Below are 56,092 nucleotides of genomic sequence, written 5' to 3'. Positions count from 1 at the left end.
TCACGATCCTCACGAACGGCCTCTCGATCGCGCTCGAGCTCGAACCCGAGATCCCGCGGTTCACCGTGATCGTCACGGGCGGCACCCTCCGCCCCCGCCAGCACTCCCTCGTGCACCCGCTCGCGGGTTCGATCCTCGACGAGGTGCACGTCGACCTCGCCTTCATCGGCTGCAACGGCGTCGATCCGAGGCTCGGCGTCACCAACGCCAACCTGCCGGAGGCCGCCGTCAAGTCGCTCATGCTCGAGCGCGCCGCGCGAGCGGTCGTCGTCGCCGACGCGTCCAAGCTCGGCGAAGTGCACCTCGGCCGCATCGCGCCCGTCGACTCGTTCGACACCCTGGTGACGGATGCCGCGGCGCCCGCGATCCTCGTCGGCGAGCTGCGCGACGCGGGGCTCGAGGTGCTCGTCGCCCACGGCCCCGAGCACCCCTAAGGTGGTCTCCATGACCCACCCCACCGGCGATCAGTTCGTGCTCGAGACCTCGACCTCCACGGGTGACGTCCGGGCGACCGTCACGGCCGTCGCCGCCGGACTCCGCACGCTCTCCATCAACGACATCGACCTCGTGCCGGCCTACGGCGACGACGAGACCCCGCCGTCGGGCTCGGGCATCGTGCTCGTCCCCTGGCCGAACCGCATCCGCGACGGCGTGTGGCGTCACGACGGCCGCGAGTACCAGCTCGCGATCACCGAGCCCGCCCGCCACAACGCGATCCACGGGCTCCTGCGCTACGCCGAGTACACGCCGGTCGAGCAGGAGCGCGACACGGTCACGCTCGCCGCCACGATCTACCCGCAGATGGGCTACCCGTTCACGGTCCGCACGGCGGTGCGCTACGAGCTCGTCGCCGACGGGCTCAAGGTCACGCACTTCCTCGAGAACCTCGGCGGCGAGCCGGCTCCGGTCGCCGTCGGCACGCATCCGTTCGTCAAGATCGGCGACGTGGCGACGGAGGAACTGGTGCTCCGCCTCGACGCGTCGAGCCACATCGAGGTCGACGACCGCCTGCTTCCCACGGGCGAGGTGCCGGTCGACGACACCGAATGGGACTTCCGCGAGGGTCGGCGCGTGGGCGACGTGCAGCTCGACGACGCCTTCGGCGGCCTCGCAGCGGTCGACGGCACGGTCGAGCACACGCTCGTCGCGCCCGACGGCCGCACTGTGTCGGTCTGGGCCGACGACGAGTTCGCCTACGTGCAGGTGTACACGACCGAGAGCTACCCCGGCGAGAGCAAGGCCATCGCGGTCGAGCCGATGACGGCCCCGGCCGAGGCCTTCAACTCGGGCAAGGGCCTGCGCTGGCTCGACCCGGGCGAGCAGTGGGAACTCAGTTGGGGCATCCGCTTCGCCGGCTTCACGGCCGAGTGAGTCCGGCGGGCGCCGCGCTCCGACGCGCCGGCCGCTGACGCGGCGGCGGCCGATGCAGCGTCAGCCGACGCAGCTGCCCGAGTCGACCCGGTCGCTGAGCGACGGCGCCTCGTCGGCGAGCGGCTCGAGCGTGCCCACCGGCACGGCGAACCCGACGTTGTCGACCGTCTGCGACTTCGCGAACACGACGCCGCCGACGAGCCCGTCGCCCGTGAGCACCGGGCCGCCCGAGTTGCCGTGGTCGACGTCGGCCGCGAGCGTGACGACATCGCGCGACGAGCTCTCGCCGTCGATCGAGATCGTGATCGGCCCGGTCGCCATGACGCGCGCGGCCCTGAGCTCGAGCGGCCCGCCGAACGGGTAGCCGGCCACGGCGACGTCGGTCTCCGCCGCCGGCGCGTCGGCGAGGCCGAGCGGCGGCACCCCGAGGCCGTCGGTCGCGATCACGGCGAGGTCGTTCCGGGGATCGAACGCGACCACGCGTCCCGGGACGGGCCCGCGGCCCGGGGCCTCGACGAGCGGATCGTCGACCCCCGCGACGACGTGCGCGTTCGTGACCACCCGGTCCTCGGCGACGACGAAGCCCGACCCGGTGAGGTTGCCGCCGCACTCGTACGCGAGCCCGGTGATGCGCACGACGGATGCCGCGGCGGCGGACAGTTCGGGATCGTCGACGCCACCCGTCGGCAGTTCCGGCGCGACCGTCGGCCCGTCGAGCACCCCGACGAGCCACGGGATGGCGTCGCCGACCGCCGCGGTGCGCAGCTCCGCCATGAGCGCGCGAGCGGGCGGCGGCGTGACCTGCTCGATGCCGCGGACGACCCAGGAGCCGGCGACCGCGGGAGAGACGACGGGCACGCCCATGGTCGCGACGCCCGCCCCGACGAGGGCGATGACGAACGCGGTCGCCATGGTGTTCACGATCGCGCCGAGGATCCGGTCGACGATGCCGAGCTTGACCGCGTCGGCGCCGCGCCGGAGCGCGCGCCCGATCGAGGCGCCCAGCGTGAACCCGGCGACGAGCAGCAGCACCGCGACGGCGATGGCGACGGGCGCCCGCCACTCGGGCGCTGCGATGAACGACACGACCCACGGCATCGCGAAGTACGCGGCGATGCCGCCGGCGATCAGGCCGAGCAGCCCGCCCAGGCTGTGCAGCAGCCCGGCGCGCCATCCGTGCACGAGGGCGCCGATGAGCACGAGGATCAGCACGATGTCGAGGATCAGGCTCCAGGGCATGTGCGGCGCTCCGTTTCTGGTGGGAGGACCAGCCTCGCGCACGCGGCTCGGAGCACGCTGAAGGCGCCCGGGGTGGAAGCCCGGGCGCCTTCGGTGCGCTGCGGTACGCGGGTCACTGCGGCATGAGCACCGAGTCGATCAGGTAGACGGTCGCGTTGTCCGTCATGACGCCGCCGCAGATGACGTTCGCGTCGTTCACCATGAGTTCGTCGCCGGAGCCGGTCACCTCGACCGAGCCGCCCTGCACGGTGGCCAGGCCGCCGACGACCTCATCAGGCGAGAGCTGCCCGGGCACGACGTGGTAGGTCAGGATCGAGGTGAGCGTCTCGGTGTCGGTCTTCAGCGACTCGATCGTGGCCGGGTCGATCTTCGCGAACGCGTCGTCGACGGGGGCGAACACCGTGAACTCGTCGCCGTTGAGCGTGTCGACGAGATCGACGTCGGGGTTCAGCTGCCCCGAGACCGCGGCGACGAGCGTGGTCAGCAGCGGGTTGTTGGATGCCGCGACCGCCACGGGGTCCTGCGACATCCCCTCGACCGAGCCGGCGCCGTCGGGCACCTGCGCGGCGTAGTCGGCGCAGCCCGGACCGACCAGGTTCGCGGCAGGGTCGGCATCCATCTCCCCGGTGGCCATGGGCTCGTCGGTCATCGTCGTCTGGTCGTCGGTCGCGGCCTCGGGCTCGCTCGACGCGCCGGCGCTGCAGCCGGCGAGGCCGAGCGCGGCGACCGCGACGATCGAGAACGCGGCGAGTGCGGTGCGGTGCGAGCGGATGGTGGTTCGCATCGGTCTTCTCCTTCGACGTGTGCGGCCCGCCTCTCGGGGCCGTCATGGGGGTGTTCGGCATGCTCGCCGCGCCGGATTGGACCCTGCGGCGGCCCGGATCGGAGACCGCGGCGGCTCGCCGATCCGGGGGCTTCCCCCACCGACCGCTCAGGCAGCGTCGAATAGCGTCGATTGAATGACGACGACGATCGCGATCCGAACCGCCGCCGCCGCTGCCGACCCCGAGCTCACCGGCCTCGCCGCGTGGGCCGTGGACGTCATGGAGACCCTGGGTGCACCCGGGGCCGGCCTGGCCATCGCCCTCGAGAACCTGTTCCCGCCCTTGCCGAGCGAGGTGATCCTGCCGTTGGCCGGATTCACCGCGAGCCAGGGCTCGTTCGGGCTCGCCGAGGTGCTGATCTGGACGACCCTCGGCTCGGTCGTCGGCGCGCTCGCGCTGTACGGCATCGGCGCCGCGCTCGGCCGCGAGCGCACGCGCGCGATCGTCAAGGCCGTTCCGCTGGTCGACGTCGCCGATGTCGACCGCACCGAGGCCTGGTTCCTCCGGCACGGCCGCAGGGCCGTCTTCTTCGGCCGGATGATCCCGCTCTTCCGTTCGCTCATCTCGGTGCCGGCGGGCGTCACGCGCATGAACCTGGCGCTGTTCCTCGCCCTCACCACGATCGGCAGTGCCATCTGGAACACCGTGTTCGTGCTCGCCGGCTACCTGCTCGGCGAGAACTGGCACGTCGTCGAACCGTGGGCCGACGGGTTCCAGCTCGTCGTCATCGTGGCGGTGGTGCTGGCCGTCGCGGCGTTCGTCGCCAAGCGGGTCGTCCGCATCCGCGAGCACCGGCGTCGCGTCGCGCGCGGCGAGGCCGTCGAGGGCGGCATCTGAGCCGGGCTGCGGCGCGTCGCGGCCACCTGAGTACTACCGTGGAGGCGTGACCGGGCGTCCTCCGCGGGGTCGCCGTCGCATCGCTCCGAGCATGCGGCGGCCCGCCGGGGTGTCGCCGTGATCCCGACCACGTCCTTCGTCCGCAGCGGCGACGCCGACATCGCGTACAAGGTCGTCGGCGACGGACCGCGCGACCTGCTGCTCGCCTTCCCGCTCGTCTCCAACATCGACGTGTTCTTCGAGCTGACCGAGAACGCCGAGTTCGTGGATCGCCTCGCGCGGCTCGGTCGCGTCATCCTCTTCGACAAGCGCGGCACCGGAATGTCCGATCGGGGGACCGAGCCCGTCACGATCGAGCAGCACAGCGACGACCTGGTCGCCGTGCTCGACGCGGCCGGAAGCAGCCGGGCCGTCCTCCTCGGCTGGTTCGACGGCGGCGCTGCGTGCCTGGTGACGGCCGCTCGATTCCCCGGTCGCGTGGAGTCCGTCGTCGCGGCCGAGGTGCTCGCCGTCGGGCGACCGGTCGACGGATTCCCGTGGGGCTTCGCGCCGCGATTCGGCGAGGCGGCGATGCGCAAGCTGCTCACCTGGGGATGGGGCCAACCCGCGATGGTTCGATCGATGGTGCCCGAGTGGGCGCGCGACGCTCGGCTCATCGAGTGGGCCACGCGCTACATGCGTCTCTCCGCGGCCCCGAGTGCCGCGGCGAGGCTCCTCGACGACGCGCTGGCCCTCGACATCCGCGCGTACCTCGACAGCGTCGCCGTGCCGGTCCTCGTGATGCACGACCTGGACTACCCCGGGCTCCCGAGCGAGCCCCATCGCTGGATGGCGGAGGCGCTGCCGGACGGACGACTCGCGCTCACCCGGCACAAGGGGGCCGTGCCGCTCCTGATCCCGTCCGACGACCTGCTCGACGACATCGAGGAGTTCCTCGTCGGCACGCGCAGCGGAGGCCGCCGCGAGCTCGCCGGCATCGTCTTCACCGACGTCGTCGGCTCGACGGAGGAGCTCGCGCACTCCGGCGACGTGCACTGGCGCAACCTGCTCGCGGCGCATCGCGACTCGCTCCGGCGATCGCTCGTCCGGTTCGGCGGTCGCGAGGTGAACACCGCGGGCGACGGGTTCGTGGCCAGCTTCCCCCTTCCGTCGTCGGCCATCCGCTTCGCGCAGGAGGCCGTGGCCGAGGCGGCGGAGATGGACCTCGGCCTTCGCGCCGGCGTCCACTGCGGCGAGGTACTCGTCCGCGATGAGGACCTGATCGGGATCGCCGTCCACGTCGCGGCCCGGGTCGCGGCCCTCGCCGGCTCCGGCCAGGTGTTCGTCACCGACACCGTCCGGGTGGTCGTCGACGGCTCCGGGATCCCGTTCGCACCCGCGGGCGAGCACGAGTTGAAGGGCGTCCCCGGCGCGTGGCGCCTGTTCCGGCTGGAGGTCGCCACGTGATCCCTCCCACGCGGTACGCGAATCGCGAGGGGGTGGACCTCGCCTACAAGGTGTTCGGCGACGGCGAGCGCGACATCGTGCTCGTGTTCGCCTTCATCTCGAACGTCGACGTCTTCTGCGAGCTGCCCGAGCACCTCGAGTTCCTGGAGCGCCTGCAGGGACTCGGCGCGCGCGTGATCCTCTTCGACAAGCGCGGCACGGGGCTCTCCGACCGCGGCGGCCTCGACGCGACCGTCGAGGACCACGCCGACGACCTCATCGCGATCCTCGACGCCGCGGGCAGCCGCAGGGCGGCGCTCATCGGCTGGTTCGACGGCGGCGCGACGGCGCTCGTGGCGGCGGCGCGCCATCCGGATCGCATCGAGGCGGTCATCGCCTACGAGGCGCTGGCGGTCGGCCATGCCGAGGAGGACTTCCCGTGGGCGCTCGATCCCGCGTGGATCGCGAGCCTGATGGCCGGCCTCGATCCGTCGGAGTGGGGTCGCGGACGCGTGGTGCGCCAGTTCTGGCAGTCCGAGGGTGCGGAGCGGCTGGTCGCCTGGTGGGAGCGGTACGAGAGCATGTCGGCGACGCCGACCGCGGCGCGGCGCCTCGCCGAGGCGATCGTGCGGCTCGACATCCGGGCCTGCCTCGCCGACGTGCGCGCCCCGGTGCTCGTGCTGCACGACACCGGCCTCGACGGGATCGACGAGGCGCCGATGCGCTGGCTCGCGGACGCGCTGCCGCACGGCCGGTTGAAGCTGGTCCGCCGATCGTCCGTGCTGCCGGCCATCCTCCCGGACGGCGAGCTCGTCGACGAGATGGAGGAGTTCCTCACCGGCGCGCGCAGCGGCGGTCGCCGCGACGTGCTCACCACCGTCTTCACCGACATCGTCGACTCGACCGCCGCTCTCGCCCGCTTCGGCGACGAGCGCTGGCGCAGCATCCTCGCCGCGCACGACGAGGCGCTGCGGCGCGCGATCGCGCGGTTCTCGGGCACCGAGGCGAACACGACCGGCGACGGCATCGTGGCGACCTTCGCGCTGCCCTCCTCGGCGCTGCAGTTCGCCGAGGCGGCGGTGGCGGATGCCGCGGCGCTCGGGCTGACCCTCCGGGTCGGCGCGAACGCCGGCGAGGTGATCGTGCGCGAGGGCGAGCTCGTCGGCATCGCGGTGCACGCGGCGGCTCGCATCTGCGCCGCCTCCGACCCGGGCCGCGTCCTCGTGGGCGAGGCGGTGCGCCTGCTCGTGATCGGCTCCGCGTTCGTGTTCGAGGATGCCGGCGAGCACGAGCTGAAGGGCGTGCCCGGGCGGTGGCGGCTGTGGTTCCTGGTCCCGGATGGCGCGCCGGCGCCGGGCACGGACGCGCAGGCCTGACCGGCTCGCGGCGGGGCAATCCTCGTGGTCGGCCGCACCGAACCACGGTCGACCACCGTCCCGAGCAGGAGCCCCGCATGACCGTCGCGCTCGCCGTCCCGATCCCGTCCCGGGTGACGCCCCCGACCCGGCGGCGGTCGGCGGGGTCTGCCATGCTGGGACGCGTGGATGACGCGACGCCCCTGCCCGCGACATCCGACCCGACCCTCGAAGACCTGCTCGTCGCCGCCGCCACCGGCGACCGCGCCGCCTTCAGCACCTTCTACGACCGCACCGCCGCACGCGTGTTCGGGCTGGTGCGCCGCCTCGTCGTCGACCCCGCGCAGGCAGAGGAGGTCACGCAGGACGTCTACCTCGAGGTCTGGCAGACCGCGCCGCGGTTCGACGCGTCTCGCGGGTCGGCGATCTCGTGGATGTTCACGCTCGCCCACCGGCGCGCGGTCGACCGCGTGCGGTCGGCGCAGTCCGCTCGCGACCGCGACCTCCGCATCGGCGCGCGCGACGTCGACGTGCCCGTCGACACGGTCGCCGAGTCGGCCGAGGTGCGCATCGAGCACGAGCGGGCGCACGAGGCGCTCGCCGGCCTCAGCGAGCAGCAACGCGAGTGCGTCGCGCTGGCGTACTACGGCGGCCTGACCCAGGCCGAGATCGCCGAGCGGCTGGGCGTGCCGCTCGGTACCGTGAAGACCCGATTGCGCGACGGCATGATCCGCCTGCGCCGACTCCTGGGGGTGACCGCATGACCGAACCCGAGTCCGCCGGTCGGCCCGGGCCTGTCGACCCCGACGAGCTGCTCGCCGCCTATGCGCTCGACGCCGTGACCGACGAGGAGCGCGCGCTCGTCGAGCGCCGGCTCGCGGAGTCGCCCGAGGCGCGCGCCGAGGTCGAGGCGTACCGTGCGGCCGCGGGCCGGCTCGCCGATGCGGCGCCGCCCGTTGCGCCACCGCCGTCGCTGAAGGCGTCGCTGTTCGCGCGCCTCGACGAGGTGCCGCAGGTCGGGCGGGCGGATGTCACGGAGCCCGCGCCGGCGACGGCGCCGCCCGTCGCTGACGCGCCGTCCGCGTCCGGCGCGGAGGCGCCATCCGTCCCCGTCGCCCCCGGCCCCGCCGAGCGCGCCGCTCGCCGCCGCTGGTTCCAGCGACCCGTCGTGCTCGCGGCGTCCGCCGCGGCGGCCGTGCTGCTCGTCGCGGGCGCGATCGTCGGCCTCAACTGGGCCGGCCCCGCCGGCTGGGGTGCCCAGCGCGAGGTTCAGGCGATCGCCGCGGCGCCCGACGCGCAGACCGCAACGGTGCCGGCCGAGGGCGGCGGCGACATCACGCTCGTCTGGTCCGAGCAACTCGGCCGCTCGGCTGTGCAGGTCGCCGATCTGCCCGACGTCGGCGACGACCGCACGTACGAGCTCTGGTACATCGACGCCACGGGCGCGACGCCCGCCGGCACCTTCGACCCCGCCGGCGGATCCGCCTACGTCGTGCTCGACGGCGAGTTCGAGCCCGGACTCGTGGTCGGCGTCACCGTCGAGCCCGCGGGCGGCTCCGATGAGCCCACCACCGCCCCGATCGCCGCGTTCGAGACCTGAGACTCGGGGGTCGCGGCGCGTTCCGGGGGATCGGGCGCGTCGCGGCGTCCGTCCTCCCGTCGGCTAGGGTCTGAGATGGCCGTCACGGCCCGACCCGACCACCCCACGACGACGAGGAGTGACGCATGCGCGTCGGCATGTTCCTGAACTACGCCGGAGGCTTCCGCGAGGTCGCCGACGAGGTCGCCGAGCTCGAGGCGGCGGGCGTCGACCTGATCGGGGTGCCCGAGGCGTACTCGTTCGACGCGGTCAGCCAGCTCGGGTTCCTCGCGGCCCGTACCTCGCGCATGACGCTCATGAGCGGCATCCTGCAGTTGTACACGCGCACGCCTACGCTGACGGCGATGACCGCGGCGGGCCTCGACTACGTCTCGGACGGCCGGTTCGAGCTCGGCATCGGCGCCTCGGGCCCGCAGGTGATCGAGGGCTTCCACGGCGTGAAGTACGACGCGCCGCTCGGTCGCACGCGCGAGATCGTCGACGTGTGCCGCATGACGTGGCGCCGCGAGCCCGTCGTCCACCATGGCCGCCACTACGACATCCCACTGCCCGAGGGCGAGGGCACCGGCCTCGGCAAGCCGCTCAAGCTCATCAACCACCCCGTGCGCGAGCGCATCCCGATCACGGTCGCGTCGCTCGGCGCGAAGTCGGTCGAGCAGACGGCCGAGATCGCCGACGGCTGGCTGCCGATGTTCTTCCACCCCGAGCGCGCGCACGACGTGTGGGGCGCGTCGCTCGAGGCCGGCCGTGCCAAGCGCGCGCCCGAGCTCGGCACCCTCGACGTGTTCGCGAGCCCCGCCCTCGCGATCACCGATCGAGCCGATGCCGCGGCCGCCGCCGTCGCGGCGGTCAAGCCGAACCTGGCGCTGTACATCGGCGGCATGGGCGCGCGCGGCAAGAACTTCTACAACGACCTCATCGCGAGCTACGGCTTCGCCGACGCCGCGGCCACGATCCAGGACCTCTACCTCACCGGGCGCCGCGACGAGGCGGTCGCGGCGGTGCCCGACGAACTCGTGCACGCGATCTCGCTGATCGGGTCCCCGTCCGAGGTCGCCGATCGCCTCGCCGCGTTCGCCGCGGCGGGCGTCACCACGCTCACGGTCACGCCGCTGGCGCGGAACTCCGGGGAGCGCGTGGCGCTCATGTCGGGGCTTCGCCGACTCGTGGGCTGAACAGCGCGCGGCGTCGCTGCATCCACGGGCTCGCTCGGCTTCGTTCCACAATCGGTCGGTGTCCAGCCCCCGTTCGAGGGTGTAGGTCGTGCTGCGGCAAGCGCGTACGCTCAGTCCACCGCACGAGAGTGGCGCGGCAAGGGGAACCTGGGGAGGGGCCGCCGTGGCGGGGCGACGAGGCCTCTGATGCACTCGAGCCCCGCCGGGTGGTGCCCGGGCGGGCACGCCGCACGCCGCGCCGACCGCAACCCCCTGACTGCCGACACATCCGCCCGTAGCATCGGAGCGGAGGCCGTGCGCGGTGCGCCGCGGCCGGGGGAGGTCCGATGGCCCAGAACGTCCGGCGGCTCGCGTGCCCGCCCGAGGCCGTGTTCGACGTGCTCGCAGACGGATGGCTCTACCCGGTGTGGGTCGTCGGCGCCATGCGCATGCGCGACGTCGACCGCAACTGGCCCCGGCCGGGCGGGAGACTCCACCACTCGGTCGGGATCTGGCCGGTGTACCTCGACGACGTCACCGAGTCGCTCGAGTGGAATCCCCCGAGGCGCGCGGTGTTCCGGGCGAAGGGCTGGCCCGTCGGCGAGGCGGTCGTCGCCATCGAGGCGAAGCCGGCCGGGGGCGGATGCCTCGTGCGCATCGTCGAGGAGGCCGTCGAGGGGCCGGCGCGATTCATCCCGTCGTTCGTCAGGCAGCCCCTGCTGCATGTGCGCAACTCCGAGACGCTGCGTCGCCTGGGCTACATCGCCGAGGGCCGCTGGGAGGGCCGGTGACCGACGCGATCGATGTCGCCGTCGTCGGATCGGGACCCAACGGGCTCGCCGCGGCGGTCACGCTCGCCCGCGCGGGCCTCGCGGTGCGCGTCTACGAGGCCGCGTCGTCGCCCGGCGGCGGAGCACGCACCGCCGAGCTGACCCTCCCCGGGTACCACCACGACGTCTGCTCCGCCGTGCACCCGATGGCGCTCGCGTCGCCGTTCTTCCGGGCGTTCGGCCTCGAGCGGCGCATCGAGCTGCGCCTGCCCGAGCTCTCGTACGGACACCCGCTCGACGGCGGGCGCGCCGGGCTCGCGTGGCGCGACCTGGGCCGGACCGCTGAAGGCCTCGGCCGCGACGGCCGTGCCTACGCGCGCCTGCTCGGCCCGCTCGTCGCGCGCGACGACGAGGTGACCGAGTTCACGGGGTCGACGCTGCTGCGCGTGCCGCGCCATCCGTTCGTCGCCGCCCGCTTCGGGCTCCGCGCGATCGAACAGGGCTCGCCGGCCTGGAACGCGCGCTTCGACGAGGACGCCGCCCCCGCCATGCTCACGGGCGTCGCCGCGCACACCATCCGCCCGATGCCGAGCCTCGCGACGGCGGGCGCGGGCCTCGTGCTCGCCATGCACGCGCATGCGCGCGGCTGGCCGATCCCCGTCGGCGGCAGCGGCGCGATCGTGCGCGCGCTAATCGACGACCTCGTGGCGCACGGCGGCGAGGTGGTGACGGACGTCGCGATCGACGACCTCGCGGCGCTTCCGCGCACGCGTGCCGTCGTGCTCGACGTGACGCCCCGCGGGCTCGCGCGCATCGCAGGGCGGCGCCTGCCCGACGGGTACCGTCGCGCGCTCGCGCGGTTCCGGTACGGCAACGCGGCCGCGAAGGTCGACTTCGCGCTGTCCGGGCCGGTGCCGTGGGCGAACGCCGACCTCGCGGAGGCCGGCACGCTGCACCTCGGGGGCACGCGGGCCGAGATCGCGGCGGGGGAGCGGGACGTCGCGCGCGGGCGCCATCCGGAATCGCCGTACGTGCTGGTCTCGCAGCCGTCGATCGTCGACGCCACGCGCGCGCCCGACGAACGGCACACGCTGTGGACGTACACGCACGTGCCCGCGGGCTCGACGGTCGACCCGACCGACGCGGTCGTGCGCCAGATCGAGCGCTTCGCGCCGGGCTTCCGCGACCTGATCCTCGCCTCGGCGTCACGCACGGCCGTCGAGATGCAGGCCGAGAACGCCAACTACATCGGCGGCGACATCGCGGCGGGCGCGCCGACCATGCTGCAGCTGCTGCGGCGTCCGGTGCTCTCGCCCGACCCGTGGCGCACCCCGCTCGCGGGCGTCTACCTCGCGTCGGCGTCGACCCCGCCCGGGCCTGGCGTGCACGGCCTGGCCGGATGGCACGCCGCGCGCAGCGCGCTCCGCCACACCTTCGGCCTCACGGCCCCGACGAGCCTCGCGCCCTGATCCCGGGCGCACGCGGTCGCGGCGTGCATCAGTGCCCCCAGAGAGACTCGAACTCTCGACCCACGGATTAACCTGCTGCACTGGGTCTCCCCAGCCACCGCTCAGCGGCTTGCAGTCTGGACTATATCTTCACCTTCGGCCGAGCCGGTCAGGTGCGCCGCGTGTAGTCTCTGAGGTTCCCTTGCGGTTACCTGCTGATTGCCCAATCCCTCGGATTGTCACTGCCCATCGGGCGAGTACCTCGGGCTCTCAGGGTGTCCCAGCATATAGCGGCGGTCATCCAACGCATTTCGGCGCTGGCGCTCCATTGTTCTGTTGAAGTCCGTTGCTCTAACCAACTGAGCTATAGGGGCGTGACCACCATAACAAACCGGACCGGCTCGGTTCGGCCGCGTGCGCGCCCTCGTCGTGACCCCACTGACCATCCCGGTCGAATGTCTCCAGAAGCATGGACGGGCCGTCGCCGCACAGGTGGCGAAGACCCGTGCGAGGCACCTCGAGCGGATCGCCGAGTACCTGCTCGCCCATCCCTGCGTCGACTGTGGAGAAACGGATGTGCGGGTCATGGGTCGGAACCGGCGATCGACCGTCGCGCATGGTGCACGGGCCATCGAGTGATCGGCGCGTTCGACCGGGGGTCGACGAAACCGGTACCGCGATTCCGCCGACCGCGGAACCCGGCGCAGACGCCGGTTCGGCGGGGTATCGTGGCCCGCGATGAGCGCAGACTTCCACCGCCCCACGAGGTTCCCACCGACGATGTTCGAGGGGTACCTGGGAGCCGACGACCCGGCGCAGGTGAGCCGCGTGGCGCACGACACCGCCGCGGCGGTGCTCTCGCGCGTGCGCGCCGACCCCGACCCCGAGGTCGTGGCGCGGCTGGTGTCGTACACCGACGAGCACGGCATCGACGCGATCGCCGAGCTGTGGTCGAAGGCGTCGGCGAAGAGCCTGCCGGGCGCGCTCTGGCGGCTCTACCTGCTGCGCACCATGATCCGGCAGGATGCCGCGGGCGTGAGCCTCGCGTTCCAGCGCGGCAGCGAGGTATCGCGGACCATCGACCAGGTCGTGGCGGGCGCCCCCACGCCGGCGGGCCCCGCCGAGGTGCGCGAGCTCGCCGACGTGATCCTGCGCGGCGTGTTCTCGGGCGACTTCGCGGCGGCGCTCGAGCGGGCGGCGGCGTTCTGCCGCGTGGCGTCCACCGGGTTCGCGAGCCTGGCCGATGACGCGGATGCCGCCGACGCGGCCCACCCCGACCGTCCGGGCATCCTCACCCGCCGTGCCCTGCGCCTGCACTCGCTCGCGGAGGAACTGGCCGCGTGCGCGCGGCTCTGGCGGCACGAGAGCCTGGACTGAGCGCGGCCCGCGCGGACATTCGCGGTACGTGCTGACGCGCCGCCGCGCCATCCGCCCGACACGCCCGAGCCGCACGCCGACCCCCGCTCGGGAATAGGTCTCCGGAGCACCTCGTTTACACTTGTCGTGGCCGGTCGCAGTAACCCCGGGCTCCAATATTCGCCGCTCCGAGCGGCCTCGCGCCGAGAGGCGTTCTGCGGCCGGCCATATTCATGCCCGTCGCCCGCACACCGCGCCCGCTCCCCGCGACGACCGCTGCGGCGTAGCATCGGACCATGGCCGACACCATCACGTTCCTCGTCGAGCCGCTGCCGCACGATGCGACGCCAGAGTTCCTCGAGGCATCGTTCCGCGAGATCGAGGCCGGAGCTGCCGCGCTCGCCGTGAACGACTTCGCGCCACACCGCGGCGACGGCGTCTTCGAGACGCTCGCACTCATCGACGGGCACGTGCAGGAGATCGAGCCGCACCTCGGCCGGCTCGTCAACTCGGCGCGACTGTGCGACCTGCCCGAGCCGAACCTCGACCAGTGGCGTCTCATCATCCGCCGCGCCGCCGAGCGCGTCACCGGCCCGGGCGAGTTCGCGCTCAAGCTGGCACTGAGCCGCGGTCTCGACCCGGGGCCGAAGCCCACCGGCTGGGTCCACGTCACGCCGGGCGCAGACTTCCGCGAGGCGCGCGACCGCGGAATCCGCATCGTCACGCTCGACCGCGGCGTGTCCCGCGGAGCAGGGGACCGCGCGCCGTGGCTGCTGCTCGGCGCGAAGACGCTGAGCTACGCCTCGAACATGGCGGCCATTCGCGAGGCGAAGCGACGTGGCGCCGACGACGCGCTGTACGTCTCCTCGGACGGCTACGTGCTCGAGGGGCCGACGTCGAGCCTGCTCGCCAGGATCGGCGACACGGTGCTCACCCCTCCGCCCGCGGCGGGCATCCTGCACGGCACCACGCAGCGCAGCATCTTCGGTCACCTCGCCGAGCGCGGCATCGTGGCCGAGTACCGCGACCTCACGGTCGACGAGCTGCGTGCAGCGGATGCCGCGTGGCTGGTGTCGAGCGTACGCATGGCGGCGCCCATCGCCGAGCTCGACGGCTCGCCGATGCCGGTCGACCGCGAGGCCACCGACGAGCTCAACGCGTACCTGCTGAGCCCACGCGACTGACACGGTGCCGGGACGACGACGGCCCGGCCCCCGCGCGGGGGCGGGCCGTCGGTGCGCGACGCGCGTGGCGGATCAGCCGAAGCGGCCCGAGACGTAGTCCTCGGTCGACTTCTGCGACGGGTTCGAGAAGATCGTCGTGGTGTCGTCGTACTCGATGAGCTTGCCGGGCTTGCCGGTGCCCGCGATGTTGAAGAACGCCGTCTTGTCGGACACGCGCGAGGCCTGCTGCATGTTGTGGGTCACGATCACGATCGTGTACTCCTGCTTGAGCTCCTCGATGAGGTCCTCGATCGCGAGGGTCGAGATCGGGTCGAGCGCCGAGCAGGGCTCGTCCATGAGGATGACCTCGGGCGAGACCGCGATCGCGCGGGCGATGCAGAGGCGCTGCTGCTGGCCGCCCGAGAGGCCCGAGCCCGGGCGGTCGAGGCGATCCTTGACCTCGTTCCAGAGGTTGGCGCCCTGAAGGGACTGCTCGACGAGGTCGTCGGCGTCGGACTTCGAGATCCGCTTGTTGTTCAGCTTCACGCCCGCGAGCACGTTCTCCTTGATCGACATGGTCGGGAACGGGTTCGGACGCTGGAACACCATGCCGACCTGGCGGCGGACGAGCACGGGGTCGACCTCGGGGTCGTACAGGTTGTTGCCGTCGATCAGGACCTCGCCCTCGACGCGTGCGCCGGGGATGACCTCGTGCATTCGGTTGAGGGTGCGGAGGAACGTCGACTTGCCGCAGCCCGACGGGCCGATGAACGCGGTGACGGTGCGGGGCTCGATCTCGAGCGACACGCCCTCGACCGCGAGGAACTTGGAGTAGTAGACGTTGAGGTCACGGACCTCGATGCGCTTGGACACGACGTTTCCTTACTGGGGTGGTCTGGGGTCAGCGACCGTACTTGGGGGCGAAGAACCGCGCCACGAGGCGGGCGATCAGGTTCAGCGCCATGACGATGAGGATGAGCGTGAGGGCGGCCGCCCACGCGCGGTCGAGGTATGCCTCGGGGGGCGTGCCCTGGTTCGCGTACTGCGTGTACACGAACACCGGGAGCGACTGCATCCGGCCCTCGGTCATGTCGTAGTTCATGCTGTTCGTGAAGCCCGCCGCGATGAGCAACGGCGCGGTCTCTCCGATGACCCTGGCGATCGCGAGCATGATGCCCGTCGTGATGCCGGCGATCGAGGTGGGGAGCACGACCTTGACGATCGTCAGCCACTTCGGCACGCCGAGCGCGTACGCCGCCTCGCGGAGCTCGTTCGGGACGAGCCGCAGCATCTCCTCGCTCGAGCGCACGACGACCGGGATCATCAGGACCGCCAGGGCGACGGCGCCGGCGATGCCGGTGCGGGTGCCCGGGCCCCAGAAGATCGCGAACAGGGCGTAGGCGAAGAGGCCGGCGACGATCGAGGGGATGCCCGTCATGACGTCGACCAGGAACGTGATGCCGCGCGCGAGCTTGCCGCGGCCGTACTCGACGAGGTAGATCGAGGTCATGAGCCCGATCGGGATCGAGATCAACGCCGCCGTGCCGGTCATGAGCAGGGTGCCGATGATGGCGTGCAGTGCGCCGCCGCCTTCACCGGTGACGCTGCGCATCGAGTAGGTGAAGAACTCGGCGTCGAAGCGCGCGAGCCCGAACGTGACGACCGTGATCGTGAGCGACACGAGGGGGATCATCGCCAGGAGGAACGCGCCGGTGACGAGCGCGGTGACGAAGCGGTCCGTCGCGCGGCGGGAGCCCTCGACGATGCGCGAGAGCAGCGTGATCGTCGTGACGTAGACGAGCGCCGCGACGAGGAGCATGCCGACCCAGTTGAACTCGGCGCCCGCGAAGGCGATCACGCCGAACAGGCCGGCAGACACGAGCAGGCTCGCGCCGAGCACGATCCACGGTGCGCCGTTGGGGAGCTTGCCGGCCGTGAGCGAGTTGCTCACCGGCGAGGCCGCGGCGGGCGATCGCGTCTCGGGCGGGGTGATGGTCGTGGTCATCAGTTCGCTCCCGAGAACTCGGCACGGCGCGCGACGATCCAGCGGGCGATCGCGTTCACCGCGAAGGTGACGATGAAGAGGATGAGGCCCGTCGCGATGAGCACGTTGACGTTGATCCCGTACGCCTCGGGGAAGCTCAGGGCGATGTTCGCGGCGATGGTCGACGGGTTGACCGAGGTGAGCAGCTGGAACGTCACGGCGCCGGTGGCGGAGAGCACCATGGCGACCGCCATCGTCTCTCCGAGCGCCCGGCCGAGGCCGAGGACCGCGGCGGAGATGATGCCGGGGCGACCGAACGGGAGGACCGCGATGCGGATCATCTCCCAGCGTGTCGCGCCGAGCGCGAGCGCCGCCTCCTCGTGCAGCACCGGCGTCTGCAGGAAGACCTCACGGCTGATCGCCGTGATGATCGGGATGATCATCACCGCGAGCACGATCGCGGCCGTGAGGATGGTGCGACCGGTGCCGGACACCGGACCGGAGAACAGCGGGAACCAGCCCAGGTTCTCGACCAGCCAGGAGTACAGCGGCTGCACGGCGGGGGCGAGCACGCCGATGCCCCACAAGCCGAACACGACCGAGGGCACCGCCGCCAGGAGGTCGACGATGTAGCCGAGCACCGAGGCGAGTCGGCGCGGCGCGTAGTGCGAGATGAAGAGGGCGATGCCGATCGAGATCGGCAGGGCGATCAGCAGGGCGAGCGCCGCAGCCCAGATCGTTCCGAAGACGAGCGGGCCGACGTACGGCCAGAAGCTCGTGTCGAGGATGGAGGCATCCTCGCTCGAGGCGAAGAGCGCGGGGATGCTCTGGACGATGAGGAACGTCGCCACTGCCGCGAGCGTGACGAGGATCATCGAGCCGGCGAAGACTGCGGAGCGCGAGAAGACGCGATCACCGGGTCGCTGTTTCGCCCTGATCGGGGCGGTTGCGGTGCTCATCTGGCGAGTTCCTCTGATCTGATCGGGAAACAGGGCTGTGCCCGACCCCGCGTTCCGGTGGAAGCGACGGGGTCGGGCACGACCGTCTTACTGGATGGTGTCGATCGCCGCGACGGCCTGCTCGCGCAGGGTGTCGGAGATCGGGGCGGAGCCGGCGTTCTCGGCCGCGACGTCCTGGCCCTCGGCACTCGCGATGTACGAGAAGTACGCCTTCACGAGCTCGGCGGTGGCGGAGTCCTCGTACTGCTGGCACGCGATCGAGTAGGCGACGAGCACGACCGGGTAGGCGGGCTCGTCAGGCGTGCGGTCGAGCTCGAGCGAGAGGTCGCCGTCGGGGCGGCCCTCGACGAACGGCGACACGTCGACGATGGCGGCGGCGGCCTCCGGCGAGTACTCGAGGAACTCGTCGCCGACCTGCACCGCGACCGTGCCGAGGTCACCGGCGCGCGACGCGTCGGCGTAGCCGATGGTGCCGGTGCCGTTGGTCACCGCGTCGACGACCCCCGAGGTGCCCTGGGCGGCCTCGCCGCCCTCGAACGGCCACACGCCGTCGGCCTCGTAGGTCCACACCTCAGGTGCAGCCTGCGCGAGGTAATCGGTGAAGTTCTCGGTCGTGCCCGAGTCGTCGGAGCGGTGGACCGGGGTGATCGCCTGGTCGGGGAGCTCGACACCCTCGTTCGTCGCGGCGATCGCCGGGTCGTTCCAGGTGGTGATCGAGCCCGCGAAGATGCCGGCGATGGTGGCCGGGTCGAGGTTCAGCGAGTCGACACCCTCGAGGTTGAAGATCACCGCGATGGGCGAGATGTAGAGCGGAAGCTGGATGATCGTCGAGTCGGGCGCGCAGCCCGCGAAGCCGCCTGCGGCGATCTCCTCGTCGTTGAACGCGCGGTCGGAGCCCGCGTAGCCGCTCGCACCCTCGAGGAACGTGTCGCGGCCCGCGCCGGAGCCCGACGGGTCGTAGTCGATGGTCACGTCGGGGTTGGCGGTCTGGAACTCCGCGATCCAGGCCTGCTGGGCCGCGTCCATCGCCGACGAGCCGGCGCCGACGAGGTTGCCCGAGAGCGTCGACTCCGAACCGGCGTCGCCGTTCTCGGTGGCGCCGCCCTCGTTCGCCGCGCAGGAGCTGAGTGCGAGTGCCGCGGTCATGGCGATGACGGCGGGGGCGCCGAAACGCTTGAGGTTCACGTGAATTCCCTTCCGGGGTTCGAATGCAGGGGTTGGGGCCGGTGCCGACCCGCCTGCGACGCTAACCAGCGTGCGTGACGAGATTCCCCCACGACGGTGAACGGGAGGTGAACTGGGCCTGACCGGCCGGGATGCCGCGGCTGTGAGTCCGCCGGGACACGTGCACGCGCTCGGCGGCCGGCCGAACCCTCGTGCGGCTAACCGCGGATGGACTCGATCGCCTGCATCGCCCGCTCGCGCAGCGAACCCGAGATGGGCGCCGACCCGGCGCCGTCGGCGGCGGCCTGCTGGCCGTCCTCGCTCGCGATGTACGTCAGGTACTTCTTCACGACCTCGACGTTCTGCGGCGAGGCGTACTCCTCGCAGGCGATCAGGTAGCTGACGAGCACGATCGGATACACCCCGGCCTGCTCGGTCGTGCGATCGATGGCGATGGCCAGGTCGCCCTCGGCTCGGCCCTCCTCGAGCGGGGACGCGTCGACGATCGCCGCGGCGGCCTCGGGAGAGAAGGGCACGAACTCGTCGCCGACCCCGACGGCGACGGTGCCGAGGTCGCCGACCCGCGATGCGTCGGCATAGCCGATGGTCCCGACGCCGTTGCCCACCGTGTCGACCACGCCGGAATTGCCCTGCGCGGCCTCGCCTCCCGCGAACGGCCACACGCCGTCGGCTTCCCACTCCCAGATATCGGGCGCGGCGGCGTTCAGGTAGTCCGTGAAGTTCTCGGTCGTTCCGGAGTCGTCGGATCGGTGCACCGCCGTGATGGGCAGGTCGGGCAGCGTCACCCCTGGATTCGTCGCAGCGATCGCCGGATCATCCCACGAGACGATGTCGCCGGCGAAGATGCCGGCGATCGTCGCGGCGTCGAGGTCGAGCGCCTCGATGCCATCCAGTCGGAAGACCACGGCGATGGGAGAGATGTACAGCGGCAGCTCGAGGACCGTCGAGTCGGGCGCGCAGCGGCCGAAGCGTCCGTCCTCGAGCTCGTCCACCGTGTAGGCGCGGTCCGACCCGGCGAAGTCGCTCGCACCTTCCATGAACGTGTCCCGGCCTGCGCCCGAGCCCGACGGGTCGTAGTCGACGGTGACACGGGCGTGCGCCGTCTGGAATCCCGCGACCCACGCCTGCTGCGCGGCGCCCTGCGCCGACGAGCCCGCGCCGACGATGTACCCCTCGAGGGTCGACCCGGTGTCGTCGAGCCCCATCTCGTTGACGGCGCAGGACGAGAGGACGAGTGCGGCAGCCGCGGCGAGCGCGGCGGACGCGAGCGGGCGCGTGCGATTCACGGGAATCCTTCGGGAGGCGGACACGGACGAGCAGGGGATCGGCGGCCGATTCGGACCCGCCATCGAGTGAACAGCGAAACCGAGTCGGGTGAACGGAAGGTGAACACTGCCCGTCGTGAGCGTGTGCGGAACCTGCGCATCCCCTGCATTCCGGCCTGGGCCGACGGGCTCAGGCCCTCGGCGCGTGGGTCTCGATCGCGATGATGCCCGACGACGGGTTGGTGGCCGAGAGGTGCACGACGCTGAACTCGCCCACCTCGAGCCCCGCGGCATCCGACACGTAGGAGCCCAGGGGAGTGCCCGTCGCGAGCGCGATCTCGCGCATGATCTCGGGCAGCACCGGGCCGTGGCTGCAGATGACGGCCGTCTTGCCCACGCGCACGCGCTTGCCGATCACCCGGCGCACCTCGTCGTTGCCGGCCTCCCACGCGTCCTGGCTGATCCCGTCGTCGCGCTTGACGGTCGCGCCGGTCGCGGCGGCGAACGGCGCGACGGTCGTCACGCACCGGACCGCCGGACTGGAGACGAGCTTCTTCGGTGCCCAGGCCGCGAGCATCCCGACGAGTGCCGAGGCCTGCGTCACGCCGCGCTCGACGAGGGGCCGCGTCGTGTCGCTGCCCTTCCAGGCACCGCGCGCCTGCGCCTTGCCGTGGCGCAGCACGATCAGCGCGAAGGTGGCGGTGACGCCCTGCTCGACGAGGGCGCTGAAGTTGTCGAGGATCTCGCGGTCGGGCTCGTAGCTGAGGTAGCTGCGGGCGCGCTTGATCGTGACCCACTCGAGCGCGGCGATCTCGGCGTTGGGCCGGAAGGTCGAGCGATGCACGGCCTTCTCGGTGACGCGCGCCGCCCAGTAGTGCACGATCTTCTCCCGGCCGCTCGGCATCGCGTACCGCGAGACGCCGAGCGGAACGCCGAGCGCGACGCGCAGCCCGGTCTCCTCCGCGATCTCGCGCACGGCCGTCTCGGGGAGGGTCTCGCCGGGATCGACCTTGCCCTTGGGGATCGTGACGTCGCCGTAGACCGTGCGGTGCACGACCAGCACGTGCACGCGACCGTCGATGACGCGCCAGCAGACCGCGCCGGCCGCGTACACGGCGGTCGCGACCTGGCTCATCGGCGCTTCACCGTTCGCGTGCTGCGGTGGGCGGTGCGCTGGATCCGCAGTTGCTGCAGGTCGTCGAGCGGACGACCCGAGTCGTCGGTGGAGTGCCTCGTCCAGATGCCGTCGCCGTCGAGGTGCCACGAGCTCGTGTGCCCGCTCATCGCCTCGTCGAACAGCGCGCCGATCTCGGCGACGTGGTCGGGGTCGACGAGCCGCACGAGCGCCTCGACGCGGCGGTCGAGGTTGCGGTGCATCATGTCGGCCGAGCCGATGTAGACGACCGGGTCGCCGTCGTTGTGGAACGAGAACACGCGCGAGTGCTCGAGGTAGCGGCCGAGGATGGAGCGCACCGAGATGTTCTCGCTCAGCCCGGGGATGCCGGGGCGGAGGCTGCAGATGCCGCGGACCCACACCTCGACGGGCACGCCCGCGTTGGACGCGCGATACAGCCCGTCGATGATGGCCTCGTCGACCATAGAGTTGACCTTGATGCGGATGCCGCTGGGTCGCCCGGCCTCGGCGTTGCGGGTCTCCTGGGCGATGAGCTTGAGCAGGCCCTTGCGCAGGTGCAGCGGCGCGACGAGCAGGCGCTTGAACTTCTTCTCGATCGCGTAGCCCGAGAGCTCGTTGAAGAGCCGGGTCAGGTCCTTGCCGACCTGGTCGTCGGCGGTGAGGAGCCCGAGGTCTTCGTAGATCCGGCTGGTCTTGGGGTTGTAGTTGCCCGTGCCGATGTGGCTGTAGTGGCGGAGGCCGGTCTTCTCCTGGCGGATGACGAGCGCGAGCTTGCAGTGCGTCTTCAGCCCGACCAGGCCGTAGACCACGTGCACGCCGGCCTTCTCGAGCTTGCGGGCCCACGTGATGTTCGCCGCCTCGTCGAAGCGGGCCTTGATCTCGACGAGTGCGAGCACCTGCTTGCCGGACTCGGCGGCATCGATCAGTGCCTCGACGATCGGGCTGTCGCCCGACGTGCGGTAGAGGGTCTGCTTGATCGCGAGCACATCGGGATCGGCGGCGGCCTGCTCGAGGAAGGCCTGGACGCTCGTCGCGAACGACTCGTAGGGGTGGTGCAGCAGCACGTCCTTCCGCGAGACCGCGGCGAAGACATCGGCCTGACGGTTCGGCTCGGACGGCATCAGCTGCGCGTTCGTGGTGGGCACGTGCGTGGGGTAGTGCAGGTCGGGGCGATCGATCCGGGCGAGGTCGAAGAGGCCGCCGAGGTCGAGCGGCGCCGGAAGCCGGTACACCTCCTGCTCGGTCACGTCGAGTTCGCGCACGAGGAGCCCGAGCGTGACCTCGTCCATGTCGTCGGAGATCTCGAGGCGGATGGGCGGGCCGAAGCGCCGGCGCAGCAGCTCCTTCTCGAGCGCCTTGATGAGGTTCTCGGTCTCGTCCTCCTCGATCTCGACATCCTCGTTGCGGGTGACGCGGAAGACGTGGTGGTCGAGGATCTCCATGCCGGGGAACAGGTCGCCGAGGTGGTTGGCGATGAGCTCCTCGAGCGCGATGTACCGTGCGTCCTCCACGGATTGGGCGAGGTCGACCCGAACGAACCGGTGCAGCATCTGGGGCACCTTGACGCGCGCGAACTCCTGCCGGCCGGTGCGGCTGTTGCGCACGCGGACCGACAGGTTCAGCGAGAGGCCCGAGATGTAGGGGAAGGGGTGGGCCGGATCGACCGCGAGCGGCATGAGCACGGGGAAGATCTGCGCGCTGAAGAACTCGTGCAGGTGCTCGCGCTCGGATTCGTCGAGCTCGTCCCACGAGATGACGTGGATGCCCGCCTCGGAGAGCGCCGGCTTGACGAGCTCCTGGTAGGCGGCCGCGTGGCGGGACTGCAGCTCGTGCGCCTTCTTCGAGATGTCGGCCAGCACCTCGTGCGGGGCGCGGCCGATGTTCGTCGGCACGGCCAGCCCGGTGTTGATGCGGCGCTTGAGGCCCGCGACGCGGACCATGAAGAACTCGTCGAGGTTCGAGGCGAAGATCGCGAGGAAGTTCGCGCGCTCGAGCACGGGCAGGCGCGGGTCCTCGGCGAGCTCGAGCACGCGCTGGTTGAAGGCGAGCCAGCTGAGCTCGCGATCGAGGTAGCGCTCCGCGAGCAGCTCGGGCGCGCCGTCGATGTCGAGCGGTTCGAAGTCGTCGTCGAAGTCGCTCGCGGTGCGGTCGTCGTCGAGGGTGCTCTCCGCGGTCATCCCCACATCATGCCATCGGCCTGCGACGCGGGGGTGAAGCGGATGTCACCGGGCGGTGACGTTCGCGTCGCGGTCGTCCTCCTCGTGGACGTTGAAGCGGTAGCCGACGTTGCGCACGGTGCCGATGAGGCTGTCGAGGTCGCCGAGCTTGGCGCGCAGGCGCCGGACGTGCACGTCGACCGTGCGCGTGCCGCCGAAGTAGTCGTAGCCCCACACCTCGCTGAGCAGCTGCTCCCGCGTGAACACGCGGGAGGGGTGCGCGGCGAGGAAGCGCAGGAGCTCGAACTCCTTGTAGGTGAGGTCGAGCGTGCGGCCGTGGACCTTCGCCGAGTAGCTGGCTTCATCGATGACGACGCCGGAGGTCTGGATGCGCTCGGCGGGCTGCGTGGCCTGCGCCCGTCCGATCGCGAGCCGGATGCGCGCGTCGATCTCGGCGGGGCCGGCGTGCTCGAGCACGACGTCGTCGATGCCCCAGTCGGGCGTGACCGCGGTGAGGCCGCCCTCGGTGACGACGAGCAGCAGCGGCACCGAGAGCCCCGTGGTGCGGAGGATCTGCGCGAGCGCCTTGGCCCCGGCGAGGTTGGTGCGCGCGTCGAGGAAGACGAGGTCGGCCTCGGGCGCGCGCACGAGCTGGTCGGGTGACGCGGGGATCACGCGCACGCGATGCGTCAGGAGAGACAGGGCCGGGAGAACGTCATCGTTGGCTGCCGGCGTCAGGATCAGCAGCTGCGCCACGAGCACCCTCCAGTAGTAAGGTGCGGTCAATACTACGGGACGATGAACGGCATGCTACGGCGCGTGGCGGCGAACTGGGGGAACGGCGGATGCAGGCGGATGCGGAGGGACGCGCGACAGGCTTCGGGCGCTGGGCGATTCCCGCGGTCTGGCTGATCGCCGCGGTCGGCTCGGTCCTCGTCGTGGCCGCCGCCTACGCGGGCCGCCAGGACTGGTTCGGCGACTCGGGCCCGTACGCCGCGCTCGCCGCACTCGGCATGGTGTTCGGGGCATCCGTGCTCGCGGCACTCGCCCTGCAGCTCGCGTCGCGACGCCCGCACGGGTTCGTCGGCCGGGTGAGCGCGTCGATCTCGGGAGCGGCCGTCGCGGTCGCGATCGGAGCGCTCGCGCTGCTGCCGGTCGTCGCCTGAGCAGCGGGTAGACTCGCTGCATGTCCTCGCTGCTCGCGCTCGAACTGTTCTTCATCGGCCTGCTCGGTCTTGCGAGCCTCGCGATCGCCTACATCAGCGGCGTCGTCGTCTACAAGCTCTTCAAGGGGCAGCGCTAGACCGTGATCGAACTTCCGGTCGACCTCCCCGCGGAGCTCGTTCCGCTCTCCTGGCTCATCGGGGTCTGGGAGGGATCCGGGGTGATCGACTACAAGGTCGGCGACGACTCGATCACGCACGAGTTCGGTCAGCGCGTGAGCTTCAGCCATGACGGGCTGCCGTACCTGAACTACACCTCGTACACGTGGCTGTTCCCGGCCGACGACGGCGACGAGCCCTCGCCGCTCGCGGCCGAGACGGGGTACTGGCGCCTCGCACGTCCGCTCGGCGCGGGCGACCCGGGACCAGGGCTGCTCCCGGCCGTCGGCACCACCCGGTTCCCCGACGCCGAGTCCGTCGAGACGCTGCGCAACGAGGCCGGCGGGTTCGACCTCGAGGTCGGGATCGTGCATCCGGGCGGCGTCAGCGAGCTGTACCTCGGACAGGTGAAGGGCCCGCGCATCGACCTCGTGAGCGACGCCGTCATGCGGGCCGCCGGTGCCAAGGAGTACGCCGCAGCGACCAGGCTCTACGGGCTCGTCGAGAACCACCTGCTCTGGGCGTGGGACATCGCCGCCCTCGGCCAGGACCTGCGCACGCACGCCTCCGCCCGGCTCGCGAAGGTCGACTGATGACCGGCTCGCCGTTTCTCGCACTGCCGGGCGCCGTCCCCGCCGACGGGCTCGACGAGGGGGTCGCCGCGCACTACGGCAACCCGATGGTCGAGCAGCGCCGGCTCGAGCAGGGCCGCGCCGTGGTCGACCTCTCCCACCGCGGCATCGTGACCGTCACGGGGCCCGACCGGCTCACGTGGCTGAACTCCATGGCCAGCCAGCGACTCGACGGGCTCGCGCCGGGCGAGAGCGCGGAGGCGCTCTTCCTCGACGCGTCCGGTCACGTCGAGCACTCGGTGCACGTCGTCGATGACGGCGAGCGCACCTGGCTCGTCGTCGAGGGTGCCGAGGCTCCGGCGCTGGCATCGTGGCTCGACCGCATGCGCTTCATGCTCCGCGTCGAGGTCGCCGACGTGACCGCCGACCACGCCGTGGTCGCGGCGATGCCCGACGGCGACGGCTTCCCGCTCGAACTGCCGGGCGGCGCCATCCGATGGAGCGACCCCTGGCGGCTCGACCTGCCGAACGGGCACCGGTACTCCGCCGACCCGAACCATCCGGGTGCGATGTGGCGATACGTCGAGGTCGTCGTGCCGCGCGAGTCACTGGCCGGCCTCGTCGCCGGCGTCCGTTCCGGCGCCGCGGAGGCCGCCGGATCGCTCGCGCTCGAGGCGCTCCGGATCGCCGCCTGGCGACCGCGGTTCGCGACCGAGGTCGACGAGAAGACCCTGCCGCACGAGCTCGACTGGCTCCGCAGCGCGGTCGACCTGCACAAGGGCTGCTACCGCGGGCAGGAGACCGTCGCGAAGGTCGTCAACCTCGGCCGCCCCCCGCGCCGCCTCGTGATGCTGCACCTCGACGGCAGCGACACGGTGCTGCCGAAGCCGGGTGACGACGTCGTCGGCCTGAAGGTCCGGCCCGAGCCCGCGGCCGGCGAGGCGCCCGAGCGCCGCGTCGTCGGCCATGTGACCAGCGCGGCCATGCACCACGAGCTCGGACCGATCGCGCTCGCGGTCGTCAAGCGCGCCGTGCCGCCCGAGCTCGAGCTCATCGTCGAGAGCCACGGCATCGACGTGGCGGCCGCGCAGGTCGAGATCGTCCCCGCCGACGCGGGGGCGGCGGTCGAGGTGCCGCGGCTGCCGAGGCTCGGCGTCCGTCCGTGACGACGGCGCCCGGGTCGCCGACGCGGGTCGCCGCGGGCGTCACCCGGGTGCGGGACTCGCTTCCCGCCATCCTGCAGATCACGGTCACCGCGGTGGCGGCGTACGCGTTCTCGCGGTACGTGCTCGGCCACGAGCAGCCGCTCATCTCGGCGCTCGTCGCGATCACCGCGCTCGGCTTCGTCCGCGACGCCCGCCCGGTGCGGGTGCTCGAGACCGCCATCGCGATGACGCTCGGCATCGCGCTCGCGGAGGTCCTGCTGCTCACCGTGGGCGCCGGCCTGGCCCAGTACGCGGTCGCGCTCGCGCTCACGCTCGCGGTCGCCCGGTTCCTCTCGCCGAATGCGGCGTTCGCGATCGCCGCCGCCGTGCAGTGCTCGCTCGTGATGCTCGTGCCCGCGCCCGAGGGTGGCCCGTTCGTGCGCACGCTCGACGGGCTCGTCGGCGGGGCGTTCGCGCTCCTCGCCACGGCCGTGATCCCGCGCGACCCGCGCCGCACCGCGCTGCGCGACGGACGCCGGCTCCTCGCCGAGCACGTCGCGGTGCTCGGGGAACTGGCCGAGGCGTTGCAATCGGGGCGAGCGGATGCCGCGGGGCGCGCGCTGTCCCGGGCGCGGTCCACGCAGCCCGCGGTCGAGGCGTGGACCGCGAGCGTCGACTCGGGTCTCGCGATCGCGCGGGTCTCGCCGCTCGTGCGCCGCGCGCGCTTCGACCTGGAGCGCCAGCGGACGATGCTCGCGGGACTCGACCTCGCGACGCGCAACCTGCGGATCGTGGCGCGGCGCATCGAGTGGATCCTCCGCGACGGGCGGCCCCGACCCGAGATCGCCGACGTCCTGGCGCGCACCGCCGCCGCCGTGCAGGTGCTCGAGGAGTCGCTGCGCGACGTCGCCCAGCAGCCTGTCGCCCGGCAGGGGTTCACCGAGATCGCCCGCCACCTCGAGCCCGCGACGATCCTGCCCGACGGTCCGCCCGGCGACCGCCGGACCCTCGGCGCGCTCCGGCCCTACCTCGTCGACCTGCTGACGGCGACGGGGGTCGAGCTCGACGACGCGCGAGCGCTGCTGCCCGGTGACTAGCCTCGCGACGAGCCCGGCGCGTCGACGCCCGGCGGCGATCCCGGCGCGACCGCCGACCAGTCGACCGTGAGCTCGCCGAGCCGCCACCGCCGCATGCCACCGCGCAGCGGCCAGCCCTCGTCGCGCAGGGTGCGCGCGACCGAGATCCACCGCTGCGACGGCCCGTACACCGACAGCGGTGCGTGCAACCGCCAGGCGCGGTCGAGCGCGAGGAGCAGTTCGTGCACGCGCTCGCCGGGCACGTTCCGGTGGATGAGCGCCTTCGGCAGTCGCTCGGCCACGACCGACGGGGCGTCGAGGTCGCGCAGGCGAAGGCTGATCGTGAACGTCCGCGGCGCGCCATCCGTCAGACCCACCCACGAGGCGATGCGGCCGAGCTCGTCGCAGGTGCCCTCGACGAGCAGCCCGCCGGGCGCGAGGCGCGCGGTCATGCGCGACCAGGCGGCCGCCACCTCGGCCTCGTCGTACTGGCGCAGCACGTTGAACGCGCGGATCACCGCGGGGGAGCCGCCGCCCGGCACGGGCACCTCGAAGCCGCCGAGCGCGAACGCGACCGGAAGGTCGGCGTCGAACGGCGTGCGCCCGGCGCGCACGTCCGCGAGCTGCGCCTCGGCGCCGCGCACGCGCGCCGGGTCGATCTCGAGCCCGAGCACGCGGACGTCGTGCCGCGTGCGTCGCAGCCGGTCGGCCAGCTCGAACGCCGTGACGCCGCTCGCGCCGTAGCCGAGGTCGACGACGAGCGGGTCGGCCGCCGACCGGAACTCGGCTTGGTCGGCGATCCAGCGGTCGACGCGGCGCAGGCGGTTCGTGTTCGTCGTGCCGCGCGTGATCGATCCGACGGGCATGCCCCCAGTCTGGCAGCGTCACGTGACGATCACCCCGACGAGCGGGCGGATGCCGCGCCGCTAGGCTGGTGCGCATGGTCTACACCCTCGTGCTGCTGCGCCACGGCCAGAGCGACTGGAACCAGAAGAACCTGTTCACCGGCTGGGTCGACGTGCGACTCAGCGAGCTCGGCCGCGCCGAGGCGAAGCGCGCCGGCGAGCTGCTCGTCGAGAAGGACGTGCTGCCCGACGTGCTGCACACCTCGGTGCTCACGCGCGCGATCCAGACGGCCGAGATCGCCCTCGAGGCGGCCGACCGCTCGTGGATCGACGTGCGCCGCTCGTGGCGGCTCAACGAGCGCCACTACGGCGCGCTGCAGGGCCTCGACAAGGCCGAGACGCTCGAGAAGTACGGCCAGGAGCAGTTCATGCTCTGGCGCCGCTCGTTCGACGTGCCGCCGCCGCCCATCGACGACGCCAGCGAGTGGTCGCAGGTCGGCGACCCGCGCTACGCGAACCTCTCCGACGCCGAGATGCCGCGCACCGAGTGCCTGAAGGACGTCATCGCGCGCATGCTGCCGTACTGGGAGACCGACATCATCCCCGACCTCGCGACGGGCAAGACCGTGCTCGTCACCGCGCACGGCAACTCGCTGCGTGCGCTCGTGAAGCACCTCGACGGCATCTCCGACGCCGACATCGCCGAGCTGAACATCCCGACGGGCATCCCGCTCGTCTACGAGCTCGGCGACGACTTCATGCCGACCAAGCCGGGCGAGTACCTCGACCCCGAGGCGGCGGCGGCCGGTGCGGCCGCGGTCGCGGCGCAGGGCAAGAAGTAGCGCGCACGCCGTACGCGAACGAAGGGCCGAGCGGATGTCGCATCCGCTCGGCCCTTCGTCATGTCGGCGTCGGCCGGGTTTCGAGACGGGCGCGGGCGCCCTCCTCAACCCTCACGAACCGCGCGCGCGGGGCGCCCTCCTCAACCCTCACGATCGGCGGCGCCCCGCGGAGACCTCAGACGGTCTCGGGCACCCAGTCGCCGGTCGCGAGGTACTGGACCTTCTTCGCGATCGACACCGCGTGGTCGGCGAAGCGCTCGTGGTAGCGGCTCGCAAGGGTCGCGTCGACCGTGTCGACGGCCTCGCCCTTCCAGGTCTCGCCCAGCACCTTGTCGAACACCGAGAGGTGCAGCGCGTCGACCTTGTCGTCCTCGTTGCGGATCTCCTCGGCGAGCTTGACGTCCTCGCTGCGGAGCAGCTCGACGAGCTTGCGCGCGATCTCGACGTCGAGTGCGCCCATCTCGCCGAACGTGGGGCGGAGCGACTTGGGCACGACCTTGTCGGGGAAGCGGTAGCGGGCCAGCTGCGCGATGTGCGTGGCCATGTCGCCCATGCGCTCCAGCGACGCCGAGACGCGCAGCGCGCTCACGACGATGCGGAGGTCGCGTGCCACCGGCTGCTGCCGCGCGAGGATCGTGATGGCGAGCTCGTCGAGCGCCTGGGCACGCTGGTCGATCAGGTGGTCGTCGGCGATGACCTCCTCGGCGAGGCTCACGTTGGACTCGTTGAAGGCGCGGGTCGCCTTCTCGATCGCCTCCGCGACGAGCGACGCGATCTCGACGAGCCCGTCCTGCACCTCGCGCAGTTCCTGCTGGAACACCTCACGCATGTATTTCGACCCCTTCGGTCTCACACCCCGCGCCGGGCACGCGGGATCATCCGGCACGAACCGGCTCGCGACATCCTCGCCGTCGAAGGTGAACGGAAGGTGCCGTGTTGCTGAACACTCCCCAACCTATCGTCCTGGGGCGACATCGCGGCCGATCGGGCCTCGGCCGGTGGTTATGGTGGTGCCATGGACTCCACCTGGTCGGTGCTGGCCGCGCTGACCTTCGGCATCCTGCTCGGAGCCGGATTCACGATCGTGCTGCACATGGCCGAGCGTCGCGGCCAGAGCGCAGCGCGCGTGGTCGCCCCCACGATCCCCGACGGGGTCGACCAGGTGCTCGACGTTCTCGAATCGGCTGGCGTCGTCCTCGACCCGTCGAACAACGTGCTCCGGGCCTCCCCGGGCGCCCTCGCGATGGGGCTCGTGCGCAACCAGATGCTCGTCCATTCCGACCTCGTCGACCTCGTGGCCTCCGTTCGTCGGACCGGCGAGCCGATCGCGACCGAGCTCGAGCTCGCCCGTGGACCGTACAGCGACGCGACCATGCGCCTCGCGGTGCGCGTCGCCCGACTCGGCACCCGGTTCGTCCTGCTGCTCGCCGACGACCGAACCGAGGCGCACCGCCTCGACGAGGTGCGTCGCGACTTCATCGCCAACATCAGCCACGAGCTGAAGACGCCGATCGCGTCGGTCAGCCTGCTGGCCGAGGCGCTCGACCACGCCGCCGACGAGCCCGAGCAGGTGCGCCGCTTCGCCGACCGGCTCTCGGTCGAGTCGAACCGCCTCGCGCACATCACCGGCGAGGTCATCGAGCTCTCGAGGCTGCAGGCGCGCGACGCGCTGCGCCGCGACGAGCTGCTCGACATCGACCGCATCGTCGCGGCCGCCGTCGACCAGAACCGCGTGGTGGCCGCCGCCAAGGGCGTCGAGGTGGCGGTGCGCGCGAAGTCGGGCGCGGAGGTGTACGGCGACCGGGCCCTGCTCGTCGTCGCGGTGCACAACCTGGTCGCCAACGCGATCGCCTACTCGAGCGAGGGCAGTCGCGTCGGCGTGGGCGTGCTCGTCGACGGCGACGCGGTCGAGATCTCGGTCGCCGACCAGGGCATCGGCATCGCGGCCGAGGACCTCGATCGCGTGTTCGAGCGGTTCTACCGCGTCGACCAGGCGCGCTCGCGCAACACCGGCGGTTCGGGGCTCGGCCTCAGCATCGTCAAGCACACCGTGCAGAACCACGGGGGCGACGTGCGCGTGTGGTCGCGACCGGGCCGCGGATCCACGTTCACGATCCGGCTGCCGCTGGCCGAGCGCCCGGTCGCCCCGCCCAAGTCCGACGTCGAGGCCGCCTCCGTGCCGGCCGCGCCCGCGCCCGTGCGCCCCGAGACCCCCGCCCGAATCGCCGCCGCACTGCCGTCGGCACCCGCCCGAGGAGACACCGAGTGACCCGCATCCTGCTCGTCGAGGACGAGATCGCCCTCAGCGACCCCCTGAGCTTCCTGCTCGAGCGGGAGGGCTACGAGGTCGAGGTCGCCGACGACGGCCCCTCGGCCGTCGCCGCGTTCGACCGCGACGGCGCCGACCTCGTGCTGCTCGACCTCATGCTGCCCGGCCTTCCCGGAACCGAGGTGTGCCGCGAGATCCGCCAGCGCTCCTCGGTGCCGATCATCATGCTGACCGCGAAGGACTCCGAGGTCGACATCGTGGTGGGGCTCGAGCTCGGCGCCGACGACTACGTCACCAAGCCGTACTCGACGCGCGAGCTGCTCGCCCGCATCCGCGCCGTGCTGCGCCGGCGCATCGAGCCCGACGACGTCGCCGAGGGCATCATCGCGGGCGGCCGCGTCCGCATGGACGTGGACCGGCACACGGTCGAGGTCGACGGCGCGCCCGTGGCCATGCCGCTGAAGGAATTCGAGCTGCTCGAGCTGCTCATGCGCAACGCCGGCCGCGTACTCACCCGCGGGCAGCTCATCGATCGCGTGTGGGGCAGCGACTACTTCGGCGACACCAAGACGCTCGACGTGCACATCAAGCGCATCCGCTCGAAGATCGAGGTCACGCCCTCCGAGCCGGTGCAGCTCGTCACCGTGCGCGGGCTCGGCTACCGCTTCGAGGCGTAGGGCCGAGACGACGAGAGCGGATGTCGCGGCTCGCGCCGCGGCATCCGCCCTGGTGATCGGACCGGCGGGACCGACCCGCCGGGACGTTACGGGACGAGGTCCTCGTACTCGGGGAGACGCCCGTCGAGCACGGGGACCTGGATCTCGAGGCCCTCTTCGGCGCCGTGCTGGAAGTACATCGCGACGAGCCCGCCGACCTCGGCACCGAGGTCCTCGATGAGCAGCGGCTCCTCGTCGGCGGCGCCCAGCGAGACGGTCTCACCGGCGTCGACGTCGACCTCGAACGTGTCGCCGCTGTCGACGACCTCGATCTGGAGGGTCGCGTCTTCGTCGCCGGTGTTCGTGATCGACGCGACGAGGTTGCCCTCCTCGCCGTCCTCGCTCACGACGAGGATGTTGCGCAGGTCGAGCGCGCCCAGGTCGGCCGAGACGCCGTCGCTCGGGTCGTACTTCTCCGTCGTCGCCTGGTAGGTGATCATGGCGCACCCGCTTCCACCGATGGCGATGCCGAGAGCCAGAGCAGCGGATGCCGCGAGACGCGCCTTCACAGGACCTCCAATGACGTGCGTGCGCGCAGGCGCATGGAGCCCGCGCGCATCGGTTCGGGTCGAGTGTAGCCTACGGCGGAGGCCCCTCCCGGGCGCGGAGGCGGAACACTAGCAGGAACTCGGTGTGATATCCTGAAAGTTGCCGAAAGGACACCGATTCATGCTTTTTGAGGTTGGCGAGACCGTCGTTTATCCGCACCACGGAGCCGCAACGATCGTTGAAGTCAAGAAACGCGTCATCAAGGGCGAAGAGAAGCTGTACCTCAAGCTGAACGTCACGCAGGGCGACCTCGTCATCGAGGTTCCCGCTGAGAACGTCGACCTCGTCGGCGTGCGCGACGTCATCGGCAAGGAGGGCCTCGACAAGGTCTTCGAGGTGCTGCGCGCGCCGTTCACCGAGGAGCCGACCAACTGGTCGCGCCGCTACAAGGCGAACCTCGAGAAGCTCGCCTCCGGCGACGTGATCAAGGTCTCCGAGGTCGTCCGCGACCTCTGGCGTCGCGACCAGGACCGCGGCCTCTCGGCCGGCGAGAAGCGCATGCTCGCGAAGGCACGCCAGATCCTGATCTCCGAGCTCGCCCTTGCAGAGAAGACCGACGAGGAGCAGGCCTCGACCGTGCTCGACGAGGTGCTCGCCTCCTAGGCCGAGCGCCATCGACGATCGCCGCCGGCGCTGAGGCGCACGGCGGCGATCGTCGTCTCCGGCGGGTCGACCGGCCCTGCGTCCGTGCCGGCGCGACGACTACGGTGGAGGAGTGAACGACTCCACCGTCGCCGTCATCGTCGTCGCCGCCGGCAGCGGCACCCGCCTCGGCCACTCCGAGCCGAAGGCGTTCGTGCCGCTCGGCGGCGACACGATCCTCGGCGTCGCACTCGATGCCGTGCTCGGCATGCGCGAGGCGCCGCACCTCGTGGTCGTCGTCCCCGACGATCGCGTCGACGAGGTGCGCGACCGGTACGCCGGGCGCGCCGCCGCGGCATCCGCCCCCTTCGACGCCGTCGCCGGCGGCCTCACCCGCCAGCAGTCCGTCGCGAACGGGCTCGCGGTGCTGCCCCACGTCGTCGAGACCGTGCTCGTGCACGACGCCGCCCGGCCGCTGACGCCGTCGGCGCTGTTCGACGAGGTCGCCGCGGCGGTGCGCGCGCGGGGGCACGGCATCGTGCCCGGGCTCGAGGTCGTCGACACCATCAAGCGCGTCGACGCGCACGGGCGCGTGCTCGAGACCGTCGACCGGTCCGAGCTCGCCGCGATGCAGACGCCGCAGGGCTTCCCGCGCGAGCCGCTCGAGCACGCCTACTCGCGCGCGCAGGGCGAGCACACCGACGACGCCGCACTGATCGCCGCGACCGGCGTCCCCGTCGACGTGGTGCCCGGCGACGCTCGCGCGTTCAAGATCACCGTGCCCGCCGACCTGCACCGGGCCGAGCAGCTCGTGGCCGAGCGCGGGCGAGCGAATGGCGCGACGCGCCCCGCGCTCGAGCGCCTGCCGCACGCGGCAGCCGTCGTCGGCCCGCGCGTCGGGACCGGCATCGACGTGCACGCCTTCGCCGACGACCTCGACACGCCGCTCTGGCTGGCCGGACTGCACTGGCCGGGGGAGCGCGGCCTCTCCGGGCACAGCGACGGCGACGCCGCCGCCCACGCGATCTGCGACGCGCTGCTCGCCGCGGCAGGCCTCGGCGACATCGGCGGCATGTTCGGTACCGACGACCCGAGGCTCGCGGGCGCGCACGGCGAGGTGTTCCTCGCCGAGACCGTGCGGCGGCTGGCCGAGGCCGGATTCCGCGTCGGGAACGTCTCGGTGCAGGTCGTCGGCAACCGGCCGAAGCTCGCGCCGCGCCGCGCCGAGGCCGAGGCGCTGCTCTCGCGCGTCGTCGGCGCGCCCGTGAGCGTGGCCGCGACGACGACCGACGGGCTCGGCTTCACCGGTCGCGGCGAGGGCGTCGCCGCGATCGCGACGGCGACGGTGTTCGCGTCCGAAGTCTCGGCATGAGTCGGAGAGTCGATCTCCTTCTCGCAGCCGGTCCCTTCTCGCTCGCGGCGCTGCAACTCTTCGTCGTGATCGCATCGGTGATCGAAGTCGAGGGCGATCTCGCCGCGGTCGTCCCGTTCATGCGGTACGGGGAGGCGCCCCTCTGGCTGGCCGCCCTGGTGCACGGGGCATTCGCCATGGCCTTCGCCTGGATCGGCGTGAGGATGCTTCGCGGTCGGAGGCACCCGAGAACGTGGGGGCGCAGCGGCGATCCGCGGAAGCGCTGAGGCGCGACATCCGTCATCATCGGCCCAGCGGCCGGCCCGCCGGTAGGCTTGCGGGGTGACCGTGCGACTCTACGACTCGAAGGACCAGGCGCTTCGCGACTTCGTGCCCCTCGTCGAGGGCGAGGTCGGCATGTACGTGTGCGGTCCCACCGTCCAGTCGGCCCCGCACATCGGGCACCTGCGGAGCGCGCTCGTGTACGACCTGATGCGCCGCTGGTTCGCCGCGCGCGGCTACCGGGTCACGTTCGTGCGCAACGTCACCGACATCGACGACAAGATCCTGAACGCCGCCGCCGAGGAGGGCATCGGCGAGCAGTGGTGGTCGCTCGCCTACCGGTACGAGCTCGAGTTCACGGCCGCGTACAACGCGCTCGGCATCCAGCCGCCCACGTACGAACCGCGTGCGACGGCGAGCGTCACGCAGATGCAGCGGATCATCGAGCGGCTCATCGAGCTCGGGCACGCCTACCCCGCGCCCGACGGATCGGGCGACGTCTACTTCGACACCGGCAGCTGGCCGGCCTACGGCGAGCTCACCCGCCAGGCGCGCGAGAACATGGAGGCCGCGGCCGACTCCGATCCGCGCGGCAAGCGCGACCCACGCGACTTCGCGCTCTGGAAGGGGCACAAGCCGACCGAGCCCGCCTCGGCCGGCTGGGAGTCGCCGTGGGGTCCCGGGCGACCCGGATGGCACATCGAGTGCTCCGCGATGGCCGCGCGCTACCTCGGCACCGAGTTCGACCTGCACGGCGGCGGGCTCGACCTGCGCTTCCCGCACCACGAGAACGAGCTCGCCCAGTCGACCGCGGCGGGGCAGCCCTTCGCGCGCTACTGGGTGCACAACGGGCTCGTGAACGTCGGCGGGCAGAAGATGTCGAAGTCGCTCGGCAACTCGGTCTACGCGTCCGAGCTCACCGCGCTCGCCTCGCCGCTCGCCGTCCGCTACCTCCTCGGCAAGGCGCACTACCGGTCGACGCTCGACTACTCGCCCGATTCGCTCGCCGAAGCCGAAGCCGCCGTCGAGCGCCTCCGCACCTTCCTCACCCGCGTCGAGCGGCGGCTCGCGGGCACGCGGTACGCCGAGGCGGGGGCGGATGGCACGTGGCCCGACGCCTTCGCCGAGGCGATGGACGACGACCTCGGCGTGCCGCAGGCGCTCGCGGTGCTGCACGAGACCGTCAGCGCCGGCAACCTGGCGCTCGACGGCGAAGACCTGGGCGCGGCGGCCGACCTGCGCGGGCAGGTGCTCGCCATGGTGCGCGTGCTCGGCATCGACCCGACCGACCCGCACTGGACGACCGACGCGGGCCCCGCGGCATCCGCCCTCGACGCCCTCGTCGCCCGCCTCATCGCCGACCGCCGCGCCGCACGCGAGGCCAAGGACTGGGCCGCCGCCGACCGCATCCGCGCCGAGCTCGCGGACGCCGGCATCACCATCGAAGACAGCCAGACCGGAACGCATTGGAGCCTCACCTCATGAAGGGCAGCAGCGGAAAGCCTCGCGCCGGAGCCGTGCGCAAGAAGGGCAAGGGCCAGAAGGTGGGCACGGGCGGCCACAGCCGCAAGGCGCTCGAGGGCAAGGGCCCCACGCCCAAGGCCGAGGACCGGCCGTACCACCAGGCGTACAAGAAGAAGGCGGCCGCCGAGCGTGCCGCGGCGAAGTCCGGCGGGCGGGCGCCTGCACGCGCCGGTGCGCCTCGTGGCGCATCGGGCGCCGCGCGCCGGTCGAAGTCGGGCGACGAGTCCGAGATCGTGACCGGCCGCAACGCCGTCGTCGAGGCGCTTCGCACCCGCATCCCGGCCACGACCCTGTACGTCGCGGCGCGCATCGAGATGGACGACCGCGTCAAGGAGGCCATCAAGGTCGCCACCAACCGCGGCATCCCGATCCTCGAGGTCATGCGGCCCGAGCTCGACCGGCTCGCGGGCGAGGGCGGCGTGCACCAGGGCCTCGCGCTCAAGGTGCCGCCGTACGAGTACGCGCACCCGATCGACCTGCTCGACGAGGTGCTCGCCGACGACGAGACGCCGCTGTTCGTCGCGCTCGACGGCATCACCGACCCGCGCAACCTCGGCGCCATCATCCGCTCGACCGCCGCGTTCGGCGGGCAGGGCGTGATCGTGCCGCAGCGCCGCTCGGTCGGCGTGACCGCCGCAGCGTGGAAGACGTCGGCCGGCGCGGCCGCCCGCGTGCCCGTCGCGATGGCGCCGAACCTCACGCAGACGCTCAAGTCGCTGAAGGACCGCGGCGTGTTCGTGCTCGGCCTCGACGGCGGCGGCGACGTCTCGCTGCCCGGGCTCGACTTCGCCGACCGCCCGATCGTCATCGTCGTCGGCTCCGAGGGCAAGGGACTCTCGCGCCTGGTCACCGAGACCTGCGACGCGGTCGTGTCGATCCCGATCTCCGCGGCGACCGAGTCGCTGAACGCGGGCATCGCGGCGTCCGTCACCCTCTACGAGATCGCGAAGCTGCGCGCCGCCCGCTGACCCGCCCTGCCGTCTCCCATCGCGCCGAGTGTTGCCGTTCGCGCCGAGAGATGCCGTTGGAGCGGCAACACTCGCGCCGAACGGGAACACTCGCGGCGCCCGTGGGCGCGCCCGTATCCCGCTGACCCGGCCCGCAGTTTCCGTTCGCGCCGAGTGTTGCCGTTCGCGCCGAGAGATGCCGTTGGAGCGGCAACACTCGCGCCGAACGGGAACACTCGGCGGACGCGCACCGCGCGCGGTGCGGCACGGCGCCGCCGGGCGCGCGCCTAGACCTTGAGGCGCCAGTCGCCCTCGTCGTCGGGGTCGTGCACCGCGATCGCAGCGGTGTCGGGCGCGATCGAGGGAAGCGCGGTGGTGATCGCCTCGGTCGGCGGGCCGATGACGGTCGCCTCGTCGCGACGGTGGCGCAGCACGCCGTTGATGTAGGCCGTGAGGGCTTCGGCGAGCGGGATGTCGCGGCCCTCCTGCTGTGCCATGTACCAGCGGTGCTCGAGCAGCTCGTGGAACACCTCGGCGGGCTCGAGCTTGCCGCGCAGCTCCTGCGGCACGGCGCGCAGGACCGGCTCGAACACGCGCACGAGCCACTCGTGCGCGACCATCTCCTCGTCCTGGTTCTGCTTGTTGTACGCCGCGCGGTAGGAGTCGAGGTCGTTGAGCAGCCGTCGCGCCTGGTTCTCGCCGGCGTCGAGCCCGGTGAGGCGCAGCAGTCGGCGCTGGTGGTGCCCGGCGTCGACGACCTTCGGCTGGATCCGCAGGGTGGTGCCGCTCTCGTCGGTCCGGATCGCGAGCTCCTCGATGTCGAAGCCGAGCTCGTTGAGCCGGTTGACCCGCTCGTTGATGCGCCAGCGTTCGGCGACGCCGAACGACTCGCTGCCCGTCAGCTCCTTCCAGAGGTTGCGGTACGCGTCGACGATGCCGTCCGAGATGCGGACGGGATCGAGCTCGTCGGCCACGCGGCCGCCGGCCTCGAGGTCGAGCAGCTCTCCCGCGATGTTCACGCGCGCGATCTCGAGGTCGTTCTCGCGCTGCCCGTTCGACAGCCCGCCCTCGTAGAGCTTGCCCGTCTCGGCGTCGACGAGGTACGCGGCGAACGCGCCCGCGTCGCGACGGAACAGCGTATTCGAGAGCGACACGTCGCCCCAGAAGAAGCCGATGATGTGCAGGCGCACGAGGAGCACGGCGAGCGCGTCGACGAGTCGCGTCGCAGTGTCGGGGCGCAGCGTCTGGGAGAACAGCGCCCGGTAGGGGAGCGAGAAGCGCAGGTGCCGGGTGACGAGGACCGGGGCGAGCTCGGCTCCATCGGCGTCGGTCCGGTTGGTGATGACGGCGACCGGCTCGACGCACGGGATCTCGAGCCGCTGCAGCGTACGGAGCATCTCGTACTCGCCCTTGGCCATCTCGGCCGTGGTCTCCTTGATCGCCACGACGTGGCCGCTGAGGTGCGCGAAGCGCACGAGGTGCCGCGAGATGCCCTTCGGGAGCGCCGCGATGTTCTCGCTGGGCCAGGCCTCGAGTGGCAGGTGCCAGGGGAGGTCGAGCAGTGCGGGATCGGTCATCGCCGACGTGATCGAGAGTGTGCCGCTCATCACGCCCAGCGTACCCGGGAACGACGATGCCGGCCGGGCCGAAGCCCGACCGGCATCGCGATCGATCGATGCGTGCGTCAGCTGACGACCGGCGCCTCGAGCAGGCGGGCACCCGACTCGGCGTCGAACACGTGGACGTGCTTCGGCGTCGGGAGCAGGTAGACCGTGTCGCCCGCGAACGGGTGCACGCGGCCGTCGACGCGCGCGACGATGTCGGTGCGCTTGCCCTCGATGGTCGAGTGGCCGTACAGGTAGCCGTCGGCGCCGAGCTCCTCGACCAGGTCGACGACCACCTCGAGGCCCTCGCCCTGGGTGCTGGACACCTGGATGTCCTCGGGGCGGACGCCGACCGTGACGATGCCGCTCGACGCCGAGGCGAGCGCCTCGCGCTCGACCGCGACGGTCGCGGAGCCGAACTTGATGCCGCCGTCGACCACGTCGGCGTGGAACAGGTTCATCGCCGGCGAGCCGATGAAGCCCGCGACGAAGACGTTGTTCGGCCGCTCGTACAGCTCGCGCGGGGTGCCGACCTGCTGGAGGACGCCGTCCTTGAGCACGGCGATGCGGTCGCCCATGGTGAGCGCCTCGGTCTGGTCGTGCGTGACGTAGACCGTGGTGACGCCGAGGCGGCGCTGCAGCGAGGCGATCTGGGTGCGGGTCTGGACGCGGAGCTTGGCGTCGAGGTTCGACAGCGGCTCGTCCATGAGGAACACCTGCGGCTGGCGCACGATCGCGCGGCCCATGGCGACGCGCTGGCGCTGGCCGCCCGAGAGCGCCTTCGGCTTGCGGTTGAGGTAGGGCTCGAGGTCGAGCAGCTTCGCGGCCTCGAGCACGCGCGCGGCCCGCTCGTCCTTGCCGACGCCGGCGATCTTGAGCGCGAAGCCCATGTTCTCGGCGACGGTCATGTGCGGGTACAGCGCGTAGTTCTGGAAGACCATCGCGATGTCGCGGTCCTTCGGCGGCACATCGGTGACGTTGCGGTCGCCGATGAAGATGTTGCCCTCGTTGACCTCTTCGAGGCCCGCCAGCATGCGGAGCGAGGTGGACTTGCCGCAGCCCGAGGGGCCGACCAGGACGAGGAACTCCCCGTCTGCGATCTCGAGGTCGAGCTGGTCGACCGCGGGACGGGTGCCACCGGGGTAGAGGCGGGTGGCCTTGTCGAACGTGACTGACGCCATGGTTCTGTTCTCCTTCACCGGCAGGTACGTGCCGGACGATCCGTAGTGAATGGAAACGCCGACATCGATGTCGACGCTCCCTCAGTATGCCATGCGACCCACGCGCTCGAAGAATCGTGACGTCGACGGGCGCCGCACCAGGGCGCCGGGGGCCCGGATGCCGCGTCCAGCCCGCGTCGGGGCGCCGTTTGGGCGATTCCCAGCGATCGCTCCTACACTCGGCGGTGCGCGTGCCCTCATTCGGCGCGCGCCCACAGCGACCCGGAGTTGACCATCGATGAGCACTGGCGGACCCACCCAGCCACGCCCCACCCGTAACGAACGTCGCGAGGCGGCCCGCGAGAAGGCCCGCGTCCTGCGCGAGGAGCAGCGCAAGAGCGAGCGACGTCGGAAGCTGCTGATCCAGGGCGGCGTGGTCGTGGCGATCCTCGCGGTCGCGGCGCTGGTAGTCGGGCTGGTGCTGCAGAACTCGCAGCCCGAGGGTCCCGGACCGCGCAACATGGCCAGCGACGGCATCCTGCTCGTCGGCGGCGAGAACGGCATCGAGGCCGTCGAGACGCCGGCGATCCCCGAGGGCGGCGAGCCGACGCCGACCGAGCCCGACGAGAGCGGCACGGTCGCGAACATCGTCACCTACATCGACTACCTCTGCCCGTACTGCGGCCAGTTCGAGACCACGAACAACGAGACGATGCGCACGATGGTCGAGTCCGGTGCCGCCACGCTCGAGGTGCACCCGATCGCGATCCTCACCAACAAGTCCGCGGGCACCCAGTTCTCGCTGCGTGCCGCGAACGCCGCCGCGTGCGTGGCCGAGACCTCGCCTGAGGCGTTCTTCGACTTCAACGCGCTCATGTTCGAGAACCAGCCCGAGGAGCTCTCCACGGGCCTGACGAACGACGAGATCAAGGAGATCGCGTCGCAGGCCGGCGCGTCCGGCTCGGTCGACGAGTGCATCGACGACACCCGCTTCAAGGGCTGGGTGCAGGATGCCACGGAGCGGGCGCTGACCGGCCCCATTCCGAACTCCGAGCTCGAGTCGATCACGGGCACGCCCACGGTCCTCGTCAACGGCAAGCAGTACGTCGGTTCGCTCGAGGACACGGCCGAGTTCCAGGCCTTCGTGCTGCAGGCGGCCGGCGAGAGCTACTCCGAGTCGAACGGCACCCCGACCCCGACCCCGACCCCGACGCCGGCGGCGGGCTAGGCACCACGGTTCCGCGACGACGACGGCCCGGCGACCGCCGGGCCGTGGTCGTCGTGCGGCGCCCCGCAGCCCGTCGGTAGGATGTGGGGGAATCACCTGCCGGCTTGGCGCAATTGGTAGCGCACCGCTCTTGTAAAGCGGTGGTTACGGGTTCGAGTCCCGTAGCCGGCTCCGTTTCCCGCGTGCGGGGGCGCGATCAGCCGATCGTGCTGAGGCGCCCCTCGGCGACGGGCGCGCGTCGGCGCTCGGGCCGCCCGGTCGCCGGCTTGCCGCCGACGTAGAGCCAGCCCATGAGCCGCTCGTCGTCGGCGAGGCCGTGCATGCGAGCGACCGCCGGATGCCGCGTGTGCGGGCCCGTGCGCCACATGACGCCCCATCCGGCCTCGTCGAGCAGCATCGTCAGGACGTGTCCGACGCCGGCGGCGCACGCCTCCTGCTCCCAGTCGGCGACCTTCGGATGCGGTCGGACGATCGCGACGAGCGCCACGAGCAGGGGGGCGCGCAGCGGCTTGCCCACGAGCTTGGACGCGGCGTCGGCCTCGACCCCGGCCGCCTCGACGAGCGCGTCGCCGAGACGGTTCCGGGCGTCCCCGCGCAGCGCGATCACGCGCCACGGCACGAGCGCGCCGTGGTCGGACACGCGCCCCGCCGCTTCGAGGAGCTCGCCGAGCTCGGCGTCGGAGGGCGCGGCATCCGTCACCCTCGGCCACGACCGCCGGGCGAGGGCGGCCTCGCGAACGGATGCCACGCTCAGGACTCGGGCGTGAAGTCGAGCGCGATCGAGTTCATGCAGTAGCGGTCGCCCGTGGGCGTGCCGAACCCGTCGGGGAACACGTGCCCGAGGTGCGAGCCGCAGTTCGCGCATCGCACCTCGGTGCGCACCATCCCGAGCGAGGCGTCCTCGATGAGCTCGACGGCCTCGGGGCGGACCGACTCGTAGAAGCTCGGCCATCCGCAGCCCGAGTCGAACTTGGTGCCGCTCTTGAAGAGCTCGGCGCCGCACGCGGCGCAGGCGTAGATCCCGGCGCGCTCCTCGTCGAGCAGCTCGCCCGTCCACGGGCGCTCGGTCGCGGCCTCGCGCAGCACGGCGTACTGGTCGGCGCCGAGCTGCTCGCGCCACTCGTCGTCGGACTTGCTCACCTGGTAGGTCATGCGGCCTGCTCCTCGTGCACGTTGGGGACTCCTCCATCGTCGCGCATCCCGCGACGCCCGGTGCAACACGTGGCTCGCCGGCGGTGTTCCCGTCCGGCGCCACCGGCGTCCCGCGACCGGCGACCGGAGCAGGGCGGCGACCCTGGCCGGGACGGTGATCGCGCGCGAGTGTGGCGTGCGGCGGCTTCCCGGCCTCCGGTCCCTAGGATGGCGTCCAACGCGAGCCCGAACGGAGGTGGCATGCTCGACGACCGCCAACGCGACATCCTCGCGTTCGAGGCGCGGCCGTGGCGCGACGCGGCACGCAAGGCCGACGCCATCCGCGACGAACTGGGCATGTCGGCGGCCCGCTACTACCGCCAACTCGGCGCCCTCGTGGACTCGCCCGACGCGCTCCGGCACGACCCGATGCTGGTCAAGCGGCTGCAGCGGCAGCGCGAGGCGCGCGCGGAGGCCCGCGCACGTCGTACGATTCCCCACGGCCATCCGCACGGCTGAGCCGACCCCGACCCCACGACTGGACCCATGGCGCAGAAGTTCCCCCGCGACCGATTCGACTCGATCCCGCACGGCATCGAGCGGGTCGGCGCGCATCGAGCGCCCGCGCGGCGACGCAACCGCTGGATCGCGTTCGGCTGGGCGGCGCTGGCCACCGTGGTGCTCGCGGTCGCGGGGATCGCGGCGGTGGCCGTCTTCAACGACCGGCTGGACTTCGGCGACACCGCGATGCCGACCGCCTCGCCGGAGCCGGTGGTCACGGCCGAGCCGACGATCGCCCCCGACATCCCCGTCGCCGTGCTGAACGGCACGACGACCGCGGGGCTGGCGGCGCGGGCGAGCGAGACGCTCGCAGCGGGCGGCGTGCCGGTGGGCGTCGCGTCGAACGCCGACGCGAACGACATCCAGGAGACCGTCGTCTACTACGCGACGCCCGAGCTCGAGGGCGCCGCCCGGGGCGTCGCGCAGCTGCTGCCCGGCGCCGACGTGCGGCTCTCCGAGGAGTTCGGCGAGGCGGGGATGCAGCTCGTGGCCGTCCTCGGCGCCGACTACGCCGAGCAGGCCGCCGGCTGAGCCGGTGACCGAATCGTTGCCATTCTGCGACCATTCGTGACGCGCACCCTCTTGTGCGCGGCGCGCGGCCTGTGAGTATCTGGAATCGGTCGCTCGAAACCCGTGTGAAGCACCCGGCGCCGTACCGGCGCCACGTCAGCACGTCGACGGCCCGGTACAGGCGAGAGGCACGTGCTGACTCGGATTCACGGCAACATGGGAGCAACGCATGGCGAACGGAACCGTCAAGTGGTTCAACGCTGAAAAGGGTTACGGATTCATCACCGTCGACGGCGGGGGCCAGGACGTCTTCGTCCACTACTCCGCGATCGACATGGCCGGGTACAAGGTGCTCGAAGAGGGCCAGCAGGTGGTCTTCGAGGTCGGATCGGGCTCGAAGGGCCCCCAGGCCGAGGCCGTGCGCCCGGCCTGAGCCCCGTCTCACGGAAGCGCCGCCGGTCCGACCGGCGGCGCTTCCGCTCGTCCGGGCGCCTTCCGCCCGGCGTCGGCTCGCTTGCACTCGTGGCGGGTGAGTGCCAGAATCGGTTTAGCACTCGCTCGTTTCGAGTGCTAACCCCAAGGTACTTGGACGTCCGGGAAGGGACGAGAGACACACATGGCAAAGATCATTGCTTTCGATGAGGAGGCCCGTCGCGGCCTCGAGCGTGGCCTCAACACGCTCGCCGACGCGGTCAAGGTGACCCTCGGCCCGCGCGGCCGCAACGTCGTGCTCGAGAAGAAGTGGGGCGCGCCCACCATCACGAACGACGGCGTGTCGATCGCCAAGGAGATCGAGCTCGACGACCCGTACGAGAAGATCGGCGCCGAGCTCGTCAAGGAGGTCGCGAAGAAGACCGACGACGTCGCCGGTGACGGCACGACCACGTCGGTCGTGCTCGCCCAGGCGCTCGTGCGCGAGGGCCTCCGCAACGTCGCCGCCGGCGCCGACCCGATCAGCCTCAAGAAGGGCATCGAGAAGGCCGTCGCGGCCGTCTCGGAGGAGCTCCTGCTCGCTGCCAAGGAGATCGAGACCAAGGAGGAGATCGCCGCGACCGCATCGATCTCCGCTGCCGACCCCCAGATCGGCGAGATCATCGCCGAGGCGATCGACAAGGTCGGCAAGGAGGGCGTCGTCACCGTCGAGGAGTCGAACACCTTCGGCACCGAGCTCGAGCTCACCGAGGGCATGCGCTTCGACAAGGGCTACCTGTCGGCGTACTTCGTCACCGACCCGGAGCGCCAGGAGGCGGTGTTCGAGGACCCGTACATCCTCATCGCCAACCAGAAGATCTCGAACATCAAGGACCTGCTCCCGATCGTCGACAAGGTGATCCAGTCGGGCAAGCAGCTCCTGATCATCGCCGAGGATGTCGACGGCGAGGCCCTGGCCACGCTCGTCGTGAACAAGATCCGCGGCATCTTCCGCTCGGTCGCCGTCAAGGCTCCCGGCTTCGGCGACCGCCGCAAGGCCCAGCTCCAGGACATCGCGATCCTCACCGGCGGCCAGGTCATCTCCGAGGAAGTCGGCCTCAAGCTCGAGAACGCGACCCTCGACCTGCTCGGCCAGGCGCGCAAGGTCGTCATCACCAAGGACGAGACCACCATCGTCGAGGGCGCGGGCGACCCCGACCAGATCGCGGGCCGCGTCGCCCAGATCCGTTCGGAGATCGAGAACACCGACTCCGACTACGACCGCGAGAAGCTCCAGGAGCGCCTCGCCAAGCTCGCCGGCGGCGTCGCCGTCATCAAGGCGGGTGCGGCCACCGAGGTCGAGCTCAAGGAGCGCAAGCACCGCATCGAGGACGCCGTCCGCAACGCGAAGGCGGCCGTCGAGGAGGGCATCGTCGCCGGTGGCGGCGTCGCGCTGATCCAGGCCGGCAAGGTCGCGTTCGGCAAGCTCGAGCTCTCGGGCGACGAGGCGACCGGTGCGAACATCGTCAAGGTCGCCATCGAGGCGCCGCTCAAGCAGATCGCCCTCAACGCCGGCCTCGAGCCGGGCGTGGTGGCCAACAAGGTCTCGGAGCTGCCCGCGGGCCACGGCCTCAACGCCGCGACCGGCGAGTACGGCGACCTGCTCGCGCAGGGCATCATCGACCCGGCGAAGGTCACCCGCTCGGCGCTGCAGAACGCCGCGTCGATCGCGGGCCTGTTCCTCACCACCGAGGCCGTCGTCGCCGACAAGCCCGAGAAGGCCGCTGCACCCGCGGCCGCCGACATGGGCGGCGGCATGGACTTCTAAGAGTCCCGCCGCGGTACGAACCGCAACGCGAAGGGCGTCTCCTCCGGGAGGCGCCCTTCGTCGTGCCCGGACCGGTACTGTTCTCGGACACGAGCGATCGGGCGATGCGAGGACGGTGCGGATGGGCGGGTTCCACGGGGTGCTGCAGCGCGGGGCGGGGGTCGACGGCCGCGCCGCCTACGTTCCCGCCGAGCCCGAGACGCTGTTCTGGGGGCGGCTGCCCGCGCGCGGCGATGCGCCCGTGCTTGAGGTCGACCCGGGTGACGAGGTCGTCATCGACACCGTGAGCCACGAGGGACTCCTGGAGGACCAGGGTCGCGATCCCGCCGCCTGGTTCGGCCGGCACGGCGTGCCGCGCGAACACGTGCTCGACGAGGCGGTCGCGCTCGCGGCATCCGCCCACCCGCGCGACCCCTCGGTCGACGGCCCGCACGTGGTCACGGGGCCGATCCGCATTCGGGGCGCCCGACCAGGCGACCTGCTGCGCCTGAGCGTGCTCGAGACGGCCCCGCGCGTGCCGTACGGCGTGATCTCCAACCGGCACGGCCGGGGTGCGCTGCCGGGCGAGTTCCCGCAGGCGCCCGGCAGCGTGAGCGTGTTCACGCCGATCGAGCAGGACGCGGGCGGCGGATGGTTCGGCGCGCTGCCCCTCGCCGAGGGCGGCGAGCGCGTCGTGCGCTTCCCGATCGCGCCGTTCCTCGGCGTCATGGGCGTCGCCGTCGACGCCGACGAGCGGCCGCACTCCGTCCCGCCGGGCGCGCACGGCGGCAACATCGACATCAACCTCCTCACCGTCGGGGCGAGCCTCTACCTGCCGGTGCAGGTGGAGGGCGCCCTCGCCTACGTCGGCGATCCGCACTTCGCCCAGGGCGACGGGGAGGTGGCGCTCACCGCGCTCGAGGCGTCGCTGCGGGTGCGGCTGCGCTTCGAGGTCGTGCCCGCCGAGACGGCGGTGCGCGAGTTCGGCGCGCTCGCCGGCCCGCTCGCCGAGACGAGCGAGTACCTCGTGCCGACCGGCATGGACGCCGACCTCGACGTCGCGGTGCAGGACTGCGTGCGCAACGCGATCGCGCTCCTCGGGGCCCGGTACGGGATGGCACCGCACCTCGCGTACGCGTACCTCAGCGCGGCGACCGACTTCGACGTCTCGCAGGTGGTCGACCTGGTCAAGGGCGTGCACGCGCGGATCCGGACGAGCGACTTCCGGCGGGTCCGGCCGGCGGGGCGGGCGGCCGGGGCTGCATGAGCGAGCGGATGTCGGAGCAGCCCGATCCGCGCGTGTGGCGCGTCGTCGGCGACCCGCTCGTCGCCCCGACGGGGCGCGGCGCCCTCGACGGGCGCACCGTCGCGGTCAAGGACCTGTTCGCGGTCGAGGACTTCGCCATCGGCGCCGGCATCCCCGTGTACCTCGACGGGGCGCCGCGCGAGACGGCGTCGGCCGCGAGCCTGCGCCGCCTGCTCGAGGCCGGCGCGTCGGTGCGAGGGATCGCGCAGACCGATCAGTTCGCCTACAGCATCGCGGGTCGCAACGCGGCGTACGGTACCCCGCCGAACGCCGTCGTCCCCGGTGCGATCCCCGGCGGCTCCTCGAGCGGGCCGGCGTCCGCGGTGGCCTCGGGCCAGGCCGACCTCGGCCTGGCGACCGACACGGCGGGATCGATCCGGGTCCCGGCGTCGTACCAGGGGCTCTGGGGCCTCCGCACCACGTACGGCGCCGTGAGCCGGGATGGCGTGCTGCCGCTCGCACCGTCGTTCGACACCGTCGGCTGGCTGGCCCGCGATGCCGCGGTGCTCGAGGCGGCGGCGATCGCGAGCCTGGGCGCCGGCGTCGACGTGGCCGCCGACGCCGGCGCCGGCGCTGAGACGGCCCGGCTCGGCGACCGCCTCGCCGTCGCGCCCGCGCTCGCCGCGTCCGCCACGGCCGAGGTGCGCTCGGCCTTCGGGGCCGCGCTCGCCGGCTGGGACCGTGGCATCGTCGGCCTCGACGACCCCGCGCTCGGCGATCCGGCGCTCGATGCGCTGTACGAGGACTTCCGGACGGTGCAGGCCGCCGAGGCGTGGGCCGCGCACGGCGCGTGGGTGACCGCGCACCCGGGGGCGCTCGGCGCCGACGTCGCGGCGCGCTTCGCGTGGGCGTCCTCAGTGGCGCCCGACGTCGAGCGGGCGGCGCGCGCGCGTCTCGGCGCCGCGCGGCGGGCGATCGACGCCGTGCTCGGCGACGCCGTCCTCGTGCTGCCCTCCGCGGCATCCGTCGCCCCGTCACTCGTCGCCGACGGCGCCGAGATCGAGGCCGTGCGCGCCGCGACGCTGCGGATGACCACCGTCGCCGGCGTCACCGGCCGCCCGGCGCTGTCGGTGCCGCTGCTGACCATCGGGGGCGCACCGGTCGGCGTCTGCCTCGTCGGGCCGCGCGGCGGCGACACGGCGCTCATCGCCCTCGGGCGCGAGCTCGCGTCGGGCACGTCACCTCGCTGAAACACGGGTTCCGTAGCCTGCCCTCCTGAGACATCCGAGTCAGGGGGTCGTCATCATCGCCGCGCCGATCAACCCGCCCGCGCGCCTGCTCATGGGGCCGGGTCCCGTCAACGCCGACCCGCGCGTGCTCCGCGCGATGTCGGCGCCGCTCGTCGGCCAATACGACCCGGTGATGACGGCATACATGAACGAGACGATGGCGCTGTACCGCGGCGTGTTCCGCACGCGGAACGAGGCGACGCTGCTCGTCGACGGCACCTCGCGCGCGGGCATCGAGGCGGCGATCGTCTCGCTCGTCGCGCCAGGCGACCGCGTGCTCGTGCCGGTCTTCGGGCGGTTCGGTCACCTGCTCGCCGAGATCGCGCGCCGCGCGGGGGCCGAGGTGCACGTGCGCGAGGTCGAGTGGGGCGGGGTGTTCCCGGTCTCCGCGATCGAGCGGGCGATCGCCGAGGTGCGGCCGACACTGCTCGCGATCGTGCACGGCGACACGTCGACCACCGTCGCGCAGCCGCTCGACGAGCTCGGCGAGCTCTGCCGGCGGCACGGCGTGCTCGCCTTCACGGATGTCACCGCCTCGCTCGGCGGCAACCGCTTCGAGATGGACGAGTGGGGGCTCGACGCCGCGACCGCGGGCCTGCAGAAGTGCCTCGGCGGTCCGTCCGGCAGTGCGCCCATCAGCCTGTCGCCGGCGGCCGTCGACCGGATCCGCGGGCGCACGAGCGTCGAGGCGGGCCTCCGCTCGCCCGGCGACCCCGTGCGCGACGAGCCCATCCGGTCGAACTACTTCGACCTCGGCATGATCCTCGACTACTGGGGCGAGCGACGCCTCAACCACCACACCGAGGCGACCTCGATGCTCTACGCGGCGCACGAGTGCGCCCGGATCCTGCTCGAGGAGGGCGTCGAGCGCGCCGTCGAACGGCACCGGCTGCACGGCGCCGCGATGCTCGCGGGCGTCGAGGCGCTAAGGCTCGGCGTGTTCGGCGATCGCGTGCACCGCATGCACAACGTCGTCGGCGTGCGGATCCCTGACGGAATCGACGGCGAGCGCGTGCGCGCGGCCCTGCTGCAGGACTTCGCGATCGAGATCGGCACGTCGTTCGGGCCGCTGCACGGCCGCATCTGGCGGATCGGGACCATGGGCGTCAACGCGCGCCGCGACGCCGTGCTGACCACGCTGGCCGCGCTCGAGCAGGTGCTGCGGGCCGAGGGGCACGCGTGCACCGCCGGCTCGGGATGGGGGGCGGCCCGGGACGTGTACGCAGGAGCGCCGGGATGAGCTCCCGGCCGGCCGAGGCGCCAGTCGCCGGCGCGACCTCGTCCGCAGCGAGCACCGCCGCCGCGCGGGTGCTCGCACGCTGCGACGAGCTCGCGACCGTCTCGGCCGATCCGACGCGCCTCGAGCGCGTGCATCTCTCGCCCGAGCACCGCCGGGCGAACGAGCTCGCCGGAGCCTGGATGACCGAGGCCGGCCTCGCGACCTGGGTCGACGCCGGCGCCAACCGCTGCGGGCGCCTCGAGGGTGCGCGCGAGGGCCTGCCCGCGCTGCTGCTCGGCTCGCACCTCGACACGGTCCGCGACGCGGGGCGCTACGACGGCACCCTGGGCGTGCTGGTCGCGATCGAGGTGGCCGAGCGGATGGCACGACGCGACGAACCGCTGCCCTTCGCGCTCGAGGTGGTCGGCTTCGCCGACGAGGAAGGTACCCGCTTCGGCACCGCGCTGCTCGGTAGCCGCGCGCTCGCCGGAGGCTTCGACCCCGCGTGGTGGCGGCTGCGCGATGCCGACGGGCTCACGCTCCGCGAGGCGTTCGCCGACTTCGGCCTCGACCCCGAGCGGCTGCCCGGCGCGGCGAGGAGCCCTGAGTCCCTGGTCGGGTACCTCGAGGTGCACATCGAGCAGGGACCGTACCTCGAGGAGGCCGACCGGGCCCTCGCGGTCGTCTCCTCGATCGCTGGCGCCCGCCGCTTCGAGCTGACCATGACGGGGCACGCCGGCCATGCGGGCGGCACGCCGTACGAACGTCGGCGCGACGCGCTCGTCGGCGCGAGCGAGCTCGTCGTCGAGATCGAGGCGATCGGGCGCCGGCGCGGGGTGATCGCGACCGTCGGACGGCTCGAGGCGTTCCCCGGCGGCATCAACGTCATCCCGGGGCGCGTGGAATTCACGCTCGACCTCCGCGGCGAGGCCGACGCCGCGCGCGATGAGGCGCTCGCCGAGATCCTCCACCGCGGCCGCGAGATCGCCGCGGTCCGCGGGTTGCGTCTCGAGGGGAACGAGATCTCGCAGGCCGACGCGACCCCGTGCGCGCCGTGGTTGCGTGACGCGGTGGCCGACGGCATCCGTCGCACCGGCGACCACGACCCGCTGACGCTCTGGAGCCGTGCCGGCCACGACGGCATGGCCGTTCACGCGATCGCCGACGTCGCGATGCTGTTCGTGCGGTGCGGCAACGGCGGCGTCAGCCACCACCCCGACGAGATCGTGTCGCGCGAGGATGTCGCGGACGCGGTCGAGGCGCTCGAGGGCGCCGTGCTCGCGGTTGCGGACCGGGTGCACGCGCGGCCCGGTCGCTACAGTGGACGCACGTCGCACGCGTGGAAGGGGGCGCCGATGGCCGAGGTTCCCGGGGTCGATGAGCCGTTCCGCGACCGGCTGCGGAGCTGCCTGCACGTGGAGCGCTGGGTCGAGGAGGTCGCCGGCGGGGCCCCCTACGCAGGGCTCGAGTCGCTGATCGCGGCGGCGGATGCAGCGGCGTCGCCGCTCTCGCCGGCAGAGGTCGACGAGGCGCTCGGCGCGCATCCGCGGATCGGCGAGCGTGCCGCCGGGGACGGCGCGGCACAGCGCTTCTCGCGTGCCGAGCAGGCGTCGCCCGACGCCGACGACCCCGGCCTCGCGGACGCGATCGCGCGGGGCAACCGCGCCTACGAGGAGCGCTTCGGGCGGATCTTCCTGATCCGTGCCGCTGGTCGCTCGCGGGCCGAGATCCTGGCGGAGCTCGAACGCCGCCTCGCGCTCGACGACGGCGAGGAGCTCGCGGTCGTCGGCGAGCAGCTGCGGGAGATCGCGCTGCTGCGGCTGCGCACGATGTTCGCCGACGCGTCGACGCCGATCGGGGCGGCCGCATGAGCGCCCGAAGCCACGTCACCACGCATGTGCTGGATGCCGCGCGCGGGCGGCCGGCCGAGGGGGTCGCAGTGCGGCTCGAGTCGTGGGCCGACGGATCGTGGTCGCGCGTCGCGTCGGGCGTGACCGACGGCGACGGGCGGATCGGGGTGCTCGGCCCCGCCCTGCTGCCCGAGGGGGTCTACCGCGCGGTGTTCGACACCGGCGCGTACTTCGGCGACCGGCCGACGTTCTACCCCGAGGTCGTGATCGTGTTCGAGGTCGCCGACGCTTCGGAGCACTACCACGTGCCGCTGCTGCTCAGCCCGTTCGCGTACTCGACCTACCGCGGGAGCTAGCGCGAGCGGCGCTCGAGGGCGGGAAACGGAACGGACGAGGGAGCGGCAGATGGGCATCGTGCTCGGCGACAACCAGTACGGCAAGGCGGAGAACCGGATCGTGCGGATCGTCCGCGACACGCCGCGGCACGAGATCCGTGACGTCAACGTCTCGACGGCGCTGCGCGGCGACTTCGCGGCCGCGCACCTCACGGGCGACCAGTCGAACGTGCTGCCCACAGACACCCAGAAGCAGACGGCCTACGCCTTCGCGAAGGAGGTCGGGCTCGACTCGATCGAGGCGTACGGCCTCGCGCTCGCCCGTCACTTCGTCGACGACGTGCCGCCCGTCGATGCGGCGCGGGTCGAGATCGAGGAGTACGCGTGGCAGCGCGTCTCGGTCGACGGACGCGAACACGACCACACCTGGGTGCGCAGCGGACAGGAGGTCCGCACCGCCGCGGTCACCGTGGAGGGCGCGGGGGACGGGCAACGCACCTGGGTCACGGGCGGGCTCAAGGACCTCGTCATCCTGAAGTCGACCGGATCGGAGTTCCACGGATTCCTCCACGACCGCTACACCGTGCTGCGGCCGACGACCGACCGCATCATGGCGACCTCGCTCGTCGCCCGGTGGCGCTTCACGACCGACGACGCCGACTGGAACGCGGTCTACGCGGGGGTGCGGCAGGCGCTCGTCGAGACCTTCGCGACCGTGCACTCGCTCGCGCTGCAGCAGACGCTCTACGAGATGGGCCGAGCGGTGCTCGAGGCGTACGACGTCATCGCCGAGGTGCGCCTCTCGGCGCCCAACAAGCACCACTTCCTGTACGACCTCGCACCGTTCGGGACCGAGAATCCGGGCGAGGTGTTCCACGCCGACGACCGGCCCTACGGGCTCATCCAGGCGAGCGTCATCCGCGACGACGCACCCGATGCCGGTCCGGCGTGGCAGGCGTACACGGGCCTGGTCTGAGGTGCGCCACGTCGGGCCTCATCGCACGAAGAGCCGCGCGTTGGCCTGCTCGACGTCGGCGTAGTGCATCGCCGCCGCCCCGAGCGCGTGGTTGAGCCCGCTGAGGCTCTCCTCGACGTGCTGCTGCGTCGCGCGCCAGTCGGCCACCGCGGCCTGGAACGCCGTCGCCGCCTGCCCCGACCACGAGCCCTGCAGGCCCGTGAGCTGCGCCAGCAGCGAGGCGACCTCGGCCCGGATGCGCTCGATCGTGCCGTGCGCGCCCTGCGTCGCCATCTGGACCTGCTCGCTGTCGACCTGGTACCGCGTCATGATGCTTCCCTTCGCTCGGTGTACGCCGTGAACGCTACGGACGGGGGCGAGGCGAGCGGCCGGCGGGCGCGGAATTCGTCGCTGGAAGCGCGACGACGGCCGCTGGGGAGGAGGAGTCGGGACGGCGCGGTCGGCCCGGCCGGGTCGGCTCAGGAGGAGGTCACGGGCTGCGGCGCGGCCGCCGAGCCCGCGAGCGGGAGCGCGACGCGGAACGTCGCACCGCCGCCGGGCGTCTCGACGACGTCGACGTGCCCGTTGTGCGCGGTCACGATCGACGAGACGATGGCCAGCCCGAGGCCCGAGCCGCCCGTCTCGCGCGTGCGCGACGAGTCGGCCCGCCAGAACCGCTGGAAGATCTTCTCGCGGATCTGCAGGGGGACGCCCTCGCCGTGATCGACGATCTCGAGCATCGCGCGCTCGGCGGCGTCGTCGATCGAGACGCGGATCTCGATCGGGCTGTCCTCGGGCGTGAAGCGCATGGCATTGCCCATGAGGTTCGTGATCACCTGGCGGACCTTGTTCTCCTCGGCGAGCACGACCGCGCGCCGAACCGGCACCGTGGGCAGCTCGGACGGGAGGGGACCGGTCGTCGCGGCGTCGCCCGACGCGCGTCCGGCGTCCCCGCCGCGCCGGTCGCCGGCCGCCGTCGTGCCCCGGGCCTCCGCGCGCGCCGAACGCGACGCGCCGCCCGCACCGCGGGACCCGCCCCGACGCGAGCGTGCCGGAGCCGGCGCCGCTGCCCCCGCCGCCTCGGGCGTGCGCCGGCCGCGCAGGCGTGCGAGGGTCGCGCCAGCGAGGGCGATCGGCCCCGCGCTGGCGCGCACGGGCACGGCGTCGAGGTCGACCTCGACGTCGACGGGCACCGTGCCGACGGAGTCGGTCCTGAGGTGCTCGGGCGCGATCACGGTGACGGTCCGTCCGGGGTTCGCGGCCATGGCGTCGAGCGCGGCATCGCGGGCGAGCGGCACGAGGTCGACCTCGGCGAGGTCGAGCGGCTTCGCCTCGTCGAGCCGCGCGAGGGCGAGCAGGTCCTCGACGAGGCCGCCCATCCGGATGGCCTCCTTCTCGATGCGATCCATGGCCTGCGCGACGTCCTCGGGCGACTGGAGGGCGCCCATCCGGTACAGTTCGGCGTAGCCGCGCACCGACACGAGGGGCGTGCGGAGTTCGTGCGAGGCGTCGCCGACGAACCGTCGCATCTGGTCGATCGTGCGGGCGCGGTCGCGGAACGCGCGATCGATGCGGTTGAGCATCGTGTTGAGCGAGCGGTTGAGGCGACCGACCTCGGTGTTGGGGGTGGCGCCGCCGAGGCGCTGGCTGAAGTCGCCGTCGGCGATGGCGGCCGCGGTGTGCTCGACCTCGCGCAGCGGTGTGAAGGTCGAGGTGACGAGCATGCGGGTCAGCAGCGCGCCGACGAGCACGACGCCGAGGCCGAAGCCGAGGAAGATCGTCAGGTACGCCGCGAGCAGCCGCTCGGTGTCCTGCGAGGAGATCGCGAGGATGATCGGGGCGAGGCCGCCTCGCCCGTCGGCGTCCATGAGCGCGTAGACGCCGCGGAACGTCGGCTCGCCGTTCGCGTCGGAGAGCGAGAACACGCGGTAGCCGCCGCCGGAGTTCTGGGAGACGACGTCGGCCTGGGTGAGGTGCTGGGGCAGCATCGGATAGGTCGCCTTGTCGCGGTTCGACCAGTTGTGCCCCTTGAACTCACCGGTGGCCGGGTCGTAGACCGCCACGAAGACGTCGTCGGACGAGCTGAAGTCGAGCCCGCTGAGGTTGGCGTCCTCATCGGGCTCCGCGCCGTCCTGCGTGAAGTACTTGTAGAGGTCGCCTGACGCGATCGCGCTGAGCTTGGACTCGAGCTGGCTCTCGACGTAGCTGCGCAGCATGGCCGCCGTGCCGATGCCGGACACCAGGAGCCCGAGCGTCAGCATGAGCACGGTGACGCCCGTGATCTTGGTGCGGAGCGAGATCCGGCTCCAACGGTCGGCGAGGGTCTGGTGCATGGCGGGCCGAGTCTACGCAGGCACCCTGTACCGAGCCTGTACTACGACTTCGACGACTTGAGCATGTAGCCGAAGCCGCGCTTGGTCTGGATGAGCGGCTCGGAGGAGTGCTGGTCGAGCTTGCGGCGCAGGTACGAGATGTAGCTCTCGACGATGCCCGCGTCGCCGTTGAAGTCGTACTCCCACACGTGGTCGAGGATCTGCGCCTTGGACAGCACCCGGTTGGGATTCAGCATGAGGTAGCGCAGCAGCTTGAACTCGGTGGGGGAGAGCTCGACGGGCACGTCGCCGACGAGCACCTCGTGCGTGTCCTGGTCCATGGTGAGCTCGCCGGTGCGGATGACCGCATCCTCCTCGGCGTGCATGGTGCGGCGCAGGATGGCACGGATGCGCGCGACGATCTCGTCGAGGCTGAACGGCTTGGTCACGTAGTCGTCGCCGCCGACCGTCAGGCCGGTGATCTTGTCCTCCGTGTCGTCCTTCGCGGTGAGGAACAGGATCGGCGCGGTGTAGCCGGCCGACCGGAGCCGCTTGGTGACGCCGAAGCCGTTCATGTCGGGCAGCATCACGTCGAGGATGATGAGATCGGGCTCTTCCTCGAGCACGGCGGAGATGGTCTGTGCGCCGTTGGCGACCGCGCGCACCGCGAACCCGGCGAAGCGGAGGCTCGTGGTCAGCAGGTCGCGGATGTTGGGCTCGTCGTCGACGATCAGGATGCGGGGTCCGTCGCTCATACCCTCGATTCTGCTGCGCGTGGGCTGAATCCTAGCTGGGAATCCGTTGGACCGTGGATGCGCTCCCGCTGATGCGGATGCAGCAGTGACCGGCGCCCGGGTCGAGCTGCACGCGGCCGGGGTCGTCGCCGACCGCCGCCGCCATGCCGCAGACGAGGGAATGGTTGAGGACGCAGACGACCTCGGGCGTCTCCTGCGCGAGGGCGTGGAACGGGCAGACCCCGAGCACCACGTCGTCCCCGTCGGGAACGGGTTCCATGCCGGCGCGCTCGAGGGCGTCGTCGAGGTCGGCGGAGGCGCCGGCGAGCCGGGCGCCCTCGTTCGCCGCGGCGGTGCGCAGCGCGCCGACCACCAGGTCGCGTTCGCCGTCGGCGCCGGCGATCGCCTCGGCCATGATCCGTCCGGCCAACTCGTACCGGCGGCGGGGCAGTTCGACGGCGAGGTCGCGCTCGGCGCGGCGGTAGACCTTGG

55 protein-coding genes and 1 tRNA gene (2 of these 56 running past the window's edge) are annotated in these 56,092 nt (G+C 72.1%); 35 read left to right on the top strand and 21 right to left on the bottom strand.

The features are described from left to right. Positions 1 to 434: the final stretch of a DeoR/GlpR family DNA-binding transcription regulator gene (locus AC3RKB_RS00580; protein WP_491434041.1), read on the top strand. 451 nt of this gene lie to the left of the window's left edge; the window shows 434 of its 885 coding nt (coding positions 452–885); its start codon lies off the left edge, out of view; it ends in the stop codon at positions 432 to 434. Positions 435 to 444: 10 nt separating this feature from the next. Further along, positions 445 to 1,371, top strand: coding sequence for an aldose 1-epimerase family protein (locus AC3RKB_RS00575; RefSeq protein ID WP_491434040.1), 927 nt, complete (start codon positions 445 to 447; stop codon positions 1,369 to 1,371). Between the two features lie 60 nt (positions 1,372 to 1,431). Here AC3RKB_RS00575 and AC3RKB_RS00570 read toward each other — a convergent pair whose 3' ends face one another. Continuing rightward, the gene (locus AC3RKB_RS00570) at positions 1,432 to 2,610 is read right to left on the bottom strand and encodes a MarP family serine protease (RefSeq protein ID WP_491434039.1); all 1,179 of its coding nucleotides are present in this window, start codon (positions 2,608 to 2,610) and stop codon (positions 1,432 to 1,434) included. A 112-nt stretch (positions 2,611 to 2,722) separates the two neighbouring features. Beyond that, entirely contained in the window at positions 2,723 to 3,394 is a 672-nt protein-coding gene (locus AC3RKB_RS00565) for a fasciclin domain-containing protein (protein ID WP_491434038.1), read from the bottom strand. Positions 3,395 to 3,569: 175 nt separating this feature from the next. Here AC3RKB_RS00565 and AC3RKB_RS00560 point away from each other — a divergent pair, with 175 nt between their 5' ends. The 10 genes from AC3RKB_RS00560 (at position 3,570) to AC3RKB_RS00515 (ending at position 14,563) form a co-directional block, all read left to right on the top strand. Next, on the top strand, positions 3,570 to 4,271 hold the full coding sequence (locus AC3RKB_RS00560) for a DedA family protein (protein WP_491434037.1): 702 nt from the start codon (positions 3,570 to 3,572) through the stop codon (positions 4,269 to 4,271). Positions 4,272 to 4,388: 117 nt separating this feature from the next. Continuing rightward, positions 4,389 to 5,717: an alpha/beta fold hydrolase gene (locus tag AC3RKB_RS00555; protein ID WP_491434036.1), complete on the top strand. Its 1,329-nt coding sequence runs from the start codon at positions 4,389 to 4,391 to the stop codon at positions 5,715 to 5,717. Then, positions 5,714 to 7,072: an adenylate/guanylate cyclase domain-containing protein gene (locus AC3RKB_RS00550; protein ID WP_491434035.1), complete on the top strand. Its 1,359-nt coding sequence runs from the start codon at positions 5,714 to 5,716 to the stop codon at positions 7,070 to 7,072. The genes AC3RKB_RS00555 and AC3RKB_RS00550 overlap by 4 nt, the downstream gene beginning before the upstream one ends. A 152-nt stretch (positions 7,073 to 7,224) precedes the next feature. After that, positions 7,225 to 7,815, top strand: coding sequence for an ECF RNA polymerase sigma factor SigK (gene sigK / locus AC3RKB_RS00545; protein ID WP_491436722.1), 591 nt, complete (start codon positions 7,225 to 7,227; stop codon positions 7,813 to 7,815). After that, a complete protein-coding gene (locus AC3RKB_RS00540; RefSeq protein WP_491434034.1) occupies positions 7,812 to 8,651 on the top strand; it encodes an anti-sigma factor in 840 nt (279 codons plus the stop codon). The genes sigK and AC3RKB_RS00540 overlap by 4 nt, the downstream gene beginning before the upstream one ends. Before the next feature lie 125 nt (positions 8,652 to 8,776). After that, positions 8,777 to 9,826 (top strand): LLM class F420-dependent oxidoreductase, encoded by a 1,050-nt coding sequence (locus AC3RKB_RS00535; RefSeq protein ID WP_491434033.1) that lies wholly within the window; start codon positions 8,777 to 8,779, stop codon positions 9,824 to 9,826. Positions 9,827 to 10,152: 326 nt separating this feature from the next. Continuing rightward, positions 10,153 to 10,596 (top strand): SRPBCC family protein, encoded by a 444-nt coding sequence (locus tag AC3RKB_RS00530; protein WP_491434032.1) that lies wholly within the window; start codon positions 10,153 to 10,155, stop codon positions 10,594 to 10,596. Then, positions 10,593 to 12,044, top strand: a complete 1,452-nt coding sequence (locus AC3RKB_RS00525; protein WP_491434031.1) for a phytoene desaturase family protein — start codon at positions 10,593 to 10,595, stop codon at positions 12,042 to 12,044. Before AC3RKB_RS00530 ends, AC3RKB_RS00525 begins: the two co-directional genes overlap by 4 nt. A 717-nt stretch (positions 12,045 to 12,761) precedes the next feature. After that, complete coding sequence (locus tag AC3RKB_RS00520; RefSeq protein ID WP_491434030.1) at positions 12,762 to 13,400, top strand: DNA-directed RNA polymerase subunit beta; 639 nt, start codon at positions 12,762 to 12,764, stop codon at positions 13,398 to 13,400. 275 nt (positions 13,401 to 13,675) lie between these two features. Then, entirely contained in the window at positions 13,676 to 14,563 is an 888-nt protein-coding gene (locus AC3RKB_RS00515) for an aminodeoxychorismate lyase (protein WP_491434029.1), read from the top strand. 72 nt (positions 14,564 to 14,635) lie between these two features. Here the strand turns inward: AC3RKB_RS00515 and pstB are convergent, their stop codons facing one another. From pstB to AC3RKB_RS00475, 8 genes are all read right to left on the bottom strand, one after another. After that, positions 14,636 to 15,415 (bottom strand): phosphate ABC transporter ATP-binding protein PstB, encoded by a 780-nt coding sequence (pstB, locus tag AC3RKB_RS00510; protein ID WP_491434028.1) that lies wholly within the window; start codon positions 15,413 to 15,415, stop codon positions 14,636 to 14,638. Between the two features lie 28 nt (positions 15,416 to 15,443). Then, positions 15,444 to 16,547, bottom strand: a complete 1,104-nt coding sequence (pstA, locus tag AC3RKB_RS00505; protein WP_491434027.1) for a phosphate ABC transporter permease PstA — start codon at positions 16,545 to 16,547, stop codon at positions 15,444 to 15,446. After that, complete coding sequence (gene pstC / locus AC3RKB_RS00500; protein ID WP_491434026.1) at positions 16,547 to 17,485, bottom strand: phosphate ABC transporter permease subunit PstC; 939 nt, start codon at positions 17,483 to 17,485, stop codon at positions 16,547 to 16,549. The genes pstA and pstC overlap by 1 nt, the downstream gene beginning before the upstream one ends. Positions 17,486 to 17,572: 87 nt before the next feature. Then, entirely contained in the window at positions 17,573 to 18,670 is a 1,098-nt protein-coding gene (locus tag AC3RKB_RS00495; RefSeq protein ID WP_491434025.1) for a phosphate ABC transporter substrate-binding protein PstS, read from the bottom strand. Between the two features lie 197 nt (positions 18,671 to 18,867). Continuing rightward, positions 18,868 to 19,956, bottom strand: coding sequence for a phosphate ABC transporter substrate-binding protein PstS (locus AC3RKB_RS00490; protein WP_491434024.1), 1,089 nt, complete (start codon positions 19,954 to 19,956; stop codon positions 18,868 to 18,870). Between the two features lie 169 nt (positions 19,957 to 20,125). Continuing rightward, positions 20,126 to 21,070 carry an NUDIX hydrolase gene (locus tag AC3RKB_RS00485; RefSeq protein WP_491434023.1) on the bottom strand — a complete coding sequence of 315 codons (945 nt, stop codon included), beginning with the start codon at positions 21,068 to 21,070 and terminating at the stop codon, positions 20,126 to 20,128. Next, positions 21,067 to 23,247 (bottom strand): RNA degradosome polyphosphate kinase, encoded by a 2,181-nt coding sequence (locus AC3RKB_RS00480; RefSeq protein WP_491434022.1) that lies wholly within the window; start codon positions 23,245 to 23,247, stop codon positions 21,067 to 21,069. Before AC3RKB_RS00480 ends, AC3RKB_RS00485 begins: the two co-directional genes overlap by 4 nt. Positions 23,248 to 23,292: 45 nt before the next feature. Further along, positions 23,293 to 23,982, bottom strand: a complete 690-nt coding sequence (locus AC3RKB_RS00475; protein WP_491436721.1) for a response regulator transcription factor — start codon at positions 23,980 to 23,982, stop codon at positions 23,293 to 23,295. Between the two features lie 89 nt (positions 23,983 to 24,071). Here AC3RKB_RS00475 and AC3RKB_RS00470 point away from each other — a divergent pair, with 89 nt between their 5' ends. From AC3RKB_RS00470 to AC3RKB_RS00455, 4 genes are all read left to right on the top strand, one after another. Beyond that, complete coding sequence (locus AC3RKB_RS00470) at positions 24,072 to 24,392, top strand: hypothetical protein (protein ID WP_491434021.1); 321 nt, start codon at positions 24,072 to 24,074, stop codon at positions 24,390 to 24,392. A 140-nt stretch (positions 24,393 to 24,532) separates the two neighbouring features. Further along, a complete protein-coding gene (locus tag AC3RKB_RS00465) occupies positions 24,533 to 25,141 on the top strand; it encodes a nitrobindin family protein (RefSeq protein WP_491434020.1) in 609 nt (202 codons plus the stop codon). Beyond that, complete coding sequence (gene ygfZ, locus AC3RKB_RS00460) at positions 25,141 to 26,286, top strand: CAF17-like 4Fe-4S cluster assembly/insertion protein YgfZ (RefSeq protein WP_491434019.1); 1,146 nt, start codon at positions 25,141 to 25,143, stop codon at positions 26,284 to 26,286. Before AC3RKB_RS00465 ends, ygfZ begins: the two co-directional genes overlap by 1 nt. Beyond that, positions 26,283 to 27,362, top strand: a complete 1,080-nt coding sequence (locus AC3RKB_RS00455) for an FUSC family protein (protein WP_491434018.1) — start codon at positions 26,283 to 26,285, stop codon at positions 27,360 to 27,362. Before ygfZ ends, AC3RKB_RS00455 begins: the two co-directional genes overlap by 4 nt. Here AC3RKB_RS00455 and AC3RKB_RS00450 read toward each other — a convergent pair. After that, a complete protein-coding gene (locus AC3RKB_RS00450) occupies positions 27,359 to 28,207 on the bottom strand; it encodes a class I SAM-dependent methyltransferase (RefSeq protein ID WP_491434017.1) in 849 nt (282 codons plus the stop codon). The two genes, AC3RKB_RS00455 and AC3RKB_RS00450, sit on opposite strands and share 4 nt — an antisense overlap. 74 nt (positions 28,208 to 28,281) lie before the next feature. On the opposite strand from AC3RKB_RS00450, the gene AC3RKB_RS00445 reads away from it, so the two are divergent. Next, positions 28,282 to 29,028: a phosphoglyceromutase gene (locus tag AC3RKB_RS00445; protein WP_491434016.1), complete on the top strand. Its 747-nt coding sequence runs from the start codon at positions 28,282 to 28,284 to the stop codon at positions 29,026 to 29,028. A gap of 175 nt (positions 29,029 to 29,203) precedes the next feature. On the opposite strand, the gene phoU is transcribed toward AC3RKB_RS00445, so the two are convergent. Next, positions 29,204 to 29,857 carry a phosphate signaling complex protein PhoU gene (gene phoU / locus AC3RKB_RS00440; RefSeq protein ID WP_491434015.1) on the bottom strand — a complete coding sequence of 218 codons (654 nt, stop codon included), beginning with the start codon at positions 29,855 to 29,857 and terminating at the stop codon, positions 29,204 to 29,206. 186 nt (positions 29,858 to 30,043) lie between these two features. Here phoU and AC3RKB_RS00435 point away from each other — a divergent pair, with 186 nt between their 5' ends. Further along, positions 30,044 to 31,297, top strand: coding sequence for a sensor histidine kinase (locus AC3RKB_RS00435; RefSeq protein WP_491434014.1), 1,254 nt, complete (start codon positions 30,044 to 30,046; stop codon positions 31,295 to 31,297). After that, positions 31,294 to 31,974 (top strand): response regulator, encoded by a 681-nt coding sequence (locus tag AC3RKB_RS00430; protein ID WP_491434013.1) that lies wholly within the window; start codon positions 31,294 to 31,296, stop codon positions 31,972 to 31,974. Before AC3RKB_RS00435 ends, AC3RKB_RS00430 begins: the two co-directional genes overlap by 4 nt. Positions 31,975 to 32,060: 86 nt before the next feature. Here the strand turns inward: AC3RKB_RS00430 and AC3RKB_RS00425 are convergent, their stop codons facing one another. Beyond that, positions 32,061 to 32,453 carry a DNA modification methylase gene (locus tag AC3RKB_RS00425; RefSeq protein WP_491434012.1) on the bottom strand — a complete coding sequence of 131 codons (393 nt, stop codon included), beginning with the start codon at positions 32,451 to 32,453 and terminating at the stop codon, positions 32,061 to 32,063. A 229-nt stretch (positions 32,454 to 32,682) separates the two neighbouring features. Between AC3RKB_RS00425 and AC3RKB_RS00420 the strand changes: the two genes are divergently transcribed. From AC3RKB_RS00420 to rlmB, 4 genes are all read left to right on the top strand, one after another. Then, positions 32,683 to 33,165: a CarD family transcriptional regulator gene (locus AC3RKB_RS00420; RefSeq protein ID WP_465543554.1), complete on the top strand. Its 483-nt coding sequence runs from the start codon at positions 32,683 to 32,685 to the stop codon at positions 33,163 to 33,165. Between the two features lie 76 nt (positions 33,166 to 33,241). Next, entirely contained in the window at positions 33,242 to 34,516 is a 1,275-nt protein-coding gene (gene ispD, locus AC3RKB_RS00415; RefSeq protein WP_491436720.1) for a 2-C-methyl-D-erythritol 4-phosphate cytidylyltransferase, read from the top strand. Between the two features lie 321 nt (positions 34,517 to 34,837). Next, on the top strand, positions 34,838 to 36,262 hold the full coding sequence (gene cysS, locus AC3RKB_RS00410) for a cysteine--tRNA ligase (RefSeq protein ID WP_491434011.1): 1,425 nt from the start codon (positions 34,838 to 34,840) through the stop codon (positions 36,260 to 36,262). Beyond that, positions 36,259 to 37,269: a 23S rRNA (guanosine(2251)-2'-O)-methyltransferase RlmB gene (gene rlmB, locus AC3RKB_RS00405; RefSeq protein WP_491434010.1), complete on the top strand. Its 1,011-nt coding sequence runs from the start codon at positions 36,259 to 36,261 to the stop codon at positions 37,267 to 37,269. Before cysS ends, rlmB begins: the two co-directional genes overlap by 4 nt. 266 nt (positions 37,270 to 37,535) lie before the next feature. Here rlmB and AC3RKB_RS00400 read toward each other — a convergent pair whose 3' ends face one another. After that, positions 37,536 to 38,855, bottom strand: a complete 1,320-nt coding sequence (locus tag AC3RKB_RS00400; RefSeq protein WP_491434009.1) for a DUF4032 domain-containing protein — start codon at positions 38,853 to 38,855, stop codon at positions 37,536 to 37,538. Between the two features lie 77 nt (positions 38,856 to 38,932). Continuing rightward, positions 38,933 to 40,033 carry an ABC transporter ATP-binding protein gene (locus AC3RKB_RS00395; RefSeq protein WP_491434008.1) on the bottom strand — a complete coding sequence of 367 codons (1,101 nt, stop codon included), beginning with the start codon at positions 40,031 to 40,033 and terminating at the stop codon, positions 38,933 to 38,935. A 277-nt stretch (positions 40,034 to 40,310) separates the two neighbouring features. Here AC3RKB_RS00395 and AC3RKB_RS00390 point away from each other — a divergent pair, with 277 nt between their 5' ends. Continuing rightward, a complete protein-coding gene (locus AC3RKB_RS00390; protein ID WP_491434007.1) occupies positions 40,311 to 41,240 on the top strand; it encodes a DsbA family protein in 930 nt (309 codons plus the stop codon). A 98-nt stretch (positions 41,241 to 41,338) separates the two neighbouring features. Further along, positions 41,339 to 41,411, top strand: a tRNA-Thr gene (locus AC3RKB_RS00385). 25 nt (positions 41,412 to 41,436) lie between these two features. Here AC3RKB_RS00385 and AC3RKB_RS00380 read toward each other — a convergent pair. After that, positions 41,437 to 41,988 carry a nitroreductase family protein gene (locus AC3RKB_RS00380; RefSeq protein WP_491434006.1) on the bottom strand — a complete coding sequence of 184 codons (552 nt, stop codon included), beginning with the start codon at positions 41,986 to 41,988 and terminating at the stop codon, positions 41,437 to 41,439. Between the two features lie 2 nt (positions 41,989 to 41,990). Beyond that, positions 41,991 to 42,392 (bottom strand): peptide-methionine (R)-S-oxide reductase MsrB, encoded by a 402-nt coding sequence (msrB, locus tag AC3RKB_RS00375; RefSeq protein ID WP_491434005.1) that lies wholly within the window; start codon positions 42,390 to 42,392, stop codon positions 41,991 to 41,993. Between the two features lie 240 nt (positions 42,393 to 42,632). Here msrB and AC3RKB_RS00370 point away from each other — a divergent pair, with 240 nt between their 5' ends. From AC3RKB_RS00370 to pucL, 10 genes are all read left to right on the top strand, one after another. Beyond that, positions 42,633 to 42,890 (top strand): DUF3263 domain-containing protein, encoded by a 258-nt coding sequence (locus AC3RKB_RS00370; RefSeq protein ID WP_465543571.1) that lies wholly within the window; start codon positions 42,633 to 42,635, stop codon positions 42,888 to 42,890. Positions 42,891 to 42,917: 27 nt separating this feature from the next. Beyond that, positions 42,918 to 43,463, top strand: a complete 546-nt coding sequence (locus AC3RKB_RS00365; RefSeq protein ID WP_491434004.1) for a LytR C-terminal domain-containing protein — start codon at positions 42,918 to 42,920, stop codon at positions 43,461 to 43,463. A gap of 208 nt (positions 43,464 to 43,671) precedes the next feature. Beyond that, positions 43,672 to 43,875, top strand: coding sequence for a cold-shock protein (locus AC3RKB_RS00360; protein WP_376937399.1), 204 nt, complete (start codon positions 43,672 to 43,674; stop codon positions 43,873 to 43,875). A gap of 183 nt (positions 43,876 to 44,058) precedes the next feature. Beyond that, complete coding sequence (gene groL / locus AC3RKB_RS00355) at positions 44,059 to 45,681, top strand: chaperonin GroEL (RefSeq protein ID WP_491434003.1); 1,623 nt, start codon at positions 44,059 to 44,061, stop codon at positions 45,679 to 45,681. Positions 45,682 to 45,802: 121 nt separating this feature from the next. After that, complete coding sequence (locus tag AC3RKB_RS00350) at positions 45,803 to 46,927, top strand: acetamidase/formamidase family protein (RefSeq protein WP_491434002.1); 1,125 nt, start codon at positions 45,803 to 45,805, stop codon at positions 46,925 to 46,927. 8 nt (positions 46,928 to 46,935) lie between these two features. Next, entirely contained in the window at positions 46,936 to 48,156 is a 1,221-nt protein-coding gene (locus tag AC3RKB_RS00345; protein ID WP_491434001.1) for an amidase family protein, read from the top strand. Positions 48,157 to 48,247: 91 nt separating this feature from the next. Beyond that, complete coding sequence (locus AC3RKB_RS00340; protein WP_491434000.1) at positions 48,248 to 49,435, top strand: pyridoxal-phosphate-dependent aminotransferase family protein; 1,188 nt, start codon at positions 48,248 to 48,250, stop codon at positions 49,433 to 49,435. After that, on the top strand, positions 49,432 to 51,285 hold the full coding sequence (locus AC3RKB_RS00335) for an allantoate amidohydrolase (protein WP_491433999.1): 1,854 nt from the start codon (positions 49,432 to 49,434) through the stop codon (positions 51,283 to 51,285). Before AC3RKB_RS00340 ends, AC3RKB_RS00335 begins: the two co-directional genes overlap by 4 nt. Beyond that, entirely contained in the window at positions 51,282 to 51,620 is a 339-nt protein-coding gene (gene uraH, locus AC3RKB_RS00330; RefSeq protein ID WP_491433998.1) for a hydroxyisourate hydrolase, read from the top strand. Before AC3RKB_RS00335 ends, uraH begins: the two co-directional genes overlap by 4 nt. 49 nt (positions 51,621 to 51,669) lie before the next feature. Then, positions 51,670 to 52,575 (top strand): factor-independent urate hydroxylase, encoded by a 906-nt coding sequence (pucL, locus tag AC3RKB_RS00325; protein ID WP_491433997.1) that lies wholly within the window; start codon positions 51,670 to 51,672, stop codon positions 52,573 to 52,575. An 18-nt stretch (positions 52,576 to 52,593) separates the two neighbouring features. On the opposite strand, the gene AC3RKB_RS00320 is transcribed toward pucL, so the two are convergent. The 4 genes from AC3RKB_RS00320 to AC3RKB_RS00305 form a co-directional block, all read right to left on the bottom strand. Next, positions 52,594 to 52,884 (bottom strand): WXG100 family type VII secretion target, encoded by a 291-nt coding sequence (locus AC3RKB_RS00320; RefSeq protein ID WP_491433996.1) that lies wholly within the window; start codon positions 52,882 to 52,884, stop codon positions 52,594 to 52,596. 149 nt (positions 52,885 to 53,033) lie between these two features. Beyond that, complete coding sequence (locus tag AC3RKB_RS00315) at positions 53,034 to 54,887, bottom strand: sensor histidine kinase (protein WP_491433995.1); 1,854 nt, start codon at positions 54,885 to 54,887, stop codon at positions 53,034 to 53,036. A 41-nt stretch (positions 54,888 to 54,928) separates the two neighbouring features. Continuing rightward, positions 54,929 to 55,621 carry a response regulator transcription factor gene (locus tag AC3RKB_RS00310; RefSeq protein ID WP_092668794.1) on the bottom strand — a complete coding sequence of 231 codons (693 nt, stop codon included), beginning with the start codon at positions 55,619 to 55,621 and terminating at the stop codon, positions 54,929 to 54,931. Positions 55,622 to 55,652: 31 nt separating this feature from the next. Beyond that, positions 55,653 to 56,092, bottom strand: the 3' portion of a protein-coding gene (locus AC3RKB_RS00305; RefSeq protein ID WP_491433994.1) for a helix-turn-helix transcriptional regulator. Its footprint extends 256 nt past the window's final position; the window shows 440 of its 696 coding nt (coding positions 257–696); the start codon falls outside the window, past its right edge; it ends in the stop codon at positions 55,653 to 55,655.

This window comes from Agromyces capsici, from assembly GCF_058349965.1.
Note: the sequence above shows the minus strand (reverse complement) of the source record. Positions and strands in the feature narration are given on the sequence as shown.

Bases quoted from the DNA above. Each gene is read 5' to 3' on its own strand.
- AC3RKB_RS00575 (WP_491434040.1), top strand. From the start codon at position 445: ATGACCCACCCCACCGGCGATCAGTTCGTGCTCGAGACCTCGACCTCC.
- AC3RKB_RS00570 (WP_491434039.1), bottom strand. From the start codon at position 2,610: ATGCCCTGGAGCCTGATCCTCGACATCGTGCTGATCCTCGTGCTCATC.
- AC3RKB_RS00565 (WP_491434038.1), bottom strand. From the start codon at position 3,394: ATGCGAACCACCATCCGCTCGCACCGCACCGCACTCGCCGCGTTCTCG.
- AC3RKB_RS00560 (WP_491434037.1), top strand. From the start codon at position 3,570: ATGACGACGACGATCGCGATCCGAACCGCCGCCGCCGCTGCCGACCCC.
- sigK (WP_491436722.1), top strand. From the start codon at position 7,225: ATGCTGGGACGCGTGGATGACGCGACGCCCCTGCCCGCGACATCCGAC.
- AC3RKB_RS00540 (WP_491434034.1), top strand. From the start codon at position 7,812: ATGACCGAACCCGAGTCCGCCGGTCGGCCCGGGCCTGTCGACCCCGAC.
- AC3RKB_RS00535 (WP_491434033.1), top strand. From the start codon at position 8,777: ATGCGCGTCGGCATGTTCCTGAACTACGCCGGAGGCTTCCGCGAGGTC.
- AC3RKB_RS00530 (WP_491434032.1), top strand. From the start codon at position 10,153: ATGGCCCAGAACGTCCGGCGGCTCGCGTGCCCGCCCGAGGCCGTGTTC.
- AC3RKB_RS00520 (WP_491434030.1), top strand. From the start codon at position 12,762: ATGAGCGCAGACTTCCACCGCCCCACGAGGTTCCCACCGACGATGTTC.
- AC3RKB_RS00515 (WP_491434029.1), top strand. From the start codon at position 13,676: ATGGCCGACACCATCACGTTCCTCGTCGAGCCGCTGCCGCACGATGCG.
- pstA (WP_491434027.1), bottom strand. From the start codon at position 16,547: ATGACCACGACCATCACCCCGCCCGAGACGCGATCGCCCGCCGCGGCC.
- pstC (WP_491434026.1), bottom strand. From the start codon at position 17,485: ATGAGCACCGCAACCGCCCCGATCAGGGCGAAACAGCGACCCGGTGAT.
- AC3RKB_RS00485 (WP_491434023.1), bottom strand. From the start codon at position 21,070: ATGAGCCAGGTCGCGACCGCCGTGTACGCGGCCGGCGCGGTCTGCTGG.
- AC3RKB_RS00480 (WP_491434022.1), bottom strand. From the start codon at position 23,247: ATGACCGCGGAGAGCACCCTCGACGACGACCGCACCGCGAGCGACTTC.
- AC3RKB_RS00470 (WP_491434021.1), top strand. From the start codon at position 24,072: ATGCAGGCGGATGCGGAGGGACGCGCGACAGGCTTCGGGCGCTGGGCG.
- ygfZ (WP_491434019.1), top strand. From the start codon at position 25,141: ATGACCGGCTCGCCGTTTCTCGCACTGCCGGGCGCCGTCCCCGCCGAC.
- AC3RKB_RS00450 (WP_491434017.1), bottom strand. From the start codon at position 28,207: ATGCCCGTCGGATCGATCACGCGCGGCACGACGAACACGAACCGCCTG.
- AC3RKB_RS00445 (WP_491434016.1), top strand. From the start codon at position 28,282: ATGGTCTACACCCTCGTGCTGCTGCGCCACGGCCAGAGCGACTGGAAC.
- phoU (WP_491434015.1), bottom strand. From the start codon at position 29,857: ATGCGTGAGGTGTTCCAGCAGGAACTGCGCGAGGTGCAGGACGGGCTC.
- AC3RKB_RS00435 (WP_491434014.1), top strand. From the start codon at position 30,044: ATGGACTCCACCTGGTCGGTGCTGGCCGCGCTGACCTTCGGCATCCTG.
- AC3RKB_RS00425 (WP_491434012.1), bottom strand. From the start codon at position 32,453: ATGATCACCTACCAGGCGACGACGGAGAAGTACGACCCGAGCGACGGC.
- AC3RKB_RS00420 (WP_465543554.1), top strand. From the start codon at position 32,683: ATGCTTTTTGAGGTTGGCGAGACCGTCGTTTATCCGCACCACGGAGCC.
- rlmB (WP_491434010.1), top strand. From the start codon at position 36,259: ATGAAGGGCAGCAGCGGAAAGCCTCGCGCCGGAGCCGTGCGCAAGAAG.
- AC3RKB_RS00400 (WP_491434009.1), bottom strand. From the start codon at position 38,855: ATGAGCGGCACACTCTCGATCACGTCGGCGATGACCGATCCCGCACTG.
- AC3RKB_RS00395 (WP_491434008.1), bottom strand. From the start codon at position 40,033: ATGGCGTCAGTCACGTTCGACAAGGCCACCCGCCTCTACCCCGGTGGC.
- AC3RKB_RS00390 (WP_491434007.1), top strand. From the start codon at position 40,311: ATGAGCACTGGCGGACCCACCCAGCCACGCCCCACCCGTAACGAACGT.
- msrB (WP_491434005.1), bottom strand. From the start codon at position 42,392: ATGACCTACCAGGTGAGCAAGTCCGACGACGAGTGGCGCGAGCAGCTC.
- AC3RKB_RS00370 (WP_465543571.1), top strand. From the start codon at position 42,633: ATGCTCGACGACCGCCAACGCGACATCCTCGCGTTCGAGGCGCGGCCG.
- AC3RKB_RS00365 (WP_491434004.1), top strand. From the start codon at position 42,918: ATGGCGCAGAAGTTCCCCCGCGACCGATTCGACTCGATCCCGCACGGC.
- AC3RKB_RS00360 (WP_376937399.1), top strand. From the start codon at position 43,672: ATGGCGAACGGAACCGTCAAGTGGTTCAACGCTGAAAAGGGTTACGGA.
- groL (WP_491434003.1), top strand. From the start codon at position 44,059: ATGGCAAAGATCATTGCTTTCGATGAGGAGGCCCGTCGCGGCCTCGAG.
- AC3RKB_RS00350 (WP_491434002.1), top strand. From the start codon at position 45,803: ATGGGCGGGTTCCACGGGGTGCTGCAGCGCGGGGCGGGGGTCGACGGC.
- AC3RKB_RS00345 (WP_491434001.1), top strand. From the start codon at position 46,936: ATGTCGGAGCAGCCCGATCCGCGCGTGTGGCGCGTCGTCGGCGACCCG.
- AC3RKB_RS00340 (WP_491434000.1), top strand. From the start codon at position 48,248: ATGGGGCCGGGTCCCGTCAACGCCGACCCGCGCGTGCTCCGCGCGATG.
- AC3RKB_RS00335 (WP_491433999.1), top strand. From the start codon at position 49,432: ATGAGCTCCCGGCCGGCCGAGGCGCCAGTCGCCGGCGCGACCTCGTCC.
- uraH (WP_491433998.1), top strand. From the start codon at position 51,282: ATGAGCGCCCGAAGCCACGTCACCACGCATGTGCTGGATGCCGCGCGC.
- pucL (WP_491433997.1), top strand. From the start codon at position 51,670: ATGGGCATCGTGCTCGGCGACAACCAGTACGGCAAGGCGGAGAACCGG.
- AC3RKB_RS00320 (WP_491433996.1), bottom strand. From the start codon at position 52,884: ATGACGCGGTACCAGGTCGACAGCGAGCAGGTCCAGATGGCGACGCAG.
- AC3RKB_RS00315 (WP_491433995.1), bottom strand. From the start codon at position 54,887: ATGCACCAGACCCTCGCCGACCGTTGGAGCCGGATCTCGCTCCGCACC.
- AC3RKB_RS00310 (WP_092668794.1), bottom strand. From the start codon at position 55,621: ATGAGCGACGGACCCCGCATCCTGATCGTCGACGACGAGCCCAACATC.